Source organism: Vibrio sp. Vb1554 (genome assembly GCF_033344235.1).
On the sequence record NZ_JAWPOJ010000031.1, the window covers coordinates 1 to 49968 of the forward strand.

The following is a 49968-nucleotide window of genomic DNA, read 5'->3' on the forward strand; positions in this document are numbered from 1 at the left end:
GCCACTAAACGCTTTTTATCCGCCAGCAATTGGTCGAGCTGTTTCTCTGGTTGTGGATCACCAATGGTCACCTGCGTCACTTGAATACCGTATTGTTGTAACGGATTGTCTTGACGAATTGGTTGCCCGGTTTTGTCTACGACAGGCACGGTTTTCCATACCAGTTGATTGGTGCGCTGTAATTGGTTCGGATTGGCTTGATTCGCCCCAACAGGCGCAAGATCCAACTCTTCCACTTCAACCTGACGTCGCTCTGTTAGATAAATCCCCTCTCGTAACTGATCGCCAAGTTTCGATTTGAACTGGTTCAAGCCACCTTGGAAAAACTCTTCACCCGTGTATTGGGTTGCGGTAATCACCGTTACGTTACGTGCGTTCTTTACAAGCAGCGCATCGATCAAGTTACTGTTGTTGCGGAACTCTTTGTGCATCTTCTTCACCGCTTCAGGGTCATTACTGAGCTTAAAGCGGAATGTTACGGGGATCTGACCAATATAGGTGTCGGCAAATCGAACCTGAATCGCATCAAGACGTTGATAAAAATCTTCGCCCTTGCTGTTACCGAATGACACGGTGATCACTTGGTCATACTTGGTGATTTTGGACAGAAATGGCATGCGAAAATGAATGCCAGGTTCAGTAAACACATCCAACTCACCAGTAATATTATTCTGATGCACGTAGCTGTAACCCGCATCGGTCATCAGCACCGAGCTATTAATCGTTAAGCCTATTGCCAACAGCGGTACGCCAAATACGGCTGCTTTTAATCCTTTATGTAGTAACTGACGTCTTTCTTCCACCTTTAAACCCCTTCCTAAACCTCTGCTTTCCATTTTGTTCTCCTTTTTGGATTGTTACTGAGTTAAATCGATAAAAATCAGATTGCTATGCAACTCAGCAACAAGTACTAATGTATCAAAATGTTACATTAAGGAATAATCGACAGATTCATGGAATAAATAAGATTTTTACGAATAATACAAAATCATCAAAAATTTGCGGAGGATATCGATGTTTTACGCAGAGGGATTAAAAGAGAAGAATCACAGGCAATAAAAAAGGCCGCCGAAGCGACCTTTCTAACAATCATATAAAGTGCTTACTTCACACGACCTACGTATTCAGCAGTACGAGTATCTACGCGAATCACTTCACCAATTGAGATGAACAGAGGAACACGAACAACAGCGCCAGTTGATAGCGTCGCTGGTTTACCGCCAGTACCTTGAGTATCACCTTTCAGGCCTGGGTCTGTGTCTACAACTTCTAGCTCAACGAAGTTTGGTGGAGTAACAGTAATTGGGTTACCGTTCCAAAGAGTGATCATACAAGTGTTGTTTTCTACCAACCACTTAGCGTTTTCACCTACCGCTTTTGCATCCGCTGCGATCTGTTCAAACGTTTCACTGTTCATAAAGTGGTAGAATTCGCCGTCTGAATATAGATAATCTAGGTCGATATCCATTACGTCTGCCACTTCACAAGTGTCACCAGACTTGAATGTTTTCTCTAGCACTTTACCAGAAAGAAGTTTACGAATTTTAACACGGTTGAACGCTTGGCCTTTACCTGGTTTAACGTATTCGTTTTCCAGAATTACACAAGGCTCGTTATCAAGCATTAACTTAAGACCGCCTTTAAATTCATTGGTGCTAACTGTAGCCATTTTTTCCTCTTACATTCTTAGAGCTAAATTCAATGCCGCACATAATAACCCGAAAAGTCGAATCTGTTGAGCAAAACTGGCTCAAACAGTTGGCGAATGGGATCTCTGATCCTGCAAAATTGCTCGAAATACTGGAAATTGATCCTTCACCGTGGCAAGACGGGTTTGCCGCGCGCAAGCTGTTTGCACAGCGTGTACCGCAAAGTTTTGTCGATAGGATGGAGAAAGGCAACCCTAAAGACCCTCTTTTACGTCAGGTTTTACCACTGAGCGACGAATTTGAGGTGCATCCGGGTTACTCCAATGATCCATTGGAAGAGCAGGACAATGAAGTCCCTGGCCTGCTACACAAGTATCGCAACCGCGCCCTGATGATAGTCAAAGGTGGCTGCGCGGTAAATTGCCGTTACTGTTTTCGTCGTCACTTCCCTTATCAAGAGAACAAAAGCGGGAAACAAGCCTGGACCAAGTGCTTAGAGTACATGGCACAACAACCAGAGTTGAACGAAGTCATCTTCTCAGGTGGTGATCCATTAATGGCAAAAGACGATGAGATTTATTGGCTTTTAGAGCACATTGCTCATATTCCTCACATCAAACGTCTGCGTATTCATAGCCGTTTACCTGTGGTGATTCCAGCTCGAGTCACTGATGAACTATGCCAACTGCTGCAAGCATCAAGGTTACAAATCATCCTCGTCACTCACATCAACCATGCCAACGAAATCAATGACGAATTTGCTGAACAGATGTTCAAGCTCAAAAGAGCGGGCGTTACGCTTCTAAACCAAGGCGTTCTGCTGAAAGGCGTGAATGATTCGGTAGAAGCTCAAGTGGCGTTAAGTGAGGCCTTATTTGACGCGGGTATCTTGCCTTATTACCTCCACGTTCTTGATAAGGTGCAAGGCGCAGCGCACTACTTTATTTCAGACGAAGAAGCGAAAGCTATTATGCGCGGACTCATCACGCGTGTATCGGGTTATCTGGTACCAAAACTCACACGAGAAATTGGTGGCAGGCCAAGTAAAACGCCGTTGGATTTGCATTTAGAGTAAGCTCTGACGCTCAATTAAATTTGTCGTCTAGATTGATTATTTTTGTTCGCTTTGCACGGTAAGTCTATGCATACTCCGCACTTTTGGAGGTCAAGATGCATACAGCATTCGAACAAATTTTCGATCTTGGCCCATTCAGTTGGCCTGCCCTACTATGCTGCGCCATTAATGGGCTCATGATCGGTATAGAGCGCCAAACTCGTGGTAAACCGGTTGGCATTCGCACAGCAATATTAATTATTTCAGGCACCTACCTGTTTATGTCGATGGCAGTGTCGTTATCGCCAAATACACTTGATCAAGCACGAGTGCTTGGTCAGATCATTACTGGCGTCGGCTTCTTAGGCGCTGGCGTTATGATGACACTTGATGGAAAAATCCATGGCGTAACATCCGCGGCTGTAATATGGGTGCTAGCAGGTTTAGGTTTGATGATAGGTTTGGGTTATTTAACGCAGTCGGTGGTTATTACTCTCCTGACACTAACCGTGTTGTTAGGTGTGGATAAAGCAGAAAACCACATCAAAGCATTACGCCGCGGTGTTCATCAAAGAATTCAACAACGCAAAACTTCATCACGATTAATTAAATAGTTAACGCTCCGAGAAACTCACTTCATCTCATCAGTAATTAAAGAGCCCTCGACGAACATCGAGGGCTTTCTGTATATAAAGATTCTGACTTTCTCAGGGATTACTTAGCAAAGTTGATGAGTGGGAAACACTTGAAGAAACCGTTATCCGCACAGTTCAAAAGACCAATTTGCACGCCATCGATTTGATCGGTCATGTTGAAGAAACCAAACTGGAAATTAGACTTCTTAGAGATACTCGCTAAGCCCACATCCGCCATGGTGTAGCCTTCAGAATAGTTCACCGCGCTCCAGTTCAAGCCTTTTACGTTGTTCGTAATGTTAACAGCACCCAAGTTAACACCCGTCGTCTGACCTTGGTTCCAGTTAACTAAGCCTAAAGACGCGCCTTTCATTTCTTGATTTACTTTTGCTGCGCCAAAAAACAGACCGAAGTTCACACCTGTCGTACGATCCGTTTCTGACATACCAAGCAGTGAAAAGTCGACACCTTTAACCTCATTTACCTGTCCATGCAACACAGCTAAACGAACACCACCAACTGAAGAATTCGAAGGTGCGTTTGTGTTATCGATAGTAGAGAACATAACTGGTGAGCTATCAGCAAGAGCAACAGGTGAAGCGATAACGGCTGCAACAGCCAGTGACGTCATAAGCTTTTTCATTTTCATCTCCATGATGGGAAGCAACAATTTACAACATAGTGTAATGTTCAGATTTTGCTCTGTCCCCGTTCAAAAAGTGTTAGCAATAGGTCAGATTTAACCATCTGACTCAAAAGAAAAAATATTTCTCTTCGATTTTTTGCTTCTGAAATGGCGCTTTTTACGCTCAAAAATTTCATGATAAGCCACACCAGGACGTCATGTTTCTCAGGTGGCACGCATAAAAAAGTCGAGGCATCTGCCTCGACTTTTAAAGGTTTGGTCGGTTATCTTTCCGCTATAAGGGCTTCCTTAGAGCGATGAGATAAGCTGGCTGTCGGGTAGCGGCGACGCATTACTGCGCCACCGCCCCCTAAGAACCGTACGTGCGAGTTTCCCCGCATACGGCTCAAGCCTTTATGAACCCGCACTTAAGTACGAGCCAGCAACTAGCTCTTGTCTTTTGGTGGACATGGATCATTTCCATAGGAGTCACGGTCACGGATTTTCCCATCACGCCCTTGAATGACCAGTTCACTTTCTTGATTTCGAGCTATCTCTCTAGCGGCATCGATCGCTTCTTGCTGAGTTCTGTGGTGGGAAGTATCACGAGTGTTTCCTTCACCTCTAACAGCCCACCCTTCTTCACGCTGAACGACCCATTGGTTTTTTCCCATAATATATTTACTCCATTATGAGCATAATTGCTCATTGATGGTATATAGGGCATCTGTACATAATTCAATCGATTCCATCACCTATTCCAAGATTGATGAATGTAATTGTCTATGACAGTTGATATGCAACATCATCAAATTCGAGCTCATGTCCGTGCCGCCATCCACTCTTCTGACGATATGGTGAATATCCCATTCATCTTCTGAGTGAAACTGCTGGTGACACACCGCACATTTGTAGTCTTGTCTTTCGACAATCTTCCATAGCTTCCAGTTACCCGCCAAAGATTTCTTCAATCTTTGCATTTTCAGACGCTCAAAATATTGCTCGTCTTCCGGTAGGTAACAATTCGCTGTTGCCCGAATTTTCACATGTTTATCGACTTTCACTCTCGCTGAACTCAGCAAGCGGTAGTGACCGTCTTCCCCTTTCGGTTTCGGTGCACTGAATACCCAGTTTCTATCACCCACTGTTTTAAAGTATTTTTCTTTAATCCAGCGTTTACGGCGATTCAAATGGATTCGGCGACACCACTGCCATAACATTTTCCAGATACGATAATCGATATACTTGAATGTCTCACTCGCACATACCCAGCGGTGGTAGTTGCACCATCCTCTGAGCATCGGGTTCAACTTCGCTATCACCGCTGAAGCTGGCACCGTTTTATGGCTGTTGAGATAATCTCGTATACCGCGCAGAAAATTCTTCACGTTTTTCTTTGACGGCTTAATCAACATCTTGCCGTCGTATTTACGCAAATTCTGCCCGAGAAAATCGAACCCGTCGTCTATATGCGTGATCAGCGTTTTTTCTGCTGACAATTGCAACCCACGTTCTGCCATAAAGGCTTCAACTATTGGTAAGACCTTATCTTCTAGTAGCTCTTTCGAGATCCCAGTGACGATGAAGTCATCTGCATAACGCACATAGTTGACCTTAGTTTTGTAACTGGCTTTTGTGTTCTTCTTCCCGAAGTGGGATTCGAGCACCGTTTCCAGTCCGTCTAAGGCCATATTGGCGAGTACAGGTGAGATAATCCCACCTTGCGGTGTACCCGCCTCCGTCGAGTTAAACTTTCCAGATTCCATGAATCCGGCTTTCAGCCATTTCTTAAGTATCGCCTTATCCATAGGAATATTGGCGATAAGCCAGTCATGGCTGATAAAGTCAAAACACCCTTTGATATCACCCTCCAGTACCCAACGGGCACTGGCCTTGCGACTGAGGTTCACGAAACATTGTTCGATAGCATCAGCACAAGAGCGATTCGGGCGAAAGCCATAGCTGTTTCGATCCGCCGTGGTTTCCGATATGGGTTCAAGAGCTAACAGGTATAGTGCCTGCATTGCTCTATCACGCATGGTTGGTATTCCCAGCGGCCTACGCTTGCCATTAGCTTTAGGAATATAGACTCGCCTCAGCGGACTTGGCTTATAGCCTTTACGCATCAGTTGGTCTATAGCTCCCCATTTCAAGGCAGGAGTGTTCCAGATTTCTCCATCAACACCCGGTGTGTTTTTCCCTCTGTTTTCAGTGACGCGCCGAATGGCTATCACCTTGGCAGCAAACGAACGAGTTAACATGCGTTGCAGTCTTTTGACCTGTCGCCAGTCAGACTTTTTCGTTGCCTTTGCGATCCGTACCTGTAGCCCTCTCACCGTACGATACATTAGTGACCAGTCGATGCTGTGCCACTGCTGTGTCTGGTGGGAGGATGCAGATACGTCAATTTGCATTGAAGTATGCACCTTGCTTTCCTCCATTAACGATAAGTTAAACAAGCAACACAAGGCGCATCTGTGCCCCATAGGGCAGAGATTTACCCTATGAGGCTTGAACTTGTTGCTGACAGTACCCTAGATCCTCAAATAGGAAAGGTAACGCCCACAATTGGACTCTGACAGTTTCAACTACCGTAAACTTGACGGCTTTACTGATTTTCACGCAATTAAAGACCAAGCAGACGTGGGCCCCGTTTCCGGTGAAAGCACGTTGGCTTTCTATCCAGCTCATTACAAGTTGGCTTTCGCTTTTTCTGCTCTCCTGTGCCCGCATCCTCAACAGCGCCTCTTACGAGATGCCTGCCCTATTGGGGCAAAGATACGGGGTTTCCGAGTTCCGTTTTCATTACACGAGTTACTTAGGTTCTACCTATCCACCGATGGCGCATGAGTCAGCGTATCCCCAGATGTAAAAGAGATAACCGGCCATATACCTTTTGGTCAGAGCGTTAGTGGCGACTAATCTTCCCAAAGGGATACTTAGTCGTCACGACAATAGCGTTACGCTCGTCGCGGCTGACGGTGTTTATCAGTAGTTCACTTACGTTAACCATATAACTCAGCCTAGCCCCTCAACCACCTGCTATTGGCGATTGTCTTAACCTTCACTTCGCAGCAAGGATTAACCACTTGCGTGGGGGTACATTGTCAGGAAGCTCCGCACACCGCGTTACCGCAGATGCACTATCCCTAGGCTACTATTGGCTGAACAATAGGTCTCACTGTCCAATCACTTACCCGTTCGAGTATGAAATTGGTTAAGACAATAATGAAAACAGCTTCGCACCGTGTAGGTGGCTCAAGCTTAAATAAGACACGAATATTCCCGTTACTTCACAGACACTGATAGCGCTGCTTCAACGTATATCATTCGCCTAAAGCGAGGGACACAGACTTTCGCCCATGCCTAAAATCGGACCTCTTACGAGGACCGATATTCGGGCTTGGGTTAAGCCCGAATATCGGGTTTTATTTATTTGCTATTTCGGCGGGTGGGATAGTAACCACGACATAAAATTAGTGGTTACTATGGACGTAGCCCGCTCGGCTAGCTACCTACGCGACTCTCGTCGCACTACATCATACCGCCCATACCGCCCATGCCACCCATGCCGCCCATGTCAGGCATCGCTGGCGCGTCTTTTTGCGGTAGGTCAGTAACCATCGCTTCAGTTGTGATCATTAGACCCGCTACTGATGCTGCGAATTGCAGTGCGCTACGAGTTACTTTAGTTGGGTCTAGGATACCCATCTCTAGCATGTCGCCGTATTCGCCTGTTGCCGCGTTGTAGCCGTAGCTACCTTCACCCGCTTTCACGTTGTTCGCAACAACTGAGTCTTCGTCACCTGCGTTCTTCGTGATTTGACGGATTGGCGCTTCCATTGCACGTAGTGCTACGCGGATACCAACGTTTTGCTCTTCGTTGTCGCCTTCTAGGTCAACAATCTTAGATGCAGCGCGGATTAGTGCAACACCACCACCAGCAACTACGCCTTCTTCAACCGCTGCGCGAGTCGCGTGTAGTGCGTCTTCTACGCGGTCTTTCTTCTCTTTCATTTCAACTTCAGTTGCTGCACCAACTTTGATTACTGCAACACCGCCTGCTAGCTTAGCAACGCGCTCTTGTAGTTTCTCTTTGTCGTAGTCTGAAGTTGCGTCTTCGATTTGTTGACGAATCTGAGCAACACGGCCAGAGATCATCTCTTCTTCACCGATACCATCGATGATAGTCGTGTTTTCCTTCGTGATAGAAACACGCTTCGCTTGACCTAGATCTTCTAGTGCAACTTTTTCTAGCTCTAGACCGATCTCTTCAGAAATCACAGTACCGCCAGTTAGGATAGCGATGTCTTGTAGCATTGCTTTACGGCGGTCACCGAAGCCAGGTGCTTTCACAGCTGCAACTTTTACGATGCCACGCATGTTGTTCACAACCAATGTTGCTAGCGCTTCGCCTTCTACATCTTCTGCAATGATAAGCAGTGGACGAGATGCTTTCGCGACAGCTTCTAGCGTTGGAAGAAGCTCACGAATGTTTGAGATCTTCTTGTCTACCAGAAGAATGAATGGGTTTTCTAGATCAACACTGCCTGATTCTTGGTTGTTGATGAAGTAAGGAGACAGGTAACCGCGGTCGAACTGCATACCTTCTACTACGTCTAACTCGTCTTGTAGCGCCTGACCTTCTTCAACCGTGATAACGCCATCACGACCCACACGCTCCATTGCTTCTGCAATGATATTACCTACGCTTGCGTCTGAGTTTGCAGAGATAGTACCAACCTGCGCGATCGCTTTTGTGTCGTTACATTCAACAGAAAGCTCTTTTAGTTGCTCAACTGCCGCGGCAACAGCTTTGTCGATACCACGCTTAAGATCCATTGGGTTCATGCCCGCTGCGACTGCTTTTAGACCTTCGTTAACGATAGATTGCGCTAGTACCGTTGCTGTTGTTGTACCGTCACCCGCTGCGTCGTTTGCTTTAGACGCAACTTCTTTAACCATTTGTGCGCCCATGTTCTGGAATTTATCTTCCAGCTCGATTTCACGCGCTACTGATACACCATCTTTCGTGATAGTTGGTGCACCAAAAGATTTGTCTAGAACGACATTACGTCCTTTAGGACCCAGTGTTACTTTTACTGCGTCAGCCAGAACGTTTACACCTTCCAGCATTTTAACTCGTGCGTCATTACCAAATTTAACGTCTTTAGCAGCCATCTTTGATTTCCTTTCTAAAATTCTTTGTGTGTAATTTCGTAATTGAATCTGAGCAAAAAATTACTCAATGATTGCTATTATTCAACGATCGCCATGATGTCGTTTTCAGACATGACAAGCACTTCTTTACCGTCGATTTTTTCAGTTTTTGTACCGTAACCTTCAGCGAAGATAACGGTATCACCGACTTTAACGTCTAGTGGCAGTACGGTGCCGTTTTCTAGGATGCGGCCTTTACCCACAGCTAGAACAACACCGCGAGTCGATTTTTCTGCAGCAGAACCAGTCAGAACGATGCCACCAGCAGACTTAGATTCAACTTCTTTACGTTCAACGATAACTCGGTCATGTAATGGACGAATGTTCATCGGTCGTCTCTCCTGAAAATTTCCATGTTTATTTGATAATTGTCCTTAGGGACTGTAGCCCCAGACACGTGATCCCTATATAAGGGGTCGAAGCAGCGATCCCAAGGGGGTGGCACAAAATTTTTGTGACTTAGTTAAAATAACGAACAACTAGGCAACGGTTTGCGTTAGAAATGCTCACTCGCTCGGCATCTCGCTTTCTTGTATCCTTGCAGTTTGCTCACCAGATAGTTGTCACACATGCAGGAAAATAACAAGCTGGAACCCCAAGCGACCGATAAGCATGGTTTGTTGACCGCCCCCATTCCTGAAACGCTGCGGAAAATGACCGTACCCATGACCATGGGCATGATCGCAATTTTGATGTTTAACTTGGTGGACACGTTTTTTATCTCGTTGCTTGGCACTCAAGCGCTAGCAGCTATCAGCTATACCTTCCCTGTCACCTTTGCGGTTAACTGCATTACGATGGGGATTGGGATGGGACTATCGACCAATATTGGTCGCTTGCTTGGGCAAGGTCATGCACCACAAGCTGCTCGGTTCACCACCCACGGTTTGTTGTTAGCCGTGTTACTTGTGGCTATCGCGTCTTCTATTGGCTTTACCACCATTGCGCCATTGTTTCGTTTTCTTGGTGCGTCTGATGATCTCATCCCTCTTATTGAGCAATATATGCAGGTCTGGTATCTCACCATTCCTCTGCTAGTGATCCCAATGGCGGGCAACAGTGCTATCCGAGCTACTGGCGACACAAAAACACCAGCAAAAGTCATGATGTTGGCTGGTTTGATTAATGGCATGCTCGATCCATTGTTGATTTTCGGTTATGGCCCTTTTCCGGAACTTGGTATTCAAGGCGCAGCCATAGCAAGTGCCTTTAGCTGGTTAGGTGCTTTGTGTGGCTCATTCTATGTGCTAATTAAACGGGAAAAATTGCTTGCTCACCCCCAATGGGCTTTGCTGAAACAAGACTGGCAACAGACACTAAAAATTGGTACCCCTGCTGCTCTATCAAACGCGATGAATCCGTTGTCCGGTGCCATTCTGATGATGCTGTTATCCAACCACGGTACAGCGGCGGTTGCTGCTTACGGCGCAGCGCAGCGTATTGAGTCTATATTGATTTTAGTATTGATGTCGCTGACCTCTGCCCTCACACCGTTTATGGCACAAAATTTAGGAGCCAAACAACCGCAACGAGCCTTTTCCGGTTTATTTATTAGCATGCGTTTTGCAGTGGTATTCCAAGGGTTTATCTTCTTGATGATGGTGCCACTGAGCATTCCTCTGGCTGCGCTGTTTTCTCAGGAAGATGCGGTGAAAAACCTGCTTTGGCATTATTTACTGGTGGTGCCATTTAGTTATGGCTTCCAAGGCATCGTGATGATGTTAGTCAGTGGTTTGAATGCGATGCACAAGCCATTGCGTGCATTCCAGTGGAGCTTTATGCGGCTGTTCATTTTTACCTTGCCATCGGCGTGGATCGGGAGCCAAATCTACAGCATTGAAGGCTTGTTTATCGGTATCGCGGTTGGGAATACGTTGGGTGGGCTACTGGGCTACTTGTTTGCGCTGCGCGAGCGAAAATTAACGCTCATAGAGCAGAGCAGCGTGTCTTAACACTCGTCTATCGCTAGTTTCTTTTTGTTGATTCTCAAATACAAAAAAACCGCGGAAAGCCGCGGTTTTGTTTATCTATTTCAAGCTTGCTTAGAACAACTCTTCAGCAACTTTGTATAGATCGTTGCGTACTGGACGCTTCATGTTTTCGATTGCGTCGATGATATCGTGGTGAACAAGTTGCTCTTTCACGATACCTACACAACGACCACCATGACCTTCGATCAATAGGTGAACAGCGTAGTTACCCATACGAGATGCTAGTACGCGGTCAAATGCAGTTGGACGACCACCACGTTGGATGTGACCAAGTACTGTTGCACGAGTTTCACGACCTGTCGCGGCTTCGATGTCACGTGCTAGTTCATTAGCATCCATCATTAGCTCAGTAAGCGCGATGATCGCGTGTTTCTTACCTTTAGCGATACCATCTTGGATGTTGCTGATCAGCTTGTCTTTGTCTAGACCAGTTTCCGGAGTGATGATGTATTCACAACCGCCCGCAATTGCAGACATCAGAGTCAAATCACCACAGTGACGGCCCATGATTTCTACAATTGAAATGCGTTGGTGAGATGAAGAAGTATCACGTAGACGGTCGATTGCATCGATAACGGTGTTTAGTGCACTTAGGTAGCCCACAGTGTAATCAGTACCTGCGATATCGTTGTCGATTGTGCCCGGAAGACCGATACATGGGTAACCCATTTCAGTCAGTTTCTTCGCACCCATGTACGAACCATCACCACCGATTACCACTAGTGCATCGATACCATGTTTTTTCAGGTTCTCAATCGCTTTTTCACGAACTTCCACTTGTTTAAACTCAGGGAAACGTGCAGAACCTAGGAACGTACCACCTTTGTTGATCACATCTGAAACGCTAGAACGATCTAGCTTCTCGATGCGGCCTTCGTATAGGCCTAGGTAGCCGTCGTACACACCGAATACTTCCAATCCTTCGGATAGTGCTGTACGTACTACGCCGCGTATCGCAGCGTTCATACCAGGTGCGTCACCGCCACTTGTTAAAACACCGATCTTCTTAATCATGCTCACCCTCGATCTTTGGCAATCAATTATTTAATTTTCTTTTAGGCCCCTTGTTACCAAGCAACCTGCATAATCCAGAACTGTGCGTTATGTTACATTTCCTCTACAGGATTACCAATGAAAACGCACTTTTTTATGTAACTTTTCTACTTATGTAAGAGTATTACAGTTTCTCTATGAAACTTTGTTGATTCATATCAGGATCACGAATCTTAATAAGTATTGATGGAAAGATAGTCAATAAGTACCTTTTTGTCGTCGGGCACTGATGGATTTTTCAAGCCTACCAATCTTGCGCTTTCTGCTCTTTCTCAGGTCCGAAAACGACAGACAATGGATCTTGATGGATCAATACGTCCGCATCAGGAAACAGAGCCAATAAATTATCTTCCACTTTATCAGCGATGTAATGCGCCTCAATTAATCGTAAGTTATCGTCTAGCTCTAAATGCAACTGTATAAAGCGCGTCGGTCCGGACATTCGCGTGCGTAACTGATGCACGCCCAATACCCCTTTTACGCTCAAACAAGCTTGGTTAATTTGCTCAAGTTCTTCATCGGGCAACTTTCTATCAAGTAAGGTTTGAATCGCTTCGCTGACCATTTTGAAAGCGCTATAAAGAATGAAGACACCAATACCAATCGCAAACACAGCATCCGCTTGAGTCACTCCAAAATAACTGAGCCCCAGAGCAACCATGATCGCAGCATTCATATACAAGTCAGTCTGATAATGCAGAGAATCCGCCGCTATTGCTTGGCTCCCCGTCACGCGAACCACATGTTTTTGGAACATCACCAAGCCAAGTGTGACCACAATCGCAAACAGCGATACATACACACCTAACTCCGGTGCGTGTAAAGCATGCGGGCGGAAAAATCGGTCAATCCCGTTAAGAATCAAAAATACTGCCGAGCCCGAAATAAACATTGCTTGGGCTAGGGCCGCTAAGGACTCAGCTTTACCATGTCCAAACGCATGTTCGCGGTCTGCCGGTTGTAAGGCGTAACGAACCACCACAAGATTCACAACCGAAGCCGCGATATCTAACATGGAGTCAATCAATGACGCCAATAAGCTCACTGAGCCGGTTACCCACCACGTGATGACTTTTACTATCAGAAGAAGCGTCGCCACAATGGTTGCAGTCCAAGCGGCGGTCGTAACTAAACGTGCGTATTGCTGTTTCATAATCAAAGAGTTAACTAAAACCATACGTTGAGTATATTGAATGACCATGAAATAACCAGATCAAAAAGAGGCAACCAATGGCTGCCTCTTTATATAACATCAATTCATGACTTAATTATTGCGCGACTTTTCCATGCGCTTGTGCATTCTGTCGCCACACTCTTGCATACGTTCATTTTGTAGCTCAACAAATTTCGCTTTCTGCTCAGGTGTTAATACGCTAAGCATTTGGTGCTTTCTTTCTAGCATTTGCACGCGACGTTCCGTTTGGCGCTCAACCATCTCTTTTGCTAATTCGCTAGCTTGAGCTTCATCAAAGTTATCCGCCAGCAAAAGCGATTGTACTTTTGCGTGATGCGCTTGACGCTCAGCCATACGTGCTTCTTTGCCATCAGCGAATTTTGCTTTCATTTCTGCTTTGTTTGCTTCACGCATTTCTTTTAGCTGATCTTTTTGTGCATCAGTCAGGTCTAGTTGACGCATGACACCTCGGTCCATACCCATGCCGCATTCGTCACGAGGGCCTTTATGATGGTTTTTACCACCGTAAGCGAATGCGCTTGCGGCGCCAAGAGTAAGAGGTAGAACAACAGCAGCTAACACAAGTTTTTTTGCAGACTTCATAATACGATTCCTTACACAGGTGAGTGGTTCTTCTGAGCTGTTCTCACAGCGCTTGAGTATAGAATACGACCCGCTAGGTAAAGCGACGTATAGGGAGCGTAAAGAATCGTAAAGAGTGATTTTTCTCCTCTTCGTTGCGCATCATTCCAATGTAATATTAGGTTATCGGTAACTTACTATAGGTGCCCCCATGGCAAACATTCTTTTAATCGATGACGATATCGAGCTAACTAGCTTATTAAAAGAAGTACTCAGTTTCGAAGGGTTTGACGTCAGCGAAGCAAATGACGGTGAAGCCGGCTTAGCCGCGATCAATGATAAGATTGATTTGATTTTGTTGGATGTCATGATGCCAAAACTCAATGGCATGGAAACGCTGAAACGCTTACGTGAAAATTGGGAAACTCCCGTCTTGATGCTGACCGCTAAAGGGGAAGAAATTGATCGCGTGATCGGCTTGGAACTGGGCGCGGATGATTATTTACCAAAACCTTTTAGTGACCGAGAGCTGTTAGCGCGAATCCGCGCGATTTTACGCCGCACTAGCAGCACACAAAAAAATACCAAAAACAGCGATTGCATTGAGTATCAAGAAATCCGCCTCTATCCCGGTAAGCAAGAAGCGTATTGTGAGCAACAGTTACTCGATCTCACAGCAACCGAGTTTGCGCTACTCACCCACTTCGTACAAAACCCAGGACAAGTGCTGACCAAAGAGACACTGAGCTTAGATGTGCTTGGTAAACGACTCGCTGCTTTTGATCGCGCTATCGATATGCATGTCTCGAACTTACGTAAAAAATTACCAGATCAAAGCAATGGCAAGCCGCGAATCAAAACCCTGCGTGGTCGTGGCTACATGCTGCTTGAGGAGGATTAATGCGCCTATCACGCATCAAACTGCCAAACATCAATAGCCTGTATGGACGCATCTTTGCCATTTTTTGGTTCACCATGTTATTAGTATTGATAGCCGTGCTATCACTGCCACATTTGGACCCACGCAAAGCTCGCGATATTCCAGAAGAACACTACAAACGTATGGTAGAAACGCGTGACTCAATCCAACAAAAATACAGCCAGCAAACAGATTTAGGCCGCATACTTTTTCGTATCGAGGGCAACCGTCACGGCAAGCACGACCCTCGCCCACGAGTCTTTTTTTCTGACTACAGCGGTAATGTTCTTACGACAGAAAAACGCAGCAATTTTCAATTGCGTGCCATGCAAAACTTTGTCACCAGTATCGAAGATTACAATAATCCAAAGCAGAAGCTGTATGGTCGATACATGATTGCGGGCCCAATTCCTATCACTTTGGCAGGTTCCGATATCTTGATGTACGTGGGCTTCAAATGGAATGAGCCACCACCTCTACTCCTGCGTCTGTTTGATCACCCATTCCAGCTCTTGCTTGCGGTCATGCTGGTTAGTACACCATTGCTGTTATGGCTTGCTTGGGCTTTGAGTCAGCCTGCACGTCGTCTTGAAGCCGCTGCTCAACGTGTGGCGAAAGGTGAATTTGTCACAGACCCAAATTTAGAAAAAGGTACGGCGGAATTTCGTCAAGCAGGTAGCAGCTTCAACCAGATGGTCGAAGCGGTTAATCAAATGATTTCAGGACAACAACGTTTGCTATCCGATATCTCTCACGAGCTGCGCTCACCTTTAACTCGTCTACGCATGGCAAGCGCATTAGCGACGCGTAAACAAGGAGAAAGCCCAGAATTGACTCGTATCGATACCGAAGCGCAGCGCTTGGAACAGATGATCAGCGAACTATTAGAGCTTTCTCGCATGCAGGCGAACAGTCATATGACTCGCGAAACACAGCCATTAGAAAGTTTATGGGAAGAGATCATTAAAGATGCGCAGTTTGAAGCAGAGCAAATGGGCAAACAGCTACACTATTCAGAATTACCTAAGCGCAATATTTCCGGTAACCCTAAACTGCTGATGAGTGCGGTGGAAAATATCGTTCGTAACGCTATTTACTACGGAAAAGATGAGGTACAAATCGACATCAAAGCCGATGACGATACGCTTCGTATCACGGTTGACGATAATGGAGAAGGTGTACCAGAAGAGGAACTGGCCGCGATTTTTCGCCCGTTCTATCGCGTTTCCACGGCACGCGATCGCCACTCTGGCGGCACAGGTCTCGGCCTAACCATTACCGAAAGTGCCATTCGCCAGCACAGTGGCACGATCGCAGCCAGCCGAAGTCCTTTAGGCGGATTGCGCATGAGTATCACCTTACCGATCAATTGTTAGTCTCAATTTGATGAACTAACAATAATTCGCACCATATTTCTAGAGTGAGTGATTAACAGCCCCACCCTCACTTTAGAAATTGGTGAGGCTTCGTAGAATACCCTTACAAAGATCAAAGTTGATAATAATTATCGTTAGCATTAAAGTGAATTTTCCAATTAAGGAGGATTTACTATGTCACATACATTTCCCGCTCTGCCTTATCCGTACGATTCACTAGAGCCGTACATCGACGCGAAAACCATGGAAGTGCATTACAGCAAACACCACAAGACGTACTTTGATAAGTTTGTAAATGCCGTTGAAGGGAGCGAGCTCGAAACTCAGTCATTAGACGAGATCTTTGACAATATCTCTAAGCTCAGTCCAGCAGTACGTAATAATGGGGGCGGCTATTACAACCACATCATTTATTGGAATTGCATGTCACCAAACGGTGGCGGAGAGCCTCAAGGCGCGCTTGCTCAAGCAATTAACGATAAATTTGGTAGCTTTGCGCAATTTAAAGAGGCGTTTGCCCAAGCTGCCATCAATACCTTTGGGTCTGGCTTTGCATGGCTGATCGTAAAAGATGGTGAGATTCACATTACGTCCACCAGTAATCAAGACAACCCTCTGATGGACGTAGTGGATGTGCGCGGTGAACCAATCCTCGCATTAGACGTGTGGGAGCACGCGTATTACATCAGCTACCAAAACCGTCGCCCAGAATATATTGATGCGTGGTGGAACGTCGTCAACTGGCGAGCAGTTGAAGAAAACTATGCTCACGCTCTCTTATAAAGAGCATCACTACTTACGGTATTAACATCCGCGCTAATGCCTGCTTTCATACCCAGGTCAATCTTGCTGAATCTCGCATATCTCGGTGACTTGGGTATATACTGCCCCTCTCTTTGACCAACTCTATTTCAATACCATGTTTGATATCGCTTTATACGAACCAGAAATCGCGCCGAACACCGGCAACATCATTCGACTATGCGCCAACTGCGGTGCAAACCTTCACTTAATTGAACCTCTGGGTTTCGATCTTGAAGAGAAAAAAGTCCGCCGTGCTGGTTTGGATTACCATGATTTAGCTCGCGTAACACGCCATAAAAACTATCAAGCGTTCTTAGAGTATTTAGAGAAAGAGAAGCAAGGTAACTATCGATTGTTTGCCTGCACCACCAAAACCACAGGTCACCACGTTGATGCACAATACCAAGCGGGTGATGTTTTGATGTTTGGTCCAGAAACTCGTGGCTTGCCTGCTGAAATCATCGATAGCTTGCCAATGGAGCAGCGTATTCGCATTCCAATGATGCCAGATGCGCGCAGCCTAAACCTTTCGAATGCCGTTGCGATCATTGCTTTTGAAGCATGGCGTCAAATGGGCTTTGAAGGCGCATTGTAAGCAGCACGAATTCCAAATACAGAAAAGGGCGCTTGGTGCGCCCTTTTGTTTTCTTTACTGTCTAACTCAATCAGTTGAGCTTGTTGCGATCATCATCGTCTTTACGCTCGTATTCCCCTTCGAAGGTCTTGCCATTATCTGACTGGGAATCAAATGGGTCACGACGGAACGGGTCTTGCTCAAATGGCCCCTGGTTAGAGAAACCACCTTGGAAGCCACCACCATGCATGGTTTTCACCACCATTTTGCTCATCAAGTATTTAGCTATCGCGGCGCGTGGCGCAGGAAGCAACACCAACATACCAAGGGCATCGGTCATAAAGCCCGGGGTTAACAGTAGCACGCCAGCCACCGCTAGCATTACGCCTTCAAAAATTTGCTGGGCTGGAATTTCACCTTGTTCAAGACGCCCCTGTACTGACATCAGTGTTTGTATACCTTGGCTACGAACCAACGACGCACCAACAAATGCAGTGATTAAGACTAGTGCAATGGTCGGCCATAAACCTAAAAAGCCGCCCACCTGAATAAATAAGCCGATTTCAATGATCGGAACAAAAATAAACGCTAATAATAAGATAGGAAACACACGCCCTCCTTTGTTTAATTCAGTGTAATGGTAAAAGCAGACTAAGCTCAAACGAATCGTTGTAAAAAAGCGTGTTCATACTGGTCTCCTTCTTTTTTAGACAAAGTAGCGGGAGCGCGTTTCATTCAATTGCATACCGATTTTTTCGTGCTTTTAAAGTGCTAATTTCGAACTCTAAAAACTCATGTTTGTCGAGGAAAATCGAGTACCCATAAAGGGTTATTAATAACCCGTTCATACTTTGCAAATTATTGACTCATGAAAAACGAAAAAGGTGATCTAGTTACTATTTTTATGCGCTAGGTGCAGTATCATGTGCCACATAAGTCAGGACGGATTTTCCAGCCAAAAATTCTGATGAATGGATTCTAGATTGCAGAAATGGCTAATAAATAACTTTATTATCAGAATTATCATCTAAGGATCCTGCTATGGCTACCCTATCTGATGCTCCAAAAACAGCAAACCCAGCCACTCGTATTGAAGAAGATCTATTAGGTCAACGTCATGTCCCTGCAGATGCGTACTACGGTATTCATACGCTACGTGCGATCGAGAACTTCAACATCTCTAATATGACCATTTCTGACGTACCAGAATTTGTACGCGGCATGGTAATGACCAAAAAAGCAGCAGCGTTAGCAAACAAAGAACTTGGCGCTATTCCAAAAGACGTTGCAAACTACATCATCGAAGCGTGTGATTTGATCCTAGAAACTGGCAAGTGTATGGATCAGTTCCCATCAGACGTATTCCAAGGCGGTGCAGGCACTTCAGTTAACATGAACACGAACGAAGTGATCGCAAACGTCGCGCTTGAGTTGATGGGTAAAGAGAAAGGCCAATACGAATTTGTTAACCCAAATGACCATGTAAACAAGAGCCAATCAACCAACTGTGCGTACCCAACAGGTTTCCGTATTGCGGTGTACAACAGCGTACACAAGCTAATGGAAGCAATTGAGTACCTAAAAGGCGCATTCGAACTTAAAGCCGTTGAGTTTAAAGATGTACTGAAAATGGGCCGTACTCAGCTTCAAGACGCAGTACCAATGACAGTAGGTCAAGAGTTCCATGCGTGGGCGGTAACACTAAACGAAGAGATTCGTGCTCTAGATTACACATCTAAACTCCTCCTAGAAATCAACCTAGGCGCAACCGCAATCGGTACTGGTCTAAATACACCAACTGGCTACCAAGCGCTTGCAGTAAAACACCTAGCGGAAGTAACAAGCCTTGACGTTGTTGCAGCAGAAGACCTTATCGAAGCAACGTCTGACTGTGGTGCATACGTAATGACTCACGGCGCGCTAAAACGCCTAGCAGTGAAACTATCGAAGATCTGTAACGACCTTCGTCTACTTTCTTCTGGTCCTCGTGCGGGTCTAAATGAATTGAACCTACCTGAAATGCAAGCAGGCTCTTCAATCATGCCAGCTAAAGTAAACCCAGTTATCCCAGAAGTAGTAAACCAAGTTTGCTTCAAAGTTCTCGGTAACGACAACACGGTTTCTTTCGCAGCAGAAGGCGGTCAGCTACAGCTAAACGTAATGGAACCAGTTATCGCACAAAGCGTGTTTGAGTCTATCTCTCTACTACACAATGCGTGTGTGAACCTACGCGATAAATGTATCGACGGCATCACTGTGAACAAAGAAGTTTGCGAAAACTACGTTTACAACTCTATCGGTATCGTCACTTACCTAAACCCATACATCGGCCACCACGAAGGTGACATCGTAGGTAAGATTTGTGCAGAAACTGGTAAGAGTGTTCGTGAAGTCGTGCTAGAGCGCGGTCTGCTTACAGCAGAGGAGCTTGATGAAATCTTGTCAGTAGAAAACTTCATGCATCCTACTTACAAAGCAAAACGTTACGAGTAATAACGAATCCGAAGGGGGCCACTCAGGCCCCTTTTTTAGGCTCTCATACGGTTAACCACATTTTTTATATGCTTTTATTGCCGCTAAACCACTAGGTTCTCATTCTCTGAGCATTTACTCCTGTTCCTGAGTGTTCAAAAAATCAGAATCAAATAAAAAACTAAAGAGGTATCAATATGGTCATGGTCGAACTCTTCGTGGTTCTGCTCTTCATCTATTTGGGGGCAAGAATCGGTGGTATCGGCATTGGTTTTGCCGGTGGTGCTGGGGTCATTGCGTTGTCTTTGATCTTGGGCGTACCAACAAGCCAAGCTTACATTCCCGTTGACGTAATTTTGATCATCATGTCTGTAATCACCGCTATCGCAGCAATGCAGGTAGCGGGTGGTTTAGACTGGATGGTGCAAGTTGCTGAAAACTTTTTGCGCAAGCATCCTGAGCGCATCACCTTTTATGCGCCTATCGTAACTTACCTAATGACATTAATGGCGGGTACTGGCCACACGGCATTCTCAACTTTGCCAGTGATTGCAGAAGTAGCGAAAGGCCAAGGCGTGCGCCCTTCTCGTCCACTGTCTATCGCGGTCGTAGCATCGCAAATCGCTATCACCGCATCACCAATCTCAGCGGCTGTTGTCGCGTTCGCGGCAATGCTGCACCCATTTGGCGTTGACTACCTAACACTACTAGCAATCTGTATCCCAACGACGTTCATCGCGTGCATGATCGGTGCGTTCGTGGCGAACTTCATGGGCTGTGAGCTAAAAGACGATGCTGAATACCAAGAGCGTCTAGAAAAAGGCTTAATCAAGCTAAATACAGAAGCAAAACGCGAAATCCTACCAACAGCGAAGAAAGCAACATTCATCTTCCTAGGCGCAATCGCATTTGTCGTGTGTTACGCAGCAGCAATTTCTGGCTCTGTTGGCCTTATCGAGAACCCTGCTCTAGGTCGTAACGAAGCTATCATGACGGTAATGCTAGCAGCTGCGGCAGCTATCGTAATGAGCTGTAAAATCGATGCTGGCAAAATCCCAGCAGCAGCAACATTCCGCTCTGGTATGACAGCATGTGTGTGTGTTCTTGGTGTGGCATGGCTAGGTTCTACGTTCGTTAACGCGCACGTTGACGGCATCAAAGAAGTTGCGGGTGCGCTACTAGCAGACTACCCATGGATGCTAGCACTCGTTCTATTCTTCGCTTCAATGCTGCTTTACTCACAAGGTGCAACCACTGTTGCGCTGATGCCAGCAGCACTTGCTATCGGTGTGGCACCACTTACCGCAGTTGCATCTTTCGCAGCAGTAAGTGCGCTATTCGTGCTGCCAACTTACCCAACGCTTCTAGCAGCGGTTGAGATGGACGACACGGGTTCAACTCGTATCGGTAAGTACGTATTCAACCACCCATTCTTTGTACCTGGTGTGGTAACCATCGCTTCTGCGGTAGCACTTGGCTTCGCATTCGGTGGTCTACTGATCTAGTAGAAACAGAGTCTTACTCGGGGAGCTTCGGCTCCCTTTTTTATTGCCTGTTGTCTTGATTTATGCTCAATAAATCTTCATTTTCATGAAACTTATTGACTCGCCTCCGGGTCTGATTGAGTTACACTAACGGCAATTATCTAAGATGAATTGACTCTTTTATGCGCGCATTACTTTCCGTTTTACTCTTAGGGCTCATTACCTTTTCCACTCCGTCTTTAGCTTTATTTGGCAAAGACCAGTTTAACAGTAGCCAGAACAACAGTTTTGGTAGCAGCAGCGACAGCTTTGTTCCGGTTGATCAGGCGTTTCCATTTAACTTCTACCAGCAAGATGACAAATTGATGCTCGATTGGCAGGTACGTGACGGGTACTACCTATATCAAGAGCGCTTGTCTGTAGCTGGTGAGAAAGTATCGCTAGGCGAACTGCAAATGGAAGACGGCACACCGCATAAAGATGAATTCTTTGGTGACGTGCATATCTATACGCAACCTCTCTTCGTTAACGTACCAATGTATGATTGGCAAGACGGTGCGCGCGTGGTGGTGCAATACCAAGGTTGTGCGAAAGCAGGCTTCTGTTACCCGCCAGAAACTCGCGTGATTCCTATCAGCGCGTTTACTTCGTCGAACTCAGATTCAACAACGGCGACAACTGCATCAAAAGCAGAACAGGCACCAACAGCAACGCCACCAGCGGTGCAATCATCTACGTCTGGTGACACATCATCAGTGCCAGTAACACAGCAAGATAGCCTTGCTGCCAACCTTGCTGATAACTGGTGGACACCACTTCTGTTCTTGGCGCTTGGTGTGGGCTTGGCGTTTACACCTTGTGTGCTGCCGATGTACCCAATTCTGACCAGCATAGTGCTTGGCAGTGGCAAGCTAAGCCAACGCCGCGCGCTAGGCTTGTCATTCGTCTACGTGCAAGGCATGGCACTGACTTACACCCTACTCGGCCTTGTGGTGGCATCTGCAGGTATGCAGTTCCAAGCGGCAATGCAACACCCTTATGTGCTGATTGGCTTGAGCGTACTGTTCATCGCACTCGCTTTGTCTATGTTTGGTCTGTACTCATTACAGCTACCAAGCAACGTTCAAACGTGGTTAAACAACCTCAGCAACAAACAGCAAGGCGGCAGCAGTGCAGGCGTATTCGCCATGGGGGCGATTTCTGGACTGGTGTGCTCACCATGTACCACGGCACCTCTGTCTGGTGCGCTACTTTACGTGGCACAAAGCGGCGATTTGCTTACCGGTGGTATCGCGTTATACGCGCTGGCGATGGGCATGGGTATTCCGCTGATTCTTGTTGCGGTCTTCGGCAACAAACTGCTACCAAAAGCCGGCGGTTGGATGGACCGAGTGAAAACACTCTTCGGCTTTATTCTGCTTGCCGCACCTATCTTCTTACTAGAACGCATCATGCCAGAAATGTGGTCAACGATTCTGTGGTCAGCACTGGGTATTGCTGCTTTTGGTTGGCTATACCACATCAAAAACAGTCTAGAGTTTGGTGGCTGGAAACAAAGTGCCGTGGGCATAATCGCCGTCTTAGGTTTGCTAGCCTCAGCACAACCTATCTTAAATTACTGGTTTGGCAACAGCACAACACAAACTCAGCAAGCCACTGTTAGCTTTACTCGCATTGCTAACGTGGCGGATCTTGAAGAACAACTGGCACTTGCGAAAGCGGCAGGTAAACCCGTCATGCTCGATTTCTACGCCGATTGGTGTGTAGCATGTAAAGAGTTTGAAAAGTACACCTTCCATGACCCAAGCGTCGAAGCCAAACTGCAAGACTTCATTCTTCTGCAAGCGGACGTGACCAAAAACCAAGTGCAAGACATCGAACTACTGAAGCACATGAGTGTGCTTGGTTTACCAACAATTGAGTTTTGGGATGCCAGTGGTGAACACGTTTCAAACGCTCGTTTGACGGGATTCATGCAAGCCGAGCCTTTCTTAGAGCATATCAAGCAGTTCTGATAACCAGATATTCAAACGCCAGTGATGTCCACTGGCGTTTTTTATTGCTCAGATTTGAATAAGAACATTGCGTTTATATGCAATTTTCCTAATAAAAGTCGATTTGGTTCAGACTTTTAGCGAATAAATATTGTCCACTCTCTCAAAGCTGGACAATAATAAATTTAACGAAATAGTCAAAAGTGTTTAACGTCATGGATTCGACCTACACCATCATTATTGCAGATGATCACCCACTCTTCCGGAATGCCTTGTTTCAATCTATCCACATGGCTATTAGTGGTGCAAATTTGCTGGAAGCGGACTCACTCGACGCACTTCTGGCTTTGTTAGAACGAGAGGAAGAGCCAGATTTAGTGCTATTGGACCTCAAAATGCCAGGAGCAAATGGTATGTCTGGCTTGATTCATTTGCGAGCAGAGCATCCAGATTTACCTATCGTCGTCGTTTCAGCGAGTGAAGAGCCGGCGATCGTGACGCAGGTGAAAAGCCATGGTGCATTTGGTTTTATTCCCAAGTCCAGCGACATGCGCGAATTAGTGAACGCGCTCAATCAAGTGCTGAATGGCGACCCATACTTCCCTGAAGGGTTGATCACCAATAACGCGGCATGTAATGACTTAGCGGAAAAGATTGCTGCGCTAACACCGCAGCAATATAAAGTGTTGGGAATGTTGTCCGATGGCTTGCTGAACAAGCAAATCGCTTACGAATTGAATGTTTCAGAAGCCACCATAAAAGCGCACATGACAGCGATTTTCCGTAAGCTCGGTGTAAAGAACCGCACGCAAGCCGTGATTATGCTGACGGAAATGAGCGACTAGATTGACGTCTTATCGTCAGACTTACTTTTTTCGTTTGGCAATCGGATACCGACTTTAGTGACCTGCTGATCAACAACATCAGCGACGATCCAATGCAAACCTTGCCACTCGAAATGGTCTCCCAATACTGGCGTGCTACCTAATTGCTCTTCGACAAGGTTTCTCAAACTTTTATCCAGCGGTTCATCCCCCAGATTCAAACCATACATCACGGCAATATCGGCAAGCTTCACTTCAATATCGAGGAAGAAGTCACCGAAGAATCGCGCTAGCGACGCTTTCTCTGGGGCTTCACTAAACAGTAAGCTCAGTGCATCTAAATCCTTTTCTTGTGCTAATACACACAAGGTATCATCTTCCTCAAGGCGCGTACTGCCGGATGGGTGCAATAGCTCTTTACTGCGAAATACAGCGGCGATACGCGTTCCTTCCGGCATCGAAAGACTACGTAATGGCTCACCAATGCACCATTTATCTGCTTTAAGTCTATAGATAAACAGCTCCCACTCACTGGTCGGGTAAATCTCCACCCCCGTACGCGAAATTGGCTCAGGCTTAGAAGGTAGCTCGACCTTTGCAAGAGACATCGCCTTGGTCAACGTGCCCCCTTGTACTATCAAAGACACCATTACTACAAAGAATGCCAAATTGAAGTACAGTTGAGCATCTGGCAACCCTGCCATCATCGGAAATACCGCGAGGATGATAGGTACAGCGCCACGCAATCCTACCCAAGAGACAAACCACTTTTCACGTGGCGTGAAACTCTTGAATGGCAGTAAACCAATCCAAACTGAGATTGGTCGGGCAAACAAAATCATCCCGAAGGCAAGCGCAAGACCTGGCAACGCAATAGAGAGTAAATTGGATGGTGTAACCAACAAGCCAAGCACCAAGAACATACCAATTTGAGCTAGCCACGTCATACCATCTAAAACATGAAGAATAGAGTGGCGGCTGCGTGTTGGACGGTTACCTAATAAAAGACCAACGAGGTAAATCGACAAAATACCACTGCCACCCAAAGTGTTAGATAAAGCAAAAATAAGCAAGCCACCACTGACCGTTAAAATAGAATACAGCCCATCTGGTAATTGATTGCGATTGATAACTTTCCATAAGATCCAGCCACCAGCGAAGCCAAGTAACGCGCCAATACCAAACTGCTTAAGAAAACTGAACGCCAAAAAGCCCGCACTTAAATCTGCGCCAGGGTTCGCTAAAATAGCAATCAGAGTTACGGTCAGAAACACCGCCATAGGGTCATTGGTGCCGGATTCAATTTCCAGCGTTGAACCAACACGTTCGTTCAGGCTACGACCTTTGAGTAGAGAGAAGACCGCGGCAGCATCGGTGGAACCAACAATCGCTCCAACCAATATGCCTTGCAATAAATCTAAGTCGAATAACCACGTTGCCATCAGCCCGGTTAAAATGGTGGTGATCGCAACGCCAAATGTCGCCAAAGAGACCGAGGGCCATAACGCAACCCTAAAGCTGGCGACCCGCGTTCTCATCCCACCATCAAGCAAAATGATGGCTAATGCGAGGTTACTAACCAAATAAGCGATCGAAAAGTTATCGAATAAAATGCCGCCTAAGCCGTCTTCCCCCGCTAGCATTCCAACGGCTAAAAATACCAAAAGAATTGGGATTCCCAACTTAGAAGACACTGGGCTTAAAAGAACGCTAAGTGCGATTAACAACGCACCTATTAGAAAAAAACTGTTAATGGTGTCTGCGTCCATTCTCACCCTCCCTTAATGAAAAACGATAATAATTGTGATGAGCAAGGCTACTTCGTTAATGAGGTAATGCCCTAATCTGCCTCCCCTTTACACCGTCTCAAAATGCGAGGTTGTACGAGAATGACTCAGTTATATTACTTTATTGTGCGTTAAAACGGTGATTTGATGCGAAAACTTTATGTAAATAAATTACTTGTGAGCTTTCTTATCTACGCCTTCTCTCTTTAAGAGCCACAAGATCACCACCAATACTTACACAGCATCTCCAAGTTCAATGAAGAAAAGATTAATGGCCCGTCTTAATCATGCCTGTTTATCCAATCAACCTTTAGACCTTTGGCTAACTTAACAGTTTATTAACATAACGTTTTGCCCCTTTGTTCGCTGCAAAAGCCCATAATATGGGGGTTCTTCATTTTTAACACCCCGACTAAAGTTGAAAAGAGTTATTGCCAACACCTTGCTAATGTACATATTGAAACATTTCATTAACAACAATACCAATCGTAAGGAGACGGCAATGGCATTTGAAAGCGAAGAAAGAGCCAAAGCCTATTGGGACAAAAACGTGAAGCTCATGATCGGCCTAATGGTCATCTGGTTCGTCGTGTCTTTCGGCTGCGGCATTTTATTTGTCGACGTACTAAATCAATTTCAACTAGGCGGTTACAAACTCGGTTTCTGGTTTGCTCAACAAGGCTCCATCTATGCGTTCCTAGGAATTATTTTCTATTACGCATGGAAGATGCGCCAAATTGACCGTGAATTCGGCGTGGACGAATAAGGAGTCACTCAGATGGATTTGAAAACTATTACCTACCTGGTCGTTGGCGCCACGTTCATCCTGTACATCGGGATTGCTATTTGGGCTCGCGCCGGATCAACCAAAGAGTTTTATGTTGCTGGTGGCGGTGTAAACCCGATTGCAAACGGTATGGCAACCGCAGCCGATTGGATGTCCGCAGCGTCGTTTATCTCAATGGCAGGCTTAATTGCCTTCATGGGCTATGGCGGCTCCGTATTTCTAATGGGTTGGACTGGTGGCTACGTTCTGCTTGCGCTGTTGCTAGCGCCTTACCTACGCAAATTTGGTAAGTTTACGGTGCCAGAGTTTGTTGGTGAACGCTTTTACTCCAACACAGCACGTATCGTAGCGGTTGTTTGTCTTATCATCGCATCAGTGACTTATGTTATCGGTCAGATGAAAGGCGTGGGCGTTGCGTTTGGTCGCTTCTTAGAAGTGGATTACTCCACTGGCCTATTAATTGGTATGTGTATCGTTTTCATGTACGCGGTTCTTGGCGGCATGAAAGGCATCACTTACACGCAGATTGCTCAATATTGCGTACTCATTCTTGCTTACACTATCCCTGCAATCTTTATCTCTCTGCAACTCACTGGTAACCCAATCCCACAAATTGGTCTAGGGAGTACCATGGCTGGTACCGATGTCTATCTACTCGATCGGCTTGACCAAGTGGTGACCGAACTCGGATTCAGTGAATACACGACCCAAGTACGTGGCGACACACTTAATATGTTTGTCTACACCATGTCACTGATGATTGGTACTGCCGGTCTACCACACGTAATTATCCGTTTCTTTACCGTGCCGAAGGTTCGCGACGCACGTACATCAGCAGGTTGGGCTCTGATCTTCATCGCCATCCTTTACACTACTGCACCAGCGGTATCAGCGATGGCTCGTCTCAACCTAATGAATACGGTAAATCCAGCTCCGGGTCAGCACCTAGCGTATGACGAGCGTCCTGCGTGGTTCAAAAACTGGGAAACAACTGGACTACTCGGTTTTGACGATAAAAATGGCGATGGCAATATCCAATACACTTCAGATGCGTCCACCAACGAACTGCGCGTTGATAACGACATCATGGTATTGGCTAACCCAGAGATCGCTAAACTACCAAACTGGGTGATTGCACTTGTGGCAGCAGGTGGTCTTGCAGCTGCACTATCTACCGCAGCAGGTTTACTACTCGCCATTTCTTCAGCTATTTCCCATGACTTAATCAAAGGGGTTATCAATCCGAACATATCCGAGAAAAAAGAGCTACTTGCTAGTCGAATATCAATGGCAGTAGCGATAGCAGCCGCAGGCTATCTCGGTTTAAATCCGCCTGGATTTGCCGCAGGTACGGTAGCACTCGCCTTTGGTCTTGCCGCTTCATCCATCTTCCCTGCATTGATGATGGGCATCTTCAGCAAGAGCATCAACAAAGAAGGCGCAATCGCCGGTATGATTGCGGGTATCAGTATTACGCTGTTCTACGTATTCCAACACAAAGGCATCCTTTTCGTTGCTGATTGGAAATATCTAGAAAGCTGGGGAACAAACTGGTTCCTGGGTATTGAGCCAAACGCGTTTGGTGCTATTGGCGCACTATTTAACTTCATCGTCGCATTCGCTGTATCCAAAGTAACAGCAGAAACGCCACAAGAAGTAAAAGACCTAGTCGAACACGTTCGCGTGCCAGTAGGTGCTGGTAGTGCAGTGGATCACTAAAAACTAATCAAAACCACAAAAGCCCCGTTTGGAACCAGCCGTCCGGGGCTTTTTTATTCTCACTTTTCAGTTACCATATTCGCAGTATGTCGTTGCAAGGAAGCCAAGATGTTCAAAAACAAGCACTTTATTCTCGCTCTACTGATTGCGCCAGTTCTCTCTTTGATCGCTTACTTCGGTACCGATATGGCCCTCAGCGAGAAGCCCCACGCGGCGCAAGAAGGGGAAACTTACAAACTCGCGAGTAAGTCTAATTGTCGTTACACCAGTGGTCTGTGTGATATGGAAAATGGCGATTTTAAAGTGAAATTTCGCTCGGAAAAACTCACTAAAAATAACTTAGAATTATCACTCAACGCCGCTTACCCACTCGAAGGTGTTAAAGTTTCTATTGTGAGTGACAAAGAGAAAAACGCTCAACCGATTGATATGAAGCCCGCCGATCAAGCAGGCCAAAGCTGGTACATCACCTTACCAAAGCCTGCATCTGCAGAAAGCTGGTTAAGAGTCGTCATTCAATCAGGCGGTACACTGTATTATGGTGAAACACAAACCGCATTTGTGAAGTACGAAACCTTATTTACTGAATAACGGTGACAAGCTAATTCACCGGTATTCAAACGACAGTGACTTAGTTTCACTCAGCATAAATGAATTCCTACTCAGCCGACGCCTTTGCGTCGGCTTTTGTTTCCGTAAGTCTTTCTTCAACAACCTCTTACTCTAAAAAGGGTTGCCAACTCACAAGTTAATTGATAATAATTATCATTACATTTAATGAGAGGTGGTTATGGACAACAAACGGGACATCTTTAACGCATTTTTTAAAGCCCAAGATAGATTCCTTCTCGCCGCACCACATGGCTTTGAGCCAGACGTGATTCATGACTATATTCATTGGGGAATGGTGTTGTCTTCTTGTTATGAACACGATGCCGATGAAGAAAATCTATTGTTGTGTGAGCTGTTTTTACGTCAGGTTTATTTCCATTTACTAGACGCAATTCAAGACTCAACTCGCAGTCGTATCTTCCGTCGTGTCTGTCTCGATTCTATCCATACGCCATTATTCTGTCTCAAACGCTATTACTACCAGTTTGAACAAGGCGACGTGAAATTTCTCGCACTACAACAACAATTACGCCTGATTCAAATCTCACTTGATTAACCAAAAGGATCCCTACCATGAGCACCGAATTCCGCATAGAAACTGACAGTATGGGCGAAGTTACTGTCCCTGCAGATGCTCTCTACCAAGCCCAGACTCAACGCGCCGTCGATAACTTCTCATTCAGTCAACATAAAATGCCATCTGGTTTTATCAAAGCGTTAGCACACATCAAGCAGACTGCGGCACTCACCAACGCACAGCTAGGGCTGCTTGAAGGAGATATTGCCAACGCGATTGCTGACGCAGCTCAAGCAATTATCGAAGGCAATCATATTGAGCAATTCCCAATTGACGTGTTCCAAACAGGATCAGGCACTAGCTCAAATATGAATGCGAATGAAGTAATTGCAACACTGGCCTCCCAGCATCTAGGCGGCACTGTCAGCCCTAATGATCACGTCAACATGGGACAAAGCAGCAACGATGTGGTACCGACGGCCATTCAAGTTAGCGCAGCATTAGCCATTGAAAAACAGCTCTTCCCGGCCCTGTCACACCTAAGCCAAACACTAGAGTCTAAGCAACAAGCATTGAAAGATGTTGTAAAAACCGGTCGCACCCACTTAATGGACGCGATGCCAATTACCTTTGCTCAAGAACTTGGCGGTTGGCAGTTCCAAATCGAGCACGCAAAACAAGCGATTGAACAAGCACTTCCTGCTGTAAAAGCCTTAGCCCAAGGTGGTACGGCGGTTGGAACGGGGATCAATGCCGATCCACGCTTTGCAGACTTATTCGCTAGCAACCTAACCCAGTCAACTCGTATTCAGTTCACGGCCAGTGATAACTTCTTTTTCAATTTAAGCAGTCAAGATGCGATCGTCGCTCTGTCGGGACAGCTCAAAACAGCAGCAGTTGCGATCATGAAGATCGCAAACGATCTTCGTTGGATGAATTCAGGCCCATTGGCTGGTTTAGGTGAGATAGAATTACAAGGCTTGCAACCGGGTTCTTCCATCATGCCTGGCAAAGTAAATCCTGTGATCCCAGAAGCCGCAGCTATGGCATCAGCGCAAGTCATTGGTAATGACACCACCATTACCGTCGCAGGCCAAGCGGGCAACTTCCAGCTTAACGTCATGTTGCCAGTTATTGCTCATAACGTATTGGAGAGCATCGAGTTACTCTCTAACAGCGCAACCGCTTTAGCTGACAAAGCCATTGCGACGTTTGAAGTTCGCCAAGATAACTTGGATGTAGCACTCGCCAAAAACCCAATTTTGGTCACGGCTCTCAACCCGGTCATTGGTTACCTAAAAGCGGCAGAAGTCGCGAAAAAAGCCTACAAACAGGGGCGCGCGATTATTGATGTCGCGGAAGAAGAAACTGATTTGGATAGAGCCACACTAGAGCGATTGCTTAATCCAGCCAAACTGACCCAAGGCGGCGTCGCAGAATAAACGGCAAACTCAGCCTATCAACTAAGATTACAAATATCGAGACCTCCATTCGGAGGTCTCTTTTATAGCGATTTTTCAAACACTCCAATCCTAAGCGACTCGATTGAGCACCGAACGCAGCTTAAGCGGCTTAACTGGCTTAGCAATAAAGCTGAACCCATTTGCTTTGATGCCATCAAGCATATCATCGGTACGATCTGCACTGATGATGACGCCTTCAAAGCTGTGGCCTAATCTCAGGCGGCATTGCTGTAGCACTTCTAAACCAGTACGACCATCATCAAGTCGGTAATCGGAGAAAATTACATCCGGAATCCAACCATCCTCAAGCGCTTGTAGACTTTCAACTAAATCAATCGCAACTCGTGTATCGCAGCCCCATCGGGAAAGTAAGTTTTCCATGCCGACTAGAATGTCAGGCTCATTATCGACACAAAGGATTCTCAGATGACCAAGTTCAGATTGCTTATTCATCGCCACGTGAACTGGATGAGGCTGAACATGATCAGCTTTATCTAGGGTGATGGAAAAAACACTGCCTTTTCCAACCCAAGAGCGCATCGAAATTTCATGCCCAAGTACCTGAGCAATTCCTTTCGAAATCGCCAAACCAAGTCCGAGACCTTGGTCGGAACGAACTTGAGTTCCGCGATTAAACTCTTCAAAAATCTCTTGCTGCTTCTCTTCTTCAATCCCCACTCCATTATCCCATACATCAATACGCACTCGCCCTTTCACGCGGCGAACACCGAGTGCGACTTTGCCATTCGGGTTATAACGAAACGCATTGGTCAGGAAGTTTTGCACCACACGGCGCAGCAGTTTGGGATCCGACTTAACCATGAGTGAGGACGGAATCATGGTGAACTCTATACCTTGCTGTTTGGCTAACGCACTAAACTCAGCATTCAAATTCGATAACACATCATTTAACGCAAAGCCATGCACGTTGACTTCCAACTTGCCCGATTCCAAACGCGAGATATCCAGCAAATCTCCAATTAAGTCTTCGGCAGCCTCTAAAGCACTTTCAATGTGTGCTGACAGCTTTTTGGCTTCACTGTCTTTGGCGACTTCCGATAGTGAAGATGCGAATAGACGCGCCGCGTTGAGCGGTTGCATCAAGTCATGGCTTACTGCCGCCAAGAACCGTGATTTGGACTTCGATTCCAAATCCGAGCGCTGCGTCGCTTCCACCAGCTGCTTGTTAAGTTGTTCTAATTCTCGAGTCCGCAGACGTACCCTTTCTTCCAATGTCTCGTTGGCGTCTTTCAGTGCTTGCTCTGCATCACGGAATACGGTGATGTCGGTAAAGCTCATCACAAAGCCACCACCTGGCATTGGGTTACCTTGCACCTCTATCACGCGACCATCGGGACGAACCCGAGAAGAGGTGTGCCGAGTCCCTTGCTCAAGGTGATAAACACGGCGACGGACGTGGTCATCAGGGTCACCAGGGCCACACAACCCCTGCTCTGCATTGTGCCGAATCACATCCGCAATCGGTCGACCTACTTGAATCAGGCCTGGCGGAAATTCAAAGAGTTCTAAATAGCGTTGGTTCCACGCAACCAAGCGTAGTTGCTTATCGACGACCGCAATACCTTGTCCAATATGCTCAATCGCGCCTTGGAGTAAACCCCGACTAAAATCGTACAGTTCAGAGGCTTCATCGACGATAGTCGCCACCTCTTCAAGCTGCATGTTTCTTCCTTGCAGAGCGGAAGTAAGTACTAACTTGGCAGAAGATGCTCCAAATACCCCTGCTAGCACACGCTCCGTATGCCGAATCAGAGAAGATGGCGCTTGTTGATTCGGCATCAACTCTTCTCGTTGCTGGCTCCAGTAGGCTTGAAACGCCGCTTTAACTCGCGTTCGTCCTACAAATCTGGACGCTAGCATTTCCAGTTCTGCAACCGTAACGCGGCTCTGGTACAGACTCATATTTTCGCTTTCAGGCAACGGTGTACCAACGAATGATGCCGATTGTAAGCGCTCACTTAGGCTTGGTCGGGTAGCCATAGAAACCACAACAAAACACACTGCATTAGCGACCACGCTGAGGATCATCCCCCAATCTGAAATCGCGATATCAAAACTAGCCAATACCTCTGGTGGCGTAATCAACCAGATCAGGAAGTTATTACTGGCGTCTCCGGCAAGCATGTCTGTTTGGCTCATTAACGTAATCAACCAGGTAGCAAAACCCACCGCGAGGCCAACATACACACCTTTCTTATTCCCTTGACGCCAATACATACCGCCAACCAGCGCAGGAGCGAATTGCGTGATAGCCGCGAACGAGAGAAAGCCGATAGCAGAAAGTGAATGAATGGTGTCCAACGCTTGATAGAAACACCACGCGCCAATCAACAAAACTAAAATCAAACCACGGCGGATCCGCAGTAATAATTCAGAAAAATGGTGATGGTTACGCTGCGTCAGTCGCATGCGACGCAATAGCAATGGCATAACCAAGTCATTCGAGACCATGATCGCTAAGGCAATCGTCGATACGATAACCATGCCACTTGCCGCTGAAGTACCGCCTAGAAACGCAAGTAAGGCGATTTCACTCGCCCCTACCGACATCGGCACACTGATGACATAAGTATCAGGCGAAGCGCCACTCAAGAGACCTTGCCCTACCCACGCAATAGGTAAAACAAAAATCCCCATTAAGATCAGATAAATGGGGAACAACCAACGAGCCACGTGCAAATCTTGAGCACGTTCATTTTCCACCACCATCGTATGGAATTGTCGCGGAAGGCAAACGATCGCCAGCATGGTCAGTACAGTATGAATCAATATAGTCGGGATATTTGGTGACTGATACGTCTGTGCGGCAACATCAAGTAAGCTCAAATTCTCGGTGTTCATCGCCAACCAAACAATGAAGACACCAACCACTAAAAAAGCCAGCAGTTTGATAATGGATTCGAAGGCAATTGCCATCATCATCCCACGATGGTGTTCCGTGTTATCAATGTGGCGGGTACCGAATAGCATCGTAAAAATCGCCAATGCGACCACAACAAACCACGACACGCTATCGTTTTGATAACCAAAATCAGTAGCCAGCTCCGGAGCAATGATTTCAAGCCCCATAGTGATACCACGCAGCTGTAAAGCGATGTACGGCAAAATTCCCGCAACCGCTATGAGCGTAACAACCACGGCCAAACCTTGGGATTTACCGTAGCGTGCTCCGATAAAGTCAGCAATCGACGTGATGTGTTCCCGTTTAGCAATCAAAATAAGCCGAGCTAAAACGCGCCATCCGATGGTAAACACTAAAATGGGAGCAATATAAATGGGCAAGAAAGACCAAGGATTACTGCTGGCCTGCCCGACCGTGCCGTAGAAGGTCCACGATGTACAGTACACCGCAATGGAAAGGCTATAAATCCAAGGCCGCCAGCGCGCTAGCCACCTTTTCTGAATGTCGCCGTACCACGCGATGATAAATAAAGCTCCCAAATACGCTAAAGAAACGGGAACCACCAGCCATCCTTGCATCCGATATCCTTTCTTGCCTTTCTTGCTACTTTTAAAGCAAGAGAATAAAAAAACCTCTCCATGAGGGAGAGGTTTCATTTAACACTGCTTTGATAACGGAGACAAAGCTTAGTTTTTAACCTTTGTTACATAAGTCTAATTCTGAGTTTCAAGTGGCTTGTCTGATACATCAACCACCTGATGTGGGTCTTGCGAATCAAGCTTGATGAACAGAGCCAATAACCCCATCGCGGCCATGCCCCAGAACACAAGCGGTCCCCAGTGCTCATAACCCCAGCCACTCAATACGGTCATTAACGCGATAAATGCGCCCAACGGAATCGCGTTATACAACGCTTGCAACGCTACGATCTTATTTTCTTCGGAGTTTTGGATATATTGGATCGCGGCAATGTGTGCGGTAGCAAAAGTCACACCATGCAATAGTTGAACAACCACCAAAGCAATAATTGATGTTGTCGACGCCGTAATACCCCAACGCATCATTACACCAACGGCAGCAGCAATAAACAGCGCGCGTATTGACCAACCTACGAATAAGCGCTTACTCAATGCAAACACTGCCACTTCTGCGGCCACTCCTAAGCTCCACAAGTAGCCAATGACATCTTCCGAGTGACCAGCGGCCTTCCAGTGAATCGCACTAAAGCCGTAGTAAGCCGCATGACTGCCCTGAATTAGTGACACCAACACTAAGAATTTTAGTATCGGCTTGTCGGTCAAAAGAGCGGTCAGCTTTGGACGTTCTGCGCTTTGCCCACCGTGCGTTACAGGCATTGGGTTAGTCGGTCGCATAGCAAACAGCAACGAGATAAACACGCCGAACATCGCAGTGTACAAGATCATATCGGAGCCAAATTCAGCCACCAGGTAGCCCACTGCCGTCGAGCCTGCGATAAAGGCGATCGAACCCCATAGCCGCGTGCGGCCATAATCGAGCATTTTCAGGCGAGCGTAGTAATTTGCCATCGCGTCCGACAACGGAATAATCGGTCCACAACAAAGATTGAACAACACTGTCGCTAGTGCCATTAACCAAAAGCTACCACCCGTAAAAAAGTGAAATCCAACAAAAAGGAGGGCAGCGAAACTCAACCAACGTAAAGCAGGCATAAGATGTTCGACTTTGTGTACTCGTGGGGTGATCACGATATTGGCAACACAACGTGTCGCAAGGCCTAACCCGACCAGCAAACCGATATCTGTCGAAGATACGCCCTGATCCTTAAACCAAAGTGACCAAAATGGCAGATACACGCCATACGCAAAGAAGAATCCGAGAAAGTACTGGGAAATCCAGCCATACGGAGAAGGTTTCAACATTACTAATATCCTAAAACGGGAACACCAACGTTCGAGCCGGGAATTATGGATCGCCATGCGTATTATAAAAAGGGAAGAATAAGAAACTTATCGTTTCCTCGATGGAATACTAACTTTGCGACATTTGGCATCTTCAAGCGAAAACATCGTAATTTAGACCAAAGTCGTCTGGCTTCCGGTAAGAAATTTGTCAGACTTAGAGAGTGTTCCTTCCATCATTATTGGGTGTTCTCATGCCTGACAAATTTAACATGCAATCTCCACCGTTCGATCGCTTAACTGAAGCACAACAAACGCGACTGCGATCGTCTCTGGACGTCGCCTACTATCGAGCTCGAGATGTTATTTTATCCTGCGGACAGAAGAACCCCCACTTACATATTCTGATCAAAGGCGCGGTAGAAGAGCGCTCCAACGATCAACAGGAAGTGTTCGCACATTATGCCAACGACGATATGTTCGATGTACGCTCGTTACTTGAAGACAAGGTACGTCATCACTACATCGCGCTTGAGGACACGCTCTCTTACCTACTGCCGAAAGAAATTTTCCTTGCCCTTTACAACGAAAATGGCCAGTTTGCAGCCTATTTCGATAACAATTTATCGAAACGGCAAGAGCTCATCGAAGCGGCCCATCAACAGCAAAACTTAGCGGAGTTTATTCTCACTAAAGTTGACCGCAGCATTTATCACCCACCGATGATCCTTGAACCAAATACACCAATTAACGAGGTAACACGTTCCTTAAAAGAAAATGGGATTGACGCCGCATTGGTTCAACTCCATGGCGATGATCCACGATTGGAAAAATGGCCATCAGCCCACCCGTACGCAATAGTGACTCGTACTAATATGCTGCATTCTGTGATGATAGATGGTTGCGCGCTCGACACACCAGTGGGTGAGATCGCGAGCTTTCCTGTTTATCACGTTGATGATGGTGACTTTCTATTCAACGCCATGATCACAATGACCAGAAATAGAATGAAACGCCTCATGGTATGTGAAGGCAACCGAGCCGTCGGCATGCTGGATATGACCCAAATTCTCAGCGCGTTCTCAACCCACTCCCACGTGTTAACGCTCAGTATTGCTCGAGCAAGCAGCGTGGAAGAGCTCGCTTTGGCCTCAAACCGCCAATGTCAATTGGTCGAGAGCTTATTGAAAAACGGTATCCGCACTCGCTTCATCATGGAGCTTATCTCAGCCGTAAACGAGCAAATTATCGAGAAAGCGTTCGAGTTAGTGATACCACCAGCCTTGCACGACCATTGTTGCTTGATCGTACTCGGCTCTGAAGGCCGAGGAGAGCAAATTCTCAAAACCGATCAAGACAATGCCCTGATTATTCAAGATGGTCTGGAATGGCCTCATTGCGAACAAGTGATGCAATCCTTCACACACACCCTACAACAGCTCGGTTATCCACTTTGCCCTGGTAAAGTGATGGTTAACAACCCGAAATGGGTCAAAACACAGCAAGAATGGATAAGCACCCTAAACCACTGGATAGCTAAAGCCGAACCACAACAAATCATGGACTTAGCCATTTTCAGTGACGCCCATGCTGTTGCTGGGAATTGCGAGCTGCTGGCTCCAATTGCGGCGCATCTTCGTGACACAATGAAAGATCGCATGTTGATATTGTCTGACTTTACTCGCCCTGCCTTGCAGTTTTCGGTGCCCCTAACTCTATTTGGCAACGTAAAAAGTGCTAAAGACGGATTGGACATTAAACGCGGCGGTATTTTCCCAATTGTACACGGCATTCGCACCTTGTCTTTGGAATATGCCATTGAGGAGAAGAACACGTTTGAGCGCATTGAAGCTCTGAGAAATAAGCGCATCTTAGAATCTGAAACGGCAGATAATCTCAACGAAGCACTGAAATTGTTCTTTAAACTTCGTCTTAATCAGCAACTCAAAAAGCAAGAAGCGTTGAATAACATTGATATTAAACAACTGGATAGAACTGAGCGTGATTTGCTTCGCCACAGCTTACATGTGGTGAAGAAATTTAAGCAATTTTTAGGCTTCCATTATCAAATTCGTGATTAACCCTGATTTTCATAAATCACAGAGGCGTAGGCAATGAACTGGTTACAACGCAAATACTGGCACTACAAACTGAAAGGTTCGCCTTATCAGTCGCTGTTTTGCACGCCAGATAAAACAGAATACGTCTCTCTTGACTGCGAAACCACCAGCCTTGACCCAAATCGCGCCGAGCTGGTGACTATTGCAGCCACCAAGATCATCGACAACCGCATCATCACCAGTCAACCATTTGAAGCCCGCTTACGCGCGCCGCAATCGCTCGACTCAGGCTCGGTCAAGATCCATCGAATTCGCCACCAAGACTTAGTCGATGGCATCAGTGAAAAAGAGGCGCTGCTCGAGCTGCTCGACTTTATCGGCAACCGACCACTTGTGGGCTATCACATTCGTTACGATAAAAAGATCTTAGACCTTGCTTGTCTGCGGCAACTTGGCTTCCCACTTCCTAACCCACTTATCGAGGTCAGTCAGATTTATCACGATAAGTTGGAACGACATTTGCCGAATGCCTATTTCGACTTAAGTCTGGATGCCATTTGTAAACACCTCGAACTTCCTATCCAAGACAAACACGACGCCTTGCAAGACGCGATTTCTGCCGCTTTGGTCTTTGTCCGCTTAACGAAAGGCGATTTACCCAACCTAACCGCGCCGTATACATAAAAATCAGTTGACCTAGCTCCCAGAAATACTTTTGTTTCAGCGATTTCCCGGCGCTTCCATCACTCTCATCCTAAAGTCTAATTGTGGAAATACGCGCGGTGACTGACAGTTATAAGCACAACGTCGTCATTACCACGACCAAGTTATTTAGAACCAAAAAAACAGCCCTACAAAAATATATTCAAAATCTTATCTAGATTGGTGTAAGGCCGAGAAATAAGGCACAAGGAGAGAAGCCATGAGCGAAGCCCACGTTTATCCGGTAAAAGAAAATATTAAAACTCATACACACGCGGATAATGATACTTACTTAGCCATGTATCAGCAGTCGGTAACCGATCCAGAGGGCTTCTGGAGCGAGCACGGCAAAATCGTTGATTGGATCAAACCTTTCACCAAAGTAAAAAGCACTTCTTTCGACACTGGCCATGTTGATATTCGCTGGTTTGAAGATGGCACACTGAACGTCTCGGCTAACTGTATTGACCGTCATCTTGCAGAACACGGGGACGACGTCGCCATCATTTGGGAAGGCGATGATCCAGCCGACGACAAAACACTCACTTTCAACGAACTGCACAAAGAAGTGTGTAAATTCTCCAACGCATTGAAAGAGCAAGGCGTACGCAAGGGCGACGTGGTGTGTCTATACATGCCAATGGTGCCAGAAGCTGCAGTGGCTATGCTCGCTTGTACCCGTATTGGTGCGGTTCACACCGTAGTATTTGGCGGTTTCTCACCAGAAGCGCTATCCGGCCGTATCATCGACTCTGACGCTAAAGTCGTGATCACCGCAGACGAAGGCGTACGTGGCGGACGCGCTGTTCCACTGAAAAAGAACGTGGATGAAGCACTAACCAACCCAGACGTAAAAACCATCAATAAAGTCGTCGTGCTTAAACGTACAGGTGGTGATGTTGAATGGCATGAACACCGTGATGTTTGGTGGCACGAAGCAACAGCCAACGTTTCTGACGTTTGCCCACCAGAAGAGATGAAAGCCGAAGACCCGCTGTTCATCCTCTACACATCTGGCTCGACAGGTAAACCTAAAGGCGTACTACATACTACAGGCGGTTACCTCGTCTACGCGGCAATGACCTTTAAATATGTCTTCGATTATCAACCAGGAGAAACCTTCTGGTGTACCGCGGATGTGGGCTGGATTACAGGCCATACTTACCTAATTTATGGTCCACTAGCGAACGGGGCCAAAACCATTCTGTTTGAAGGTATTCCAAACTACCCAAGCACGGCTCGTATGAGTGAAGTGGTTGATAAGCACCAAGTGAACATTCTCTACACTGCGCCAACCGCTATTCGTGCACTAATGGCAAAAGGTAACGAAGCGGTAGCAGGGACATCTCGTTCAAGCTTACGTGTGATGGGTTCAGTAGGTGAGCCTATCAACCCTGAAGCGTGGGAGTGGTACTACAAAACGATTGGTAACGAGAGCTCGCCTATCGTTGATACTTGGTGGCAAACAGAGACCGGCGGTATCTTAATTGCACCACTACCAGGCGCAACAGATTTAAAACCAGGCTCAGCAACTCGACCATTCTTCGGAGTCCAACCTGCACTGGTTGATAACATGGGCAACATCATTGAAGAAACCGCAGCAGAAGGTAACTTGGTGATCCTTGATTCATGGCCAGGTCAGATGCGTACTGTTTATGGCGACCACGAGCGCTTTGAACAGACCTACTTCTCAACCTTTAAGGGAATGTACTTTACTAGTGATGGGGCTCGTCGTGACGAAGACGGTTACTACTGGATCACGGGCCGTGTTGATGACGTACTAAACGTGTCGGGTCACCGCATGGGTACCGCTGAAATAGAATCGGCTCTTGTCGCACATCATAAAATTGCTGAGGCCGCTATTGTGGGCATTCCGCATGATATCAAAGGCCAAGCTATCTACGCTTACATTACCTTGAACGATGGTGAATTCCCGTCAGCAGAGCTACACAAAGAAGTGAAAGATTGGGTGCGTAAAGAAATTGGTCCAATTGCAACACCAGATGTACTGCACTGGACGGATTCCTTACCGAAGACTCGTTCTGGTAAGATCATGCGTCGAATCCTGCGTAAAATTGCAACGGGTGATACCAGCAACCTCGGAGACACATCAACGCTTGCCGATCCGAGCGTTGTAGATAAACTTATCGCAGAGAAAGCAGAATTGGCATAAATTCAACCAACTGTTTTAAAAGCACTTTAAAAACCGCCATCACTCATGGCGGTTTTTTGCTTTAGTGCACAAATTGGCCACACAAAAAATATGGCAATTATGTTGTTTTTGTTAACTTGGTTACAGAAACGAGAGTGGCTATTAGGAGATTAGACCAGTAAATTGCTGCTAATTGCTATGAATTAGCTATAATCTTGGTCGATTTTTTAAAATTTGCTCGGTTTTAACAAAAAAATCGTGCTGAACTATCGTATATTTGGGAATATAAACGTTCCACTCACGATAAGGGAAGATAGCAACACAATGTCTGCAAAGTCACGGATTCTTGTTCTAAACGGACCAAATCTTAATCTATTGGGTCTGCGCGAACCGACACACTATGGTCACAGTACCTTAGCTCAAGTTGTGGATACTCTTACAGAGCAAGCCCATAACGCTGGGGTAGAACTGGAACACCTACAATCAAATCGTGAGTACGAACTGATTGAAGCCATTCACGCTGCCTATGGCAAGATTGACTTCATCATCATCAATCCAGCGGCTTTCACTCATACTAGTGTGGCGCTGCGAGATGCATTACTTGGCGTCGCCATCCCATTTATTGAGGTGCACTTATCAAATGTGCACGCACGTGAACCATTCCGTCATCACTCTTACCTGTCAGATAAAGCAGAGGGTGTGATTTGCGGTTTAGGCGCACAAGGTTATGAATTTGCTCTGTCTGCAGCGATCAATAAGCTACAGGCAAAGTAACCCTAACACTCTGCAACCCTACGAGGGTTGTCTTAATCACAAGATAAAAGAGAAAGAAAAGATGGATATTCGTAAAATCAAGAAGCTAATTGAGTTAGTTGAAGAGTCTGGCATTGCTGAGCTAGAGATCTCTGAAGGTGAAGAGTCAGTGCGCATCAGCCGTCATGGCACTGCAGCCCCTCAAGCACCAATTCACTACGCAGCAGCTCCAGCGGCGGCACCTGCTCCAGTAGCAGCGGCACCAGTAGCGGAAGCGCCAGCAGCAGAAGCTCCAGCAGCAACACCTGCAGGTCACCAAGTTCTTTCTCCAATGGTTGGTACTTTCTACCGCTCTCCAAGCCCAGACTCTAAAGCATTCGTAGAAGTGGGTCAGAAAGTAAATGCTGGCGATACTCTATGTATTGTTGAAGCAATGAAAATGATGAACCAAATCGAAGCGGACAAATCTGGCGTTGTTACAGCAATCCTAGCTGAAGACGGCCAACCAGTTGAATTCGACCAACCTCTTGTTGTAATCGAATAAGCGGGGCTTGCCTTATGCTAGACAAAGTAGTCATCGCGAACCGAGGTGAAATTGCACTTCGTATTCTTCGCGCTTGTAAAGAATTAGGTATTAAGACCGTCGCTGTTCACTCGACAGCTGACCGCGATCTTAAGCACGTACTACTCGCAGACGAAACCGTATGTATCGGCCCTGCTCGTGGTATCGACAGCTACCTAAACATTCCACGCATCATTTCTGCAGCAGAAGTGACTGGTGCTGTGGCTATCCACCCAGGTTACGGCTTCCTGTCTGAGAACGCAGACTTCGCAGAGCAAGTTGAGCGCAGTGGTTTCATCTTCGTTGGTCCAAAGGCAGACACTATCCGCCTAATGGGCGATAAAGTATCTGCTATCAATGCAATGAAGAAAGCAGGCGTTCCTTGTGTACCGGGTTCTGACGGCCCTCTAGACAATGACGAAGAGAAAAACAAAGCATTTGCTAAGCGCATTGGTTACCCAGTAATCATCAAAGCATCTGGCGGCGGCGGCGGTCGTGGTATGCGTGTTGTTCGCGCAGAGAAAGACCTTATCCAAGCTATTGCAATGACACGTGCTGAAGCAAAAGCGGCGTTCAACAATGACATGGTTTACATGGAGAAATTCCTAGAAAACCCTCGTCACGTTGAAGTTCAGGTTATTGCTGACGGTCAAGGCGGCGCAATCCACCTTGGTGAGCGTGACTGTTCAATGCAACGTCGTCACCAAAAAGTAGTGGAAGAAGCTCCAGCACCTGGTATCACAGAAGAAATGCGTAAGTACATCGGTGAACGCTGTACTCGTGCATGTATCGAGATCGGTTACCGCGGCGCAGGTACGTTTGAATTCCTATACGAGAACGGTGAGTTCTACTTCATCGAAATGAACACTCGTATTCAAGTAGAGCACCCAGTAACAGAGATGGTTACTGGCATCGACCTAATCAAAGAACAGCTTCGTGTTGCAGCGGGTCAGCCTCTGTCATTCACTCAAGATGATATTAAGATCCGTGGCCATGCGATTGAGTGTCGTATCAACGCAGAAGACCCTGAGCGCTTCCTACCATCTCCGGGTAAGATCGAGCGTTTCCACGCTCCTGGCGGTATGGGTGTACGTTGGGAATCTCATATCTACACAGGCTACACAGTTCCACCTCATTACGATTCAATGATTGGTAAACTGATCACTTACGGTGAGAACCGTGATGTAGCGATTGCACGTATGAAAAACGCACTGGGTGAGATGATCATCGAAGGCATCAAAACTAACGTGCCACTGCAATTCTCCATTATGAATGACGAAAACTTCCAACACGGTGGTGCAAACATCCACTACCTAGAGAAGAAGCTTGGCTTACAATAAGCCTAAGCAAACGTCTTAAAAAATGCCCACTCCCGTGGGCATTTTTGTTTTATATGTACGCGAAGGGCTCAACATATAAATCGGCTTATTTGGGTATATACTCAAACAAATCGTAGAGTTCTGGTAAACTCTGCGCCACTTCATTCACTTTAAGAGCAAAAACCAATGCCTTGGATTCAAATCAAACTCAACGCGACCAATGAAAACGCTGAGCAAATCGGCGATATGCTAATGGAAGAGACTGGCGCGCTGTCTGTTACATTCTTAGACGCGCAGGATACACCTGTATTCGAACCTCTACCTGGCGAAACTCGCTTATGGGGCGATACTGATATTCTGGCACTGTATGATGCAGAAGCAGACACTAACTTCATCATCGACCAAGTTAAAGCGAGCAACATGCTGGCTGACAATTTTGCTTACAAAGTAGAACAGCTTGAAGATAAAGACTGGGAACGCGAATGGATGGAAAACTTCCACCCAATGAAATTTGGTGAACGCTTATGGATTTGTCCAAGCTGGCGCGATATTCCAGATCCTGACGCTGTTAATGTTATGTTGGATCCAGGCCTTGCATTCGGTACGGGTACTCACCCTACAACAGCACTTTGTCTTGAGTGGCTAGAAAGCATGGACTTAAGCGGTAAGACCGTTATCGACTTCGGTTGTGGCTCAGGTATTCTTGCGATCGCAGCGATCAAACTGGGCGCTGAAAAAGTGATAGGGATCGACATTGATCCTCAAGCCCTGCTTGCTTCAAAAGACAATGCTGAGCGTAATGGCGTTGCAGACAAACTAGAAGTTTACTTACCGCAAAATCAACCTGAAGGTCTCGTCGCTGACATCGTTGTGGCCAACATCCTTGCGGGACCTTTACGTGAACTTGCACCTATCATCAAAGGACTAGTTAAGCCAAATGGCGACCTCGCTATGTCCGGCGTATTAGACACTCAAGCTGAAGATGTTGCGAACTATTACCGTGACGAGCTTCACATTGACCCGATTGTTGAGCAAAGTGAATGGTGTCGCATCTCTGGTCGTAAGCAAGGCTAGACAAGGTTTTCAGAGCTAATTGTTTGAAATTCATACAATTTACAAAAACAATTTGTAAATGCTCAAATATTAGTCTTTTCACGCAGTGAAAAAATGCGTAAAATGCGCGCCCTTGCTGGTACAGAACTGTGATGACGTTTTGAAAATCGGAAACTATCAACTTAAGAACAATCTAATCGTAGCCCCTATGGCTGGTGTAACGGATAGACCGTTTCGCGAGTTGTGTCTTCGCTATGGTGCGGGAATGGCCGTCAGTGAAATGATGTCTGCTAACCCAAAACTATGGGGAACGTCAAAGTCGAAACAGCGCATGGTACACGAGGGCGAATCGGGCATTCGCTCTGTACAGATTGCGGGTTCCGATCCACAGCTTATGGCGGACGCAGCTCAATTCAGTGTTGAGAACGGTGCACAAATCATCGACATCAACATGGGCTGCCCGGCAAAAAAAGTGAATAAGAAGCTAGCGGGCTCTGCTCTGCTTCAATACCCAAACATTATCGAAGAGATTTTGAAAGCGGTCGTGAATGCAGTGGACGTTCCTGTAACGTTAAAGACTCGAACTGGCTGGGATACAGACAACAAGAACTGTGTCCAGATCGCTAAATTAGCCGAAAACTGCGGCATACAAGCTCTTGCTCTGCATGGCAGAACGAAAGCATGTATGTACAAAGGTGAGGCCGAATATGACAGCATTAAAGCGGTAAAAGAGGCGATTTCAATTCCGGTTATCGCGAACGGTGATATCGATAGCCCGGAGAAAGCCAAATTTGTACTGGAGTACACCGGTGCGGACGCTTTAATGATTGGACGCCCTGCCCAGGGTCGTCCTTGGATTTTCCAGGAAATCCATCACTATTTGGAAAACGGCACCACAATGGAGGAACTTCCAACTGAGGAAGTGAAAACCATTATGCTTGGTCATGTAAATGCTCTGCATGAGTTTTATGGGGAGTTCTTAGGTCCACGTATCGCGCGCAAGCACGTTGGGTGGTACCTGAAAGAGCATGAACAGGCAAGTGAGTTTCGCCGTACCTTCAACGCTATCGACGCAGCTCCGCTGCAAATTGAGGCGTTAGAAGGTTATTTTGATAACGTTGCATCATAATTAAGAGAAGAGCTAGACCGAATATGTTCGAACAAAATCTGACTTCAGAAGCATTAACAGTAACTACAGTAACGTCACAAGACCAGATTACTCAGAAGCCTTTACGTGACTCTGTTAAAGCGTCTCTTAAAAACTACCTTGCTCAACTAAACGGCCAGGAAGTAACAGAACTATACGAATTAGTTCTAGCTGAAGTTGAACAGCCACTACTAGATACTATCATGCAGTACACTCGCGGTAACCAAACTCGCGCAGCAACTATGATGGGTATCAACCGCGGTACTCTTCGCAAGAAACTTAAGAAATACGGCATGAACTAAGACCGTTTTTCAAAAAGTATTTGGAACAAGCCGTTACCTTTTTAGGTAACGGCTTTTCTTTATCTACTAAAACACTACGAATAACGCTCACTTTGTTCAGTATTACCAACTGGCTTTAAGATAACTACTGCTGAGCCAAACAATAGGAAAGCCACGAAAGCGACCCATTCATTGCCTACAGAATACGCGAAGCCCGCCAAGGCAGACCAAATCGCGACACCAAAGTGCATCATACTCATTCCAGAAGACATTAACACACCTCGATATTCATCAGATAAGCTTGCGATATGTGCTTGTAATGCCGGAGAACCAAACCCTCCAGCAAGAGACCAGAGCACTAGAGCTGGAAGATAAGCGGTCACCGTACTCATCTCATTTGAGAACACCCATGCACTGCAAGGTATGCACACCATTAAAGCCACTCGCATAACGGCTCGAGAGCTACCAAGCCAGCGAGAAGCTCTCGCCACGCACATATTTCCAACCACACTCACGATCCCTAGAGCTGCATAAATAGCGCCCACCCAACCGAGCGCCAAATCACTGGTATCTCGAATATGAAGGCCTATCAGGTTAAATACACCAATACCTCCCCCTAGGCCTAAACACATCGCTAGAATCGCCCTCAACGCGCCTGGAAGATGAATGACGTCTGTGATAGGTGGCAGAGTATCTGACTTCTTGGACTCATTATGCTTGTTGTTCATGGACACTACGCTCATGGCACCGACAAAAAGAGCCGCAACGCCCAAAATAATAAAAGCGGCACGCCATGATAAAAGCTGGGTCAACAATGCTCCGATCGCCGGGCTAGTTATCATACCTAGCGTTAATCCCGCCTGAACCATCACAATTTGACGCATCGCTCTATTACCCTTCGCGTCTCCCGCTAACGCGAATGCAATTGGTAACATGCCTGCACTTGCAATACCAGTGATCACTCGAGTTGCAATAGCAAGTTCAAAATCATGAACTATGCCCGTCGTAATAGACGCAACCCCAAATACAAAGCAAGCAGGCACCATGATACGAATACGCCCAACTCGGTCTGATAAACGGCCCAAGTAAGGAGCGCAAATTGCTATGGCTAAACTATATGCTGTAATAAATAAGGTCACCTGACTCGGTTGAACACTTAAATCATTTCCGATAGGTTCAAGAATAGATCCAAGCATCAACTCATCAGCACCAACAAGAAAAGCCACGAGAAATAGGATCATGGACTGCATCATAGCTCCACCTCCTGTTCTGTTTCCGATTCAGCACAAGTGAGCAACGAAATATCTAAAACTCTATCAGGCCAAGATTGCAAAAATGCCTTCTCATGAGATACTACAATCACGCTACCGGAAAAGCGCTGGAGAGCCTCTTTAAGCGCATTTTTACTGCTGCTATCCAAATGTGTTGTTGGTTCGTCCAACAGCAAAACATTGCATTTCTGAACCGATAAACAACACAACTTCACCCGAGTTTGCTCACCACCGCTCAATGTATCTAAGTGGCGCTGCGTCTTATCCCCCGTAATCCCAAAGCGAGCTAATAGCTTGCGTGACTCTTTGCTTGAGATTGTTGGCGCACAAGAGCACAGCTCCTGTTCAGGTGTGTTCTGAGGATGGCGCCAAGACAAATCTTGAGAAAAATAACCAATCATTGCACCTTTTGCCAATACCACCTCACCAGAGAGTGGCTCGATCTCCCCCATCAGGGTTTTAAGTAAGGTCGACTTACCCACGCCGTTAAAGCCAGCAACAACCAACTTTTCCCCGCGCGCTAACGTGATATCAAACACTGGAAGCAGAGGCTGCTGATAACCGATCATCAACGCTTTTGCGTCAATCACATTCGGTTGCCCAATGGGCTGGTAAGCAAAGTCAAACATCGATACTTTCTCTACATTATTCAGTTGAATACGTTCGATTTTATCCAGTTTTTTCTTACGCCCTTTAGCAAGACTCGCGTTAACTCCAGCGCCATTTTTGGCAATAAATTGCTCTAACTTTCGAATTTCATTTTGCTGAGCCTTATATTGCTTTTCTATCAAAGCACCATCGTGATGCTTTTGCTGCATTGCTTTGACATAAGTGCCGCTGTATTTTCGAACCGTTTGATAATCAATATCACAAATACTGGTCGCTACTTGATTAAGGAAATCAACATCATGAGAAACCAGTAAAACGGTGCCAATGTAATCATTGAGAAACGTGACTAGCCATTCAATGTGCGGAGCATCAAGATAGTTTGTCGGCTCATCAAGAATTAACACATCGGGGTTGCGAAGTAACAACCTGCCTAAAAGGACTTTGTGTCTTTGACCGCCACTTAGCGAGACAAGCGGTGTATCTAAGCTAAATTGATAAATGCCAAGACCTACAGCAACTTGTTCAATTTTGGTATTAATTGCATAGAAGTTTTCATCTTCTAAATATGCCTGTAGCCGAGCGACTTGGCTTAAAAGAGATGTAGAGTGAGACTCGGTCATCGCATGATACAAAGTCCAAAGCTTTTGCTCTGCAGCGTATAAACTCTCAAAAGAGCCCTTTAAACACTCATGAACTGTCAGCACATTATCGATCTTAAAATGTTGTTCTAAATACCCTACCTCAAGGCTTGGTAACCATTCAATGCGGCCCTTATCTGCAGATAATTCACCGAAAAGCAGTTTCAATAAGGTGCTTTTTCCAACACCATTCGCTCCGGTGATACCTACTTTCTCTCCCACGTTAATACGAAAGGTCACGTTGTTGTATAATGTCTTATCGGCTATCTGATAAGACAAATTTTTAACTTGTAAAATACTCATGTTTTCAACCAAATAAAAAAGGGCCGGTGATCAATACCGGCCCTTATTTCAATACTGGGAAATGCTTTGTAGCTGCTTAACAGATACAAAAAGGCCGATGATGAAATATCACCGGCCATCTCTTCTCTTTTATCAGGTGTACAAGCACCTGCGTATAACTTCAGCGAAGCTACCCACACATAAAACACCTGATGAAGATTAATTTAAGACTCCGAGCAACACTTCATCGCGTTTTTTGCACGGAGTTCAGCCTTCTTACAAAGCTTTTAAACAAGAGATATAACATGATTTACTGTCGAAAAAATATTCGATGTGAAGCGTACACCTTTAGAATAAAAAGTACCAGATAATTATTAAAAACTATCGTGACTTAGACGAAGATCCACTGAAAGAAGACCTTTCCTCAGTCAATGTGCTAGGTGAACGACTTACTCAGCAAACACAGCTATGAAAGCACCTATACCGCTCACGTTATACGTACGTAGTGGTGGCTTTGAAGGTTGGAGAGGGTTAGAGGGAAGAAGTAGCGAATATACTTTAAGACACTGGCTTAAATAGATCGACAAAACAAAATCCATGTTTGGAAAGTTTTAAATGCGCTGAGTTTATATTAATAAGCGCCTATGGCTAAATCAAAACATCTAAAGCAGAGAAATCTCCCCCGAAAATAACATAACCTATTGAATAAATTTTCCAGGTAATAATAAAGGAAGCTTTGGTAAGTTAAGCACAGGGGCTCAAAACTAGCGCTCGAGACTGCAGAAACCACACAAAACTGCGTTCCACTTCACTCATACAGGGCTTAGAAAGCATAGCCAGAGGGAAGCCGGCCTCTCGATGCAAGGTTTCAATATGAAAGTGGGTTTAAGGTAAGTCGGGGAACCAAAACGAAAAAAGCCTCAGTCTTTCGACTGAGGCTTAATATAAGTGGCGGAGTGGACGGGACTCGAACCCGCGACCCCCGGCGTGACAGGCCGGTATTCTAACCAACTGAACTACC

41 protein-coding genes are annotated in these 49968 nt (G+C 46.1%); 25 read left to right on the forward strand and 16 right to left on the reverse strand.

All coding sequences use genetic code 11. The features are described 5' to 3' along the window. On the reverse strand, positions 1-836 hold an 836-nt coding region (locus R8N28_RS19790), incomplete at its 3' end, for an SPFH domain-containing protein (protein WP_318183401.1). Between the two features lie 266 nt (positions 837-1102). Then, positions 1103-1669 carry an elongation factor P gene (gene efp, locus R8N28_RS19795; RefSeq protein WP_005381500.1) on the reverse strand — a complete coding sequence of 189 codons (567 nt, stop codon included), beginning with the start codon at positions 1667-1669 and terminating at the stop codon, positions 1103-1105. Positions 1670-1701: 32 nt separating this feature from the next. Between efp and epmB the strand changes: the two genes are divergently transcribed. Together epmB and R8N28_RS19805 are read left to right on the forward strand one after the other, a co-directional pair. After that, positions 1702-2724: an EF-P beta-lysylation protein EpmB gene (gene epmB, locus R8N28_RS19800; RefSeq protein ID WP_065274938.1), complete on the forward strand. Its 1023-nt coding sequence runs from the start codon at positions 1702-1704 to the stop codon at positions 2722-2724. A gap of 95 nt (positions 2725-2819) precedes the next feature. Then, the gene (locus R8N28_RS19805) at positions 2820-3317 is read left to right on the forward strand and encodes an MgtC/SapB family protein (protein WP_005381504.1); all 498 of its coding nucleotides are present in this window, start codon (positions 2820-2822) and stop codon (positions 3315-3317) included. 100 nt (positions 3318-3417) lie between these two features. Here R8N28_RS19805 and R8N28_RS19810 read toward each other — a convergent pair whose 3' ends face one another. The 5 genes from R8N28_RS19810 to R8N28_RS19830 form a co-directional block, all read right to left on the reverse strand. Then, positions 3418-3981 carry a VC2662 family protein gene (locus R8N28_RS19810; RefSeq protein ID WP_065274939.1) on the reverse strand — a complete coding sequence of 188 codons (564 nt, stop codon included), beginning with the start codon at positions 3979-3981 and terminating at the stop codon, positions 3418-3420. A 428-nt stretch (positions 3982-4409) separates the two neighbouring features. Then, complete coding sequence (locus R8N28_RS19815) at positions 4410-4640, reverse strand: DUF2188 domain-containing protein (RefSeq protein WP_225497148.1); 231 nt, start codon at positions 4638-4640, stop codon at positions 4410-4412. Positions 4641-4718: 78 nt separating this feature from the next. Continuing rightward, on the reverse strand, positions 4719-6377 hold the full coding sequence (gene ltrA / locus R8N28_RS19820) for a group II intron reverse transcriptase/maturase (RefSeq protein ID WP_225497137.1): 1659 nt from the start codon (positions 6375-6377) through the stop codon (positions 4719-4721). A 1120-nt stretch (positions 6378-7497) separates the two neighbouring features. Then, positions 7498-9144 (reverse strand): chaperonin GroEL, encoded by a 1647-nt coding sequence (gene groL / locus R8N28_RS19825; protein ID WP_065274940.1) that lies wholly within the window; start codon positions 9142-9144, stop codon positions 7498-7500. Between the two features lie 77 nt (positions 9145-9221). Then, positions 9222-9512 (reverse strand): co-chaperone GroES, encoded by a 291-nt coding sequence (locus R8N28_RS19830; protein ID WP_005381516.1) that lies wholly within the window; start codon positions 9510-9512, stop codon positions 9222-9224. Positions 9513-9752: 240 nt separating this feature from the next. On the opposite strand from R8N28_RS19830, the gene R8N28_RS19835 reads away from it, so the two are divergent. Next, the gene (locus tag R8N28_RS19835; RefSeq protein WP_065274941.1) at positions 9753-11135 is read left to right on the forward strand and encodes an MATE family efflux transporter; all 1383 of its coding nucleotides are present in this window, start codon (positions 9753-9755) and stop codon (positions 11133-11135) included. Positions 11136-11225: 90 nt separating this feature from the next. Here the strand turns inward: R8N28_RS19835 and pfkA are convergent, their stop codons facing one another. The 3 genes from pfkA to R8N28_RS19850 all read right to left on the reverse strand — a co-directional run bounded on the left by pfkA (position 11226) and on the right by R8N28_RS19850 (position 14004). Further along, positions 11226-12188, reverse strand: a complete 963-nt coding sequence (gene pfkA, locus R8N28_RS19840; protein WP_005381521.1) for a 6-phosphofructokinase — start codon at positions 12186-12188, stop codon at positions 11226-11228. A gap of 283 nt (positions 12189-12471) precedes the next feature. Beyond that, positions 12472-13380 carry a CDF family cation-efflux transporter FieF gene (gene fieF, locus R8N28_RS19845; RefSeq protein WP_053350704.1) on the reverse strand — a complete coding sequence of 303 codons (909 nt, stop codon included), beginning with the start codon at positions 13378-13380 and terminating at the stop codon, positions 12472-12474. Positions 13381-13491: 111 nt separating this feature from the next. Continuing rightward, a complete protein-coding gene (locus tag R8N28_RS19850) occupies positions 13492-14004 on the reverse strand; it encodes a CpxP family protein (RefSeq protein WP_005386388.1) in 513 nt (170 codons plus the stop codon). A 190-nt stretch (positions 14005-14194) separates the two neighbouring features. Between R8N28_RS19850 and R8N28_RS19855 the strand changes: the two genes are divergently transcribed. The 4 genes from R8N28_RS19855 to trmL all read left to right on the forward strand — a co-directional run bounded on the left by R8N28_RS19855 (position 14195) and on the right by trmL (position 17677). After that, positions 14195-14884, forward strand: coding sequence for a response regulator (locus tag R8N28_RS19855; protein ID WP_005382384.1), 690 nt, complete (start codon positions 14195-14197; stop codon positions 14882-14884). Beyond that, complete coding sequence (gene cpxA / locus R8N28_RS19860) at positions 14884-16278, forward strand: envelope stress sensor histidine kinase CpxA (protein ID WP_005382383.1); 1395 nt, start codon at positions 14884-14886, stop codon at positions 16276-16278. The genes R8N28_RS19855 and cpxA overlap by 1 nt, the downstream gene beginning before the upstream one ends. A 174-nt stretch (positions 16279-16452) precedes the next feature. Then, a complete protein-coding gene (locus R8N28_RS19865; RefSeq protein ID WP_005382382.1) occupies positions 16453-17061 on the forward strand; it encodes a superoxide dismutase in 609 nt (202 codons plus the stop codon). A 136-nt stretch (positions 17062-17197) separates the two neighbouring features. After that, the gene (trmL, locus tag R8N28_RS19870; protein ID WP_005382381.1) at positions 17198-17677 is read left to right on the forward strand and encodes a tRNA (uridine(34)/cytosine(34)/5-carboxymethylaminomethyluridine(34)-2'-O)-methyltransferase TrmL; all 480 of its coding nucleotides are present in this window, start codon (positions 17198-17200) and stop codon (positions 17675-17677) included. A 70-nt stretch (positions 17678-17747) separates the two neighbouring features. Here the strand turns inward: trmL and R8N28_RS19875 are convergent, their stop codons facing one another. Next, positions 17748-18266 carry an FxsA family protein gene (locus R8N28_RS19875; RefSeq protein WP_005386383.1) on the reverse strand — a complete coding sequence of 173 codons (519 nt, stop codon included), beginning with the start codon at positions 18264-18266 and terminating at the stop codon, positions 17748-17750. A gap of 431 nt (positions 18267-18697) precedes the next feature. On the opposite strand from R8N28_RS19875, the gene aspA reads away from it, so the two are divergent. The 4 genes from aspA (at position 18698) to R8N28_RS19895 (ending at position 24451) form a co-directional block, all read left to right on the forward strand. Beyond that, on the forward strand, positions 18698-20149 hold the full coding sequence (gene aspA, locus R8N28_RS19880) for an aspartate ammonia-lyase (RefSeq protein ID WP_065274942.1): 1452 nt from the start codon (positions 18698-18700) through the stop codon (positions 20147-20149). 176 nt (positions 20150-20325) lie between these two features. Further along, a complete protein-coding gene (locus tag R8N28_RS19885) occupies positions 20326-21633 on the forward strand; it encodes an anaerobic C4-dicarboxylate transporter (RefSeq protein ID WP_005382378.1) in 1308 nt (435 codons plus the stop codon). A gap of 161 nt (positions 21634-21794) precedes the next feature. Further along, positions 21795-23627 (forward strand): protein-disulfide reductase DsbD, encoded by a 1833-nt coding sequence (locus R8N28_RS19890; protein ID WP_065274943.1) that lies wholly within the window; start codon positions 21795-21797, stop codon positions 23625-23627. A 194-nt stretch (positions 23628-23821) separates the two neighbouring features. Then, the gene (locus tag R8N28_RS19895; RefSeq protein WP_005382375.1) at positions 23822-24451 is read left to right on the forward strand and encodes a response regulator; all 630 of its coding nucleotides are present in this window, start codon (positions 23822-23824) and stop codon (positions 24449-24451) included. Here the strand turns inward: R8N28_RS19895 and R8N28_RS19900 are convergent. Beyond that, positions 24448-26199, reverse strand: a complete 1752-nt coding sequence (locus tag R8N28_RS19900) for a potassium/proton antiporter (protein WP_005382374.1) — start codon at positions 26197-26199, stop codon at positions 24448-24450. The two genes, R8N28_RS19895 and R8N28_RS19900, sit on opposite strands and share 4 nt — an antisense overlap. Before the next feature lie 520 nt (positions 26200-26719). Between R8N28_RS19900 and R8N28_RS19905 the strand changes: the two genes are divergently transcribed. The 5 genes from R8N28_RS19905 to R8N28_RS19925 all read left to right on the forward strand — a co-directional run bounded on the left by R8N28_RS19905 (position 26720) and on the right by R8N28_RS19925 (position 31294). Then, the gene (locus R8N28_RS19905) at positions 26720-26983 is read left to right on the forward strand and encodes a DUF4212 domain-containing protein (protein ID WP_005382373.1); all 264 of its coding nucleotides are present in this window, start codon (positions 26720-26722) and stop codon (positions 26981-26983) included. A gap of 12 nt (positions 26984-26995) precedes the next feature. Then, positions 26996-28723: a sodium:solute symporter family protein gene (locus tag R8N28_RS19910; protein WP_005382372.1), complete on the forward strand. Its 1728-nt coding sequence runs from the start codon at positions 26996-26998 to the stop codon at positions 28721-28723. Between the two features lie 108 nt (positions 28724-28831). Then, a complete protein-coding gene (locus R8N28_RS19915; protein ID WP_005382371.1) occupies positions 28832-29314 on the forward strand; it encodes a hypothetical protein in 483 nt (160 codons plus the stop codon). A 199-nt stretch (positions 29315-29513) separates the two neighbouring features. Next, complete coding sequence (locus tag R8N28_RS19920) at positions 29514-29891, forward strand: hypothetical protein (RefSeq protein WP_005382370.1); 378 nt, start codon at positions 29514-29516, stop codon at positions 29889-29891. Between the two features lie 17 nt (positions 29892-29908). After that, the gene (locus tag R8N28_RS19925) at positions 29909-31294 is read left to right on the forward strand and encodes a class II fumarate hydratase (protein ID WP_017635560.1); all 1386 of its coding nucleotides are present in this window, start codon (positions 29909-29911) and stop codon (positions 31292-31294) included. A gap of 90 nt (positions 31295-31384) precedes the next feature. Here the strand turns inward: R8N28_RS19925 and R8N28_RS19930 are convergent, their stop codons facing one another. Continuing rightward, complete coding sequence (locus tag R8N28_RS19930; RefSeq protein ID WP_017635559.1) at positions 31385-34816, reverse strand: PAS-domain containing protein; 3432 nt, start codon at positions 34814-34816, stop codon at positions 31385-31387. A 135-nt stretch (positions 34817-34951) separates the two neighbouring features. Continuing rightward, on the reverse strand, positions 34952-36139 hold the full coding sequence (locus tag R8N28_RS19935) for a 3-phenylpropionate MFS transporter (protein WP_053307400.1): 1188 nt from the start codon (positions 36137-36139) through the stop codon (positions 34952-34954). 233 nt (positions 36140-36372) lie between these two features. Between R8N28_RS19935 and R8N28_RS19940 the strand changes: the two genes are divergently transcribed. From R8N28_RS19940 to fis, 9 genes are all read left to right on the forward strand, one after another. Next, a complete protein-coding gene (locus tag R8N28_RS19940; protein ID WP_017635558.1) occupies positions 36373-38199 on the forward strand; it encodes a DUF294 nucleotidyltransferase-like domain-containing protein in 1827 nt (608 codons plus the stop codon). Between the two features lie 33 nt (positions 38200-38232). Further along, positions 38233-38862, forward strand: coding sequence for a 3'-5' exonuclease (locus tag R8N28_RS19945; RefSeq protein ID WP_017635557.1), 630 nt, complete (start codon positions 38233-38235; stop codon positions 38860-38862). A 238-nt stretch (positions 38863-39100) separates the two neighbouring features. Then, positions 39101-41053: an acetate--CoA ligase gene (gene acs, locus R8N28_RS19950; protein ID WP_017635556.1), complete on the forward strand. Its 1953-nt coding sequence runs from the start codon at positions 39101-39103 to the stop codon at positions 41051-41053. 303 nt (positions 41054-41356) lie between these two features. Further along, entirely contained in the window at positions 41357-41806 is a 450-nt protein-coding gene (gene aroQ, locus R8N28_RS19955; protein WP_005382360.1) for a type II 3-dehydroquinate dehydratase, read from the forward strand. A gap of 61 nt (positions 41807-41867) precedes the next feature. Further along, on the forward strand, positions 41868-42329 hold the full coding sequence (accB, locus tag R8N28_RS19960) for an acetyl-CoA carboxylase biotin carboxyl carrier protein (RefSeq protein ID WP_005386355.1): 462 nt from the start codon (positions 41868-41870) through the stop codon (positions 42327-42329). A 14-nt stretch (positions 42330-42343) separates the two neighbouring features. Then, positions 42344-43687: an acetyl-CoA carboxylase biotin carboxylase subunit gene (gene accC, locus R8N28_RS19965; RefSeq protein WP_005382509.1), complete on the forward strand. Its 1344-nt coding sequence runs from the start codon at positions 42344-42346 to the stop codon at positions 43685-43687. 165 nt (positions 43688-43852) lie between these two features. Further along, positions 43853-44740 (forward strand): 50S ribosomal protein L11 methyltransferase, encoded by an 888-nt coding sequence (prmA, locus tag R8N28_RS19970; RefSeq protein WP_065274944.1) that lies wholly within the window; start codon positions 43853-43855, stop codon positions 44738-44740. Between the two features lie 139 nt (positions 44741-44879). Continuing rightward, a complete protein-coding gene (gene dusB, locus R8N28_RS19975) occupies positions 44880-45848 on the forward strand; it encodes a tRNA dihydrouridine synthase DusB (protein ID WP_005382505.1) in 969 nt (322 codons plus the stop codon). A 23-nt stretch (positions 45849-45871) separates the two neighbouring features. Then, a complete protein-coding gene (gene fis / locus R8N28_RS19980) occupies positions 45872-46168 on the forward strand; it encodes a DNA-binding transcriptional regulator Fis (RefSeq protein ID WP_000462885.1) in 297 nt (98 codons plus the stop codon). Positions 46169-46242: 74 nt separating this feature from the next. On the opposite strand, the gene R8N28_RS19985 is transcribed toward fis, so the two are convergent. After that, positions 46243-47400, reverse strand: a complete 1158-nt coding sequence (locus R8N28_RS19985; protein ID WP_065274945.1) for an MFS transporter — start codon at positions 47398-47400, stop codon at positions 46243-46245. After that, a complete protein-coding gene (locus R8N28_RS19990; RefSeq protein WP_065274946.1) occupies positions 47397-48968 on the reverse strand; it encodes an ABC-F family ATP-binding cassette domain-containing protein in 1572 nt (523 codons plus the stop codon). Before R8N28_RS19990 ends, R8N28_RS19985 begins: the two co-directional genes overlap by 4 nt. Positions 48969-49968 lie beyond the last annotated feature (1000 nt).

Bases quoted from the DNA above. Each gene is read 5' to 3' on its own strand.
- efp (WP_005381500.1), bottom strand. From the start codon at position 1,669: ATGGCTACAGTTAGCACCAATGAATTTAAAGGCGGTCTTAAGTTAATG.
- epmB (WP_065274938.1), top strand. From the start codon at position 1,702: ATGCCGCACATAATAACCCGAAAAGTCGAATCTGTTGAGCAAAACTGG.
- R8N28_RS19805 (WP_005381504.1), top strand. From the start codon at position 2,820: ATGCATACAGCATTCGAACAAATTTTCGATCTTGGCCCATTCAGTTGG.
- R8N28_RS19810 (WP_065274939.1), bottom strand. From the start codon at position 3,981: ATGAAAAAGCTTATGACGTCACTGGCTGTTGCAGCCGTTATCGCTTCA.
- ltrA (WP_225497137.1), bottom strand. From the start codon at position 6,377: ATGCAAATTGACGTATCTGCATCCTCCCACCAGACACAGCAGTGGCAC.
- groL (WP_065274940.1), bottom strand. From the start codon at position 9,144: ATGGCTGCTAAAGACGTTAAATTTGGTAATGACGCACGAGTTAAAATG.
- R8N28_RS19830 (WP_005381516.1), bottom strand. From the start codon at position 9,512: ATGAACATTCGTCCATTACATGACCGAGTTATCGTTGAACGTAAAGAA.
- R8N28_RS19835 (WP_065274941.1), top strand. From the start codon at position 9,753: ATGCAGGAAAATAACAAGCTGGAACCCCAAGCGACCGATAAGCATGGT.
- pfkA (WP_005381521.1), bottom strand. From the start codon at position 12,188: ATGATTAAGAAGATCGGTGTTTTAACAAGTGGCGGTGACGCACCTGGT.
- fieF (WP_053350704.1), bottom strand. From the start codon at position 13,380: ATGAAACAGCAATACGCACGTTTAGTTACGACCGCCGCTTGGACTGCA.
- R8N28_RS19850 (WP_005386388.1), bottom strand. From the start codon at position 14,004: ATGAAGTCTGCAAAAAAACTTGTGTTAGCTGCTGTTGTTCTACCTCTT.
- R8N28_RS19855 (WP_005382384.1), top strand. From the start codon at position 14,195: ATGGCAAACATTCTTTTAATCGATGACGATATCGAGCTAACTAGCTTA.
- cpxA (WP_005382383.1), top strand. From the start codon at position 14,884: ATGCGCCTATCACGCATCAAACTGCCAAACATCAATAGCCTGTATGGA.
- R8N28_RS19865 (WP_005382382.1), top strand. From the start codon at position 16,453: ATGTCACATACATTTCCCGCTCTGCCTTATCCGTACGATTCACTAGAG.
- trmL (WP_005382381.1), top strand. From the start codon at position 17,198: ATGTTTGATATCGCTTTATACGAACCAGAAATCGCGCCGAACACCGGC.
- aspA (WP_065274942.1), top strand. From the start codon at position 18,698: ATGGCTACCCTATCTGATGCTCCAAAAACAGCAAACCCAGCCACTCGT.
- R8N28_RS19885 (WP_005382378.1), top strand. From the start codon at position 20,326: ATGGTCATGGTCGAACTCTTCGTGGTTCTGCTCTTCATCTATTTGGGG.
- R8N28_RS19890 (WP_065274943.1), top strand. From the start codon at position 21,795: ATGCGCGCATTACTTTCCGTTTTACTCTTAGGGCTCATTACCTTTTCC.
- R8N28_RS19895 (WP_005382375.1), top strand. From the start codon at position 23,822: ATGGATTCGACCTACACCATCATTATTGCAGATGATCACCCACTCTTC.
- R8N28_RS19900 (WP_005382374.1), bottom strand. From the start codon at position 26,199: ATGGACGCAGACACCATTAACAGTTTTTTTCTAATAGGTGCGTTGTTA.
- R8N28_RS19905 (WP_005382373.1), top strand. From the start codon at position 26,720: ATGGCATTTGAAAGCGAAGAAAGAGCCAAAGCCTATTGGGACAAAAAC.
- R8N28_RS19910 (WP_005382372.1), top strand. From the start codon at position 26,996: ATGGATTTGAAAACTATTACCTACCTGGTCGTTGGCGCCACGTTCATC.
- R8N28_RS19915 (WP_005382371.1), top strand. From the start codon at position 28,832: ATGTTCAAAAACAAGCACTTTATTCTCGCTCTACTGATTGCGCCAGTT.
- R8N28_RS19920 (WP_005382370.1), top strand. From the start codon at position 29,514: ATGGACAACAAACGGGACATCTTTAACGCATTTTTTAAAGCCCAAGAT.
- R8N28_RS19925 (WP_017635560.1), top strand. From the start codon at position 29,909: ATGAGCACCGAATTCCGCATAGAAACTGACAGTATGGGCGAAGTTACT.
- R8N28_RS19930 (WP_017635559.1), bottom strand. From the start codon at position 34,816: ATGCAAGGATGGCTGGTGGTTCCCGTTTCTTTAGCGTATTTGGGAGCT.
- R8N28_RS19935 (WP_053307400.1), bottom strand. From the start codon at position 36,139: ATGTTGAAACCTTCTCCGTATGGCTGGATTTCCCAGTACTTTCTCGGA.
- R8N28_RS19940 (WP_017635558.1), top strand. From the start codon at position 36,373: ATGCCTGACAAATTTAACATGCAATCTCCACCGTTCGATCGCTTAACT.
- R8N28_RS19945 (WP_017635557.1), top strand. From the start codon at position 38,233: ATGAACTGGTTACAACGCAAATACTGGCACTACAAACTGAAAGGTTCG.
- acs (WP_017635556.1), top strand. From the start codon at position 39,101: ATGAGCGAAGCCCACGTTTATCCGGTAAAAGAAAATATTAAAACTCAT.
- aroQ (WP_005382360.1), top strand. From the start codon at position 41,357: ATGTCTGCAAAGTCACGGATTCTTGTTCTAAACGGACCAAATCTTAAT.
- accB (WP_005386355.1), top strand. From the start codon at position 41,868: ATGGATATTCGTAAAATCAAGAAGCTAATTGAGTTAGTTGAAGAGTCT.
- accC (WP_005382509.1), top strand. From the start codon at position 42,344: ATGCTAGACAAAGTAGTCATCGCGAACCGAGGTGAAATTGCACTTCGT.
- prmA (WP_065274944.1), top strand. From the start codon at position 43,853: ATGCCTTGGATTCAAATCAAACTCAACGCGACCAATGAAAACGCTGAG.
- fis (WP_000462885.1), top strand. From the start codon at position 45,872: ATGTTCGAACAAAATCTGACTTCAGAAGCATTAACAGTAACTACAGTA.
- R8N28_RS19985 (WP_065274945.1), bottom strand. From the start codon at position 47,400: ATGATGCAGTCCATGATCCTATTTCTCGTGGCTTTTCTTGTTGGTGCT.
- R8N28_RS19990 (WP_065274946.1), bottom strand. From the start codon at position 48,968: ATGAGTATTTTACAAGTTAAAAATTTGTCTTATCAGATAGCCGATAAG.